The sequence below is a fragment of the Kocuria cellulosilytica genome (assembly GCF_040981245.1).
Taxonomy (GTDB): domain Bacteria; phylum Actinomycetota; class Actinomycetes; order Actinomycetales; family Micrococcaceae; genus Kocuria; species Kocuria cellulosilytica.
This window is the reverse complement of the sequence record NZ_JAVFWZ010000001.1, coordinates 453,426-508,831: the sequence shown is the minus strand read 5'-3', so window position 1 is coordinate 508,831 and position 55,406 is coordinate 453,426. Positions and strand designations below refer to the sequence as shown.

56 protein-coding genes (2 of these 56 cut by a window edge) are annotated in these 55,406 nt (G+C 72.6%); 27 read left to right on the top strand and 29 right to left on the bottom strand.

The window, feature by feature from the left end:
• From mmsB to RCG67_RS02310, 7 genes are all read right to left on the bottom strand, one after another.
• Positions 1-229 carry the start of a multiple monosaccharide ABC transporter permease gene (gene mmsB / locus RCG67_RS02340; RefSeq protein WP_368824717.1) on the bottom strand. The gene continues 935 nt to the left of window position 1, outside the view, so only the first 229 of its 1,164 coding nucleotides appear in the window; it begins with the start codon at positions 227-229; its stop codon lies off the left edge, out of view.
• A gap of 93 nt (positions 230-322) precedes the next feature.
• Positions 323-1,852, bottom strand: a complete 1,530-nt coding sequence (mmsA, locus tag RCG67_RS02335) for a multiple monosaccharide ABC transporter ATP-binding protein (RefSeq protein WP_368824672.1) — start codon at positions 1,850-1,852, stop codon at positions 323-325.
• Positions 1,853-1,932: 80 nt separating this feature from the next.
• Positions 1,933-3,039: a multiple monosaccharide ABC transporter substrate-binding protein gene (gene chvE, locus RCG67_RS02330; RefSeq protein WP_368824671.1), complete on the bottom strand. Its 1,107-nt coding sequence runs from the start codon at positions 3,037-3,039 to the stop codon at positions 1,933-1,935.
• Between the two features lie 128 nt (positions 3,040-3,167).
• Positions 3,168-4,682 carry an L-arabinose isomerase gene (gene araA / locus RCG67_RS02325; RefSeq protein ID WP_368824670.1) on the bottom strand — a complete coding sequence of 505 codons (1,515 nt, stop codon included), beginning with the start codon at positions 4,680-4,682 and terminating at the stop codon, positions 3,168-3,170.
• Positions 4,657-5,409, bottom strand: a complete 753-nt coding sequence (locus tag RCG67_RS02320) for an L-ribulose-5-phosphate 4-epimerase (RefSeq protein ID WP_368824669.1) — start codon at positions 5,407-5,409, stop codon at positions 4,657-4,659. The genes araA and RCG67_RS02320 overlap by 26 nt, the downstream gene beginning before the upstream one ends.
• The gene (araB, locus tag RCG67_RS02315; RefSeq protein WP_368824668.1) at positions 5,406-7,094 is read right to left on the bottom strand and encodes a ribulokinase; all 1,689 of its coding nucleotides are present in this window, start codon (positions 7,092-7,094) and stop codon (positions 5,406-5,408) included. The genes RCG67_RS02320 and araB overlap by 4 nt, the downstream gene beginning before the upstream one ends.
• Before the next feature lie 169 nt (positions 7,095-7,263).
• Positions 7,264-8,313, bottom strand: coding sequence for a LacI family DNA-binding transcriptional regulator (locus tag RCG67_RS02310; RefSeq protein ID WP_368824667.1), 1,050 nt, complete (start codon positions 8,311-8,313; stop codon positions 7,264-7,266).
• 187 nt (positions 8,314-8,500) lie between these two features.
• On the opposite strand from RCG67_RS02310, the gene RCG67_RS02305 reads away from it, so the two are divergent.
• The 3 genes from RCG67_RS02305 to RCG67_RS02295 all read left to right on the top strand — a co-directional run bounded on the left by RCG67_RS02305 (position 8,501) and on the right by RCG67_RS02295 (position 11,577).
• Positions 8,501-9,484, top strand: coding sequence for an aldo/keto reductase (locus RCG67_RS02305; protein WP_368824666.1), 984 nt, complete (start codon positions 8,501-8,503; stop codon positions 9,482-9,484).
• An 81-nt stretch (positions 9,485-9,565) separates the two neighbouring features.
• The gene (locus tag RCG67_RS02300) at positions 9,566-10,042 is read left to right on the top strand and encodes a MarR family winged helix-turn-helix transcriptional regulator (RefSeq protein WP_368824665.1); all 477 of its coding nucleotides are present in this window, start codon (positions 9,566-9,568) and stop codon (positions 10,040-10,042) included.
• A gap of 107 nt (positions 10,043-10,149) precedes the next feature.
• The gene (locus RCG67_RS02295) at positions 10,150-11,577 is read left to right on the top strand and encodes an alpha/beta hydrolase family protein (protein WP_368824664.1); all 1,428 of its coding nucleotides are present in this window, start codon (positions 10,150-10,152) and stop codon (positions 11,575-11,577) included.
• An 84-nt stretch (positions 11,578-11,661) separates the two neighbouring features.
• Here RCG67_RS02295 and RCG67_RS02290 read toward each other — a convergent pair whose 3' ends face one another.
• Both RCG67_RS02290 and RCG67_RS02285 read right to left on the bottom strand, forming a co-directional pair.
• Positions 11,662-12,438, bottom strand: coding sequence for an SDR family NAD(P)-dependent oxidoreductase (locus RCG67_RS02290; RefSeq protein ID WP_368824663.1), 777 nt, complete (start codon positions 12,436-12,438; stop codon positions 11,662-11,664).
• Between the two features lies 1 nt (position 12,439).
• Positions 12,440-13,213 carry a FadR/GntR family transcriptional regulator gene (locus RCG67_RS02285; RefSeq protein ID WP_368824662.1) on the bottom strand — a complete coding sequence of 258 codons (774 nt, stop codon included), beginning with the start codon at positions 13,211-13,213 and terminating at the stop codon, positions 12,440-12,442.
• 189 nt (positions 13,214-13,402) lie between these two features.
• On the opposite strand from RCG67_RS02285, the gene RCG67_RS02280 reads away from it, so the two are divergent.
• The gene (locus tag RCG67_RS02280; RefSeq protein ID WP_368824661.1) at positions 13,403-14,899 is read left to right on the top strand and encodes a GntP family permease; all 1,497 of its coding nucleotides are present in this window, start codon (positions 13,403-13,405) and stop codon (positions 14,897-14,899) included.
• A gap of 121 nt (positions 14,900-15,020) precedes the next feature.
• A complete protein-coding gene (locus RCG67_RS02275) occupies positions 15,021-16,226 on the top strand; it encodes a CynX/NimT family MFS transporter (RefSeq protein ID WP_368824660.1) in 1,206 nt (401 codons plus the stop codon).
• 100 nt (positions 16,227-16,326) lie between these two features.
• On the opposite strand, the gene RCG67_RS02270 is transcribed toward RCG67_RS02275, so the two are convergent.
• The 5 genes from RCG67_RS02270 to RCG67_RS02250 form a co-directional block, all read right to left on the bottom strand.
• Complete coding sequence (locus RCG67_RS02270; protein ID WP_368824659.1) at positions 16,327-16,914, bottom strand: hypothetical protein; 588 nt, start codon at positions 16,912-16,914, stop codon at positions 16,327-16,329.
• A 252-nt stretch (positions 16,915-17,166) separates the two neighbouring features.
• Positions 17,167-17,868, bottom strand: a complete 702-nt coding sequence (locus tag RCG67_RS02265; RefSeq protein WP_368824658.1) for a class F sortase — start codon at positions 17,866-17,868, stop codon at positions 17,167-17,169.
• A gap of 19 nt (positions 17,869-17,887) precedes the next feature.
• Positions 17,888-18,397, bottom strand: a complete 510-nt coding sequence (locus RCG67_RS02260) for an excalibur calcium-binding domain-containing protein (protein ID WP_368824657.1) — start codon at positions 18,395-18,397, stop codon at positions 17,888-17,890.
• A gap of 158 nt (positions 18,398-18,555) precedes the next feature.
• Positions 18,556-19,356, bottom strand: coding sequence for a glucosamine-6-phosphate deaminase (gene nagB, locus RCG67_RS02255; protein WP_368824656.1), 801 nt, complete (start codon positions 19,354-19,356; stop codon positions 18,556-18,558).
• A 68-nt stretch (positions 19,357-19,424) separates the two neighbouring features.
• Positions 19,425-20,336 carry an aminoglycoside phosphotransferase family protein gene (locus RCG67_RS02250; RefSeq protein WP_368824655.1) on the bottom strand — a complete coding sequence of 304 codons (912 nt, stop codon included), beginning with the start codon at positions 20,334-20,336 and terminating at the stop codon, positions 19,425-19,427.
• 530 nt (positions 20,337-20,866) lie between these two features.
• Between RCG67_RS02250 and RCG67_RS02245 the strand changes: the two genes are divergently transcribed.
• Positions 20,867-21,013, top strand: coding sequence for a hypothetical protein (locus RCG67_RS02245; RefSeq protein WP_368824654.1), 147 nt, complete (start codon positions 20,867-20,869; stop codon positions 21,011-21,013).
• A gap of 178 nt (positions 21,014-21,191) precedes the next feature.
• Here RCG67_RS02245 and cspE read toward each other — a convergent pair whose 3' ends face one another.
• Positions 21,192-21,398, bottom strand: a complete 207-nt coding sequence (cspE, locus tag RCG67_RS02240; RefSeq protein WP_058872958.1) for a transcription antiterminator/RNA stability regulator CspE — start codon at positions 21,396-21,398, stop codon at positions 21,192-21,194.
• 269 nt (positions 21,399-21,667) lie between these two features.
• Here cspE and RCG67_RS02235 point away from each other — a divergent pair, with 269 nt between their 5' ends.
• From RCG67_RS02235 to RCG67_RS02215, 5 genes are read left to right on the top strand one after another with little or no spacing between them, the layout of a single operon-like run.
• The gene (locus tag RCG67_RS02235) at positions 21,668-22,423 is read left to right on the top strand and encodes a 5-oxoprolinase subunit PxpA (RefSeq protein ID WP_368824653.1); all 756 of its coding nucleotides are present in this window, start codon (positions 21,668-21,670) and stop codon (positions 22,421-22,423) included.
• Positions 22,424-22,479: 56 nt separating this feature from the next.
• Positions 22,480-22,719 (top strand): acetyl-CoA carboxylase, encoded by a 240-nt coding sequence (locus RCG67_RS02230; protein WP_368824652.1) that lies wholly within the window; start codon positions 22,480-22,482, stop codon positions 22,717-22,719.
• 3 nt (positions 22,720-22,722) lie between these two features.
• Entirely contained in the window at positions 22,723-24,123 is a 1,401-nt protein-coding gene (locus RCG67_RS02225; protein ID WP_368824651.1) for an acetyl-CoA carboxylase biotin carboxylase subunit, read from the top strand.
• Entirely contained in the window at positions 24,120-25,028 is a 909-nt protein-coding gene (locus RCG67_RS02220; RefSeq protein ID WP_368824650.1) for a 5-oxoprolinase subunit B family protein, read from the top strand. The genes RCG67_RS02225 and RCG67_RS02220 overlap by 4 nt, the downstream gene beginning before the upstream one ends.
• The gene (locus RCG67_RS02215) at positions 25,012-25,977 is read left to right on the top strand and encodes a 5-oxoprolinase subunit C family protein (protein WP_368824649.1); all 966 of its coding nucleotides are present in this window, start codon (positions 25,012-25,014) and stop codon (positions 25,975-25,977) included. The genes RCG67_RS02220 and RCG67_RS02215 overlap by 17 nt, the downstream gene beginning before the upstream one ends.
• A 127-nt stretch (positions 25,978-26,104) precedes the next feature.
• On the opposite strand, the gene RCG67_RS02210 is transcribed toward RCG67_RS02215, so the two are convergent.
• A complete protein-coding gene (locus RCG67_RS02210) occupies positions 26,105-26,947 on the bottom strand; it encodes a creatininase family protein (RefSeq protein WP_368824648.1) in 843 nt (280 codons plus the stop codon).
• A 168-nt stretch (positions 26,948-27,115) separates the two neighbouring features.
• On the opposite strand from RCG67_RS02210, the gene RCG67_RS02205 reads away from it, so the two are divergent.
• On the top strand, positions 27,116-27,970 hold the full coding sequence (locus RCG67_RS02205; RefSeq protein ID WP_368824647.1) for an urea carboxylase-associated family protein: 855 nt from the start codon (positions 27,116-27,118) through the stop codon (positions 27,968-27,970).
• 325 nt (positions 27,971-28,295) lie between these two features.
• On the opposite strand, the gene RCG67_RS02200 is transcribed toward RCG67_RS02205, so the two are convergent.
• Both RCG67_RS02200 and RCG67_RS02195 read right to left on the bottom strand, forming a co-directional pair.
• On the bottom strand, positions 28,296-29,645 hold the full coding sequence (locus tag RCG67_RS02200) for a permease prefix domain 1-containing protein (RefSeq protein WP_368824646.1): 1,350 nt from the start codon (positions 29,643-29,645) through the stop codon (positions 28,296-28,298).
• Complete coding sequence (locus RCG67_RS02195) at positions 29,645-30,007, bottom strand: PadR family transcriptional regulator (protein WP_368824645.1); 363 nt, start codon at positions 30,005-30,007, stop codon at positions 29,645-29,647. The genes RCG67_RS02200 and RCG67_RS02195 overlap by 1 nt, the downstream gene beginning before the upstream one ends.
• Before the next feature lie 169 nt (positions 30,008-30,176).
• Between RCG67_RS02195 and RCG67_RS02190 the strand changes: the two genes are divergently transcribed.
• The gene (locus RCG67_RS02190; protein WP_368824644.1) at positions 30,177-30,749 is read left to right on the top strand and encodes a GIY-YIG nuclease family protein; all 573 of its coding nucleotides are present in this window, start codon (positions 30,177-30,179) and stop codon (positions 30,747-30,749) included.
• 145 nt (positions 30,750-30,894) lie between these two features.
• Here the strand turns inward: RCG67_RS02190 and RCG67_RS02185 are convergent, their stop codons facing one another.
• Positions 30,895-31,689, bottom strand: coding sequence for an IclR family transcriptional regulator domain-containing protein (locus tag RCG67_RS02185; protein WP_368824643.1), 795 nt, complete (start codon positions 31,687-31,689; stop codon positions 30,895-30,897).
• Positions 31,690-31,880: 191 nt separating this feature from the next.
• Between RCG67_RS02185 and RCG67_RS02180 the strand changes: the two genes are divergently transcribed.
• The 7 genes from RCG67_RS02180 to RCG67_RS02150 all read left to right on the top strand — a co-directional run bounded on the left by RCG67_RS02180 (position 31,881) and on the right by RCG67_RS02150 (position 38,088).
• Positions 31,881-33,134 (top strand): CaiB/BaiF CoA transferase family protein, encoded by a 1,254-nt coding sequence (locus RCG67_RS02180; protein ID WP_368824642.1) that lies wholly within the window; start codon positions 31,881-31,883, stop codon positions 33,132-33,134.
• Positions 33,134-33,952 (top strand): citryl-CoA lyase, encoded by an 819-nt coding sequence (locus RCG67_RS02175; RefSeq protein WP_368824641.1) that lies wholly within the window; start codon positions 33,134-33,136, stop codon positions 33,950-33,952. The genes RCG67_RS02180 and RCG67_RS02175 overlap by 1 nt, the downstream gene beginning before the upstream one ends.
• A gap of 34 nt (positions 33,953-33,986) precedes the next feature.
• Complete coding sequence (locus RCG67_RS02170) at positions 33,987-34,955, top strand: DODA-type extradiol aromatic ring-opening family dioxygenase (protein WP_368824640.1); 969 nt, start codon at positions 33,987-33,989, stop codon at positions 34,953-34,955.
• Positions 34,952-35,317: a hypothetical protein gene (locus RCG67_RS02165; protein ID WP_368824639.1), complete on the top strand. Its 366-nt coding sequence runs from the start codon at positions 34,952-34,954 to the stop codon at positions 35,315-35,317. Before RCG67_RS02170 ends, RCG67_RS02165 begins: the two co-directional genes overlap by 4 nt.
• A 30-nt stretch (positions 35,318-35,347) precedes the next feature.
• Positions 35,348-35,662, top strand: a complete 315-nt coding sequence (locus RCG67_RS02160; RefSeq protein WP_368824638.1) for a DoxX family membrane protein — start codon at positions 35,348-35,350, stop codon at positions 35,660-35,662.
• A 72-nt stretch (positions 35,663-35,734) separates the two neighbouring features.
• Positions 35,735-37,192 carry an amidohydrolase family protein gene (locus RCG67_RS02155; RefSeq protein WP_368824637.1) on the top strand — a complete coding sequence of 486 codons (1,458 nt, stop codon included), beginning with the start codon at positions 35,735-35,737 and terminating at the stop codon, positions 37,190-37,192.
• Positions 37,193-37,263: 71 nt separating this feature from the next.
• Positions 37,264-38,088, top strand: a complete 825-nt coding sequence (locus RCG67_RS02150; protein WP_368824636.1) for a hypothetical protein — start codon at positions 37,264-37,266, stop codon at positions 38,086-38,088.
• Between the two features lie 43 nt (positions 38,089-38,131).
• Here RCG67_RS02150 and RCG67_RS02145 read toward each other — a convergent pair whose 3' ends face one another.
• The 4 genes from RCG67_RS02145 to RCG67_RS02130 all read right to left on the bottom strand — a co-directional run bounded on the left by RCG67_RS02145 (position 38,132) and on the right by RCG67_RS02130 (position 41,587).
• A complete protein-coding gene (locus RCG67_RS02145) occupies positions 38,132-39,223 on the bottom strand; it encodes a DUF8462 domain-containing protein (protein ID WP_368824635.1) in 1,092 nt (363 codons plus the stop codon).
• Positions 39,224-39,382: 159 nt separating this feature from the next.
• Entirely contained in the window at positions 39,383-39,793 is a 411-nt protein-coding gene (locus tag RCG67_RS02140) for a VOC family protein (protein ID WP_368824634.1), read from the bottom strand.
• Positions 39,794-39,878: 85 nt separating this feature from the next.
• Positions 39,879-40,871 carry a GlxA family transcriptional regulator gene (locus RCG67_RS02135; RefSeq protein WP_368824633.1) on the bottom strand — a complete coding sequence of 331 codons (993 nt, stop codon included), beginning with the start codon at positions 40,869-40,871 and terminating at the stop codon, positions 39,879-39,881.
• 77 nt (positions 40,872-40,948) lie between these two features.
• Positions 40,949-41,587, bottom strand: coding sequence for an HD domain-containing protein (locus tag RCG67_RS02130; RefSeq protein ID WP_368824632.1), 639 nt, complete (start codon positions 41,585-41,587; stop codon positions 40,949-40,951).
• Between the two features lie 510 nt (positions 41,588-42,097).
• Here RCG67_RS02130 and RCG67_RS02125 point away from each other — a divergent pair.
• Together RCG67_RS02125 and RCG67_RS02120 are read left to right on the top strand one after the other, a co-directional pair.
• On the top strand, positions 42,098-43,351 hold the full coding sequence (locus RCG67_RS02125; protein ID WP_368824631.1) for a S8 family serine peptidase: 1,254 nt from the start codon (positions 42,098-42,100) through the stop codon (positions 43,349-43,351).
• A gap of 461 nt (positions 43,352-43,812) precedes the next feature.
• Positions 43,813-45,282: an amidase gene (locus tag RCG67_RS02120; RefSeq protein ID WP_368824630.1), complete on the top strand. Its 1,470-nt coding sequence runs from the start codon at positions 43,813-43,815 to the stop codon at positions 45,280-45,282.
• Positions 45,283-45,360: 78 nt separating this feature from the next.
• Here RCG67_RS02120 and RCG67_RS02115 read toward each other — a convergent pair whose 3' ends face one another.
• The 6 genes from RCG67_RS02115 to RCG67_RS02090 form a co-directional block, all read right to left on the bottom strand.
• Positions 45,361-46,008 (bottom strand): maleylpyruvate isomerase family mycothiol-dependent enzyme, encoded by a 648-nt coding sequence (locus RCG67_RS02115; RefSeq protein ID WP_368824629.1) that lies wholly within the window; start codon positions 46,006-46,008, stop codon positions 45,361-45,363.
• Positions 46,009-46,144: 136 nt separating this feature from the next.
• Positions 46,145-46,942 (bottom strand): IclR family transcriptional regulator, encoded by a 798-nt coding sequence (locus RCG67_RS02110; RefSeq protein WP_368824628.1) that lies wholly within the window; start codon positions 46,940-46,942, stop codon positions 46,145-46,147.
• Positions 46,943-46,949: 7 nt separating this feature from the next.
• Positions 46,950-47,783: a 5-dehydro-4-deoxy-D-glucuronate isomerase gene (gene kduI, locus RCG67_RS02105; protein ID WP_368824627.1), complete on the bottom strand. Its 834-nt coding sequence runs from the start codon at positions 47,781-47,783 to the stop codon at positions 46,950-46,952.
• 23 nt (positions 47,784-47,806) lie between these two features.
• Complete coding sequence (locus RCG67_RS02100) at positions 47,807-49,114, bottom strand: TRAP transporter large permease (protein WP_058872935.1); 1,308 nt, start codon at positions 49,112-49,114, stop codon at positions 47,807-47,809.
• The gene (locus RCG67_RS02095) at positions 49,111-49,644 is read right to left on the bottom strand and encodes a TRAP transporter small permease (protein ID WP_368824626.1); all 534 of its coding nucleotides are present in this window, start codon (positions 49,642-49,644) and stop codon (positions 49,111-49,113) included. Before RCG67_RS02095 ends, RCG67_RS02100 begins: the two co-directional genes overlap by 4 nt.
• Positions 49,644-50,648 (bottom strand): TRAP transporter substrate-binding protein, encoded by a 1,005-nt coding sequence (locus RCG67_RS02090; protein WP_368824625.1) that lies wholly within the window; start codon positions 50,646-50,648, stop codon positions 49,644-49,646. Before RCG67_RS02090 ends, RCG67_RS02095 begins: the two co-directional genes overlap by 1 nt.
• A 156-nt stretch (positions 50,649-50,804) precedes the next feature.
• Here RCG67_RS02090 and RCG67_RS02085 point away from each other — a divergent pair, with 156 nt between their 5' ends.
• The 5 genes from RCG67_RS02085 to RCG67_RS02065 all read left to right on the top strand — a co-directional run.
• Positions 50,805-51,830, top strand: coding sequence for a zinc-dependent alcohol dehydrogenase (locus RCG67_RS02085; protein WP_368824624.1), 1,026 nt, complete (start codon positions 50,805-50,807; stop codon positions 51,828-51,830).
• Positions 51,827-52,582: an SDR family oxidoreductase gene (locus tag RCG67_RS02080; RefSeq protein WP_368824623.1), complete on the top strand. Its 756-nt coding sequence runs from the start codon at positions 51,827-51,829 to the stop codon at positions 52,580-52,582. Before RCG67_RS02085 ends, RCG67_RS02080 begins: the two co-directional genes overlap by 4 nt.
• A complete protein-coding gene (locus RCG67_RS02075; RefSeq protein WP_368824622.1) occupies positions 52,579-53,214 on the top strand; it encodes a bifunctional 4-hydroxy-2-oxoglutarate aldolase/2-dehydro-3-deoxy-phosphogluconate aldolase in 636 nt (211 codons plus the stop codon). Before RCG67_RS02080 ends, RCG67_RS02075 begins: the two co-directional genes overlap by 4 nt.
• Positions 53,211-54,152: a sugar kinase gene (locus RCG67_RS02070; protein ID WP_368824621.1), complete on the top strand. Its 942-nt coding sequence runs from the start codon at positions 53,211-53,213 to the stop codon at positions 54,150-54,152. Before RCG67_RS02075 ends, RCG67_RS02070 begins: the two co-directional genes overlap by 4 nt.
• 155 nt (positions 54,153-54,307) lie before the next feature.
• Positions 54,308-55,406 carry the 5' portion of a metallophosphoesterase family protein gene (locus RCG67_RS02065; RefSeq protein WP_368824620.1) on the top strand. Its footprint extends 41 nt past the window's final position, so 1,099 of the gene's 1,140 nt are visible here — the first part of the coding sequence; it begins with the start codon at positions 54,308-54,310; its stop codon lies off the right edge, out of view.

The window sequence follows — 55,406 nt, the reverse complement described above, 5'->3', positions numbered from 1 at the left end:
TCCCGGACATGGCGCCCACGAAGGCGGCCACCGAGCCGACCGAGAGGTCGATGTGCCCGGCCACGATGATCATGACCATGCCGATCGCCAGCAGCAGGATGTAGCTGTTCTGGACGATGATGTTGTAGACGTTGTCCGGTTGGAGCAGCGCGCCGCCCGTCAGGGCCTGGAACAGCGTCACGATCACCAGCAGGGCTAGGAAGATGCCGATCTGGCGGAGCCTGCTCATGAGGAACCGGCCGGCCTCGGCCACGGCGGGGCCCTTCTGGGGGCTCCTGCTGTCGAGGGCCCGGTCCTCGTCGACGAGGGTGGAAACCATGGGTCAGTCCTTTTCCTTGGTCATGTGCTGCATGAGTCGTTCGGGGGTGGCCTCGGCGATGGGGACCTCGGCGGTGATCCGGCCTTCGGCGAGCGTGTAGATCCGGTCGCAGATCCCGAGCAGCTCCGGCAGCTCGGAGGAGATGACCAGCACCGCTTTGCCCTGTGCGGCCAGCTCGTTGATGATCGTGTAGATCTCGTACTTCGCGCCCACGTCGATGCCGCGGGTCGGCTCGTCGAGGATGAGCACGTCGGGGTCGGCGAACATCCACTTGGACAGCACGACCTTCTGCTGGTTGCCGCCGGAGAGCTTCCCGGTGATCGAGGAGACCGAGGGCGCCTTGATGTTCATGCTGGTCCGGTACTCCTGCGCCACCAGCGTCTCGCGCCCGCCGTTCACCCAGCCCGCGGACGTGAGCTTGCCCAGGGCCGCCGAGGAGATGTTCCGCTTGATGTCGTCGATGAGGTTGAGCCCGTAGCGCTTGCGGTCCTCCGTGGCGTAGGCGATGCCGTGCCGGATCGCCTCGCTGACGGTCCGTGCCGTGATCTCCTCGCCGTTCTTGTACATCCGCCCGGTGATGCCGGCCCCGTAGCTGCGCCCGAAGATGCTCATGGCCAGCTCGGTCCGTCCGGCCCCCATGAGCCCGGCGATCCCGACGATCTCGCCCGCCCGCACGGACAGGTTCGCCCCGTCCACCACGACCCGCGAGTGCTCCCGGGGGTGGTGCACGGTCCAGTCCTCGACGCGGAGCACCTCCGCGCCGATCTCGGGGACCCGTTCCGGGTACCGGTTCTTGAGCTCCCGGCCCACCATCCCCTTGATGATCCGGTCCTCGGTGACGGACCCGTCGTGGAGGCTGAGGGTCTCGATGGTCTGCCCGTCGCGCAGGATCGTCACGGAGTCGGCGATCGACCGGATCTCGTTGAGCTTGTGGCTGATGATGATGCAGGTGATGCCCTCCTGGCGCAGTCCGCGGACGAGGCCCAGCAGGTGCGCGGAGTCCTCGTCGTTCAGGGCGGCCGTGGGCTCGTCGAGGATGAGCAGCTTCACGTCCTTGGAGAGCGCCTTGGCGATCTCCACGAGCTGCTGCTTGCCCACCCCGATGTCCCCGGCCGGCACGCCGGGGTTGACGTCGAGGCCCACGCGCCGGAGCAGGTCGGCGGCCCGGGCATTGGTCTCGTTCCAGTCGATGACCCCGCGGGTGGCGCGCTCGTTGCCGAGGAAGATGTTCTCGGCGACGGACAGGAACGGGGACAGCGCGAGCTCCTGGTGGATGATGACCACACCGCTGCGCTCGCTGTCCTTGATGTCCCGGAAGGAGACCGTGCCGCCCTCCAGGACGATGTCCCCCTCGTAGCTGCCGTGCGGGTAGACGCCCGACAGCACCTTCATCAGGGTGGACTTGCCGGCGCCGTTCTCCCCGCAGATCGCGTGGACCTCGCCGCGGGCGACGGCCAGGGTGACGTCCTGCAGCGCCTTGACGCCGGGGAAGGACTTGCTGATCCGGCGCATCTCCAGCACGTGCTCGCTCATGCGGGCCTCCTCGTCTCGAGCTGGGTGGTGGGTGGTGGGTCGGACCGGCCGGGCGGTGCGGGCCGCCCGGCCGGTCGTGCTCACTCGAGCTCGGACGCCTCGTAGTAGCCGCTGTCCACGAGGACCTCCTCGTAGTTGTCCTTCGTGACGATCTGCGACTCGAGCAGGTAGGCCGGGACCACCTTCACGCCGTTGTCGTAGGTCTCCTCGTCGTTGACCTCGGGCTCCTCGCCCTTCATCAGGGAGTCGACCATCAGCACGGCGCGCTCGCCGAGCTCACGGACGTCCTTGAAGATCGTGGAGTACTGCTCGTCGTTGATGATGGACCGGACGGATCCGACCTCCGCGTCCTGGCCGGTCACCACGGGCAGCTCCTCCTTGGAGTAGCCGCCGGAGCGCAGCGCGGAGATGATGCCGATCGAGAGGCCGTCGTAGGGGGAGAGCACGCCGTCGAGCTGGTCGCCGCCGCCGACCGTGATGAGGTCCTCCATCCGGTCCTGGGCGGTGTCCGGCAGCCAGCGGAGGATGGCGGCCTGCTCGAACTCCGTCTGGCCGCTGGGGACGTTGAGCGTGCCGTCGTCCAGGTAGGGCTGGAGGGTGTCCATCGCGCCGTTCCAGAAGAACGTCGCGTTGTTGTCGTCGGGGCTGCCGGCGAAGAGCTCCACGTTGAACGGGCCCTTCTCGCCGGTCGGCTCGCCGTTCTCGTCGAGGACCCCGAGACCGGTGAGCAGCGACGTGCCCTGCTGCACGCCCACCTCGTAGTTGTCGAAGGTCGTGTAGTAGTCCACGGTGTCCGACTCGTTGATGAGGCGGTCGTAGGCGATCACGGGGATCTCCTGGGTCTCCGCCGTGTCGAGCACGCTGGTCAGCGTGGTGCCGTCGATCGAGGCGATCACCAGGGCCTCGGCCCCGCCGTTGATCATGTTCTCGATCTGGGAGATCTGCGTGGGGATGTCGTCGTTGGCGTACTGCAGGTCCACCTCGTAGCCGAGCTCCTCGAGCTGGGCCTTGACGTTCTCGCCGTCGGCGATCCAGCGCTCGGACTGCTGCGTGGGCATCGCCACGCCGATCCGGGCGCCCTCGTTCGAGCCCTCGTCCGCGCCGGCGCCGCGGCTGCCGCCGCAGGCCGTGAGGCCCAGTGCCAGGGTCAGGGCGGTCACGCCGGTGAGGGTCTTCTTCAGGGTCATGGTCGTGCCTTTCGTCGGTCCGGGCCGCACTGCCCGAATGGTGGTCCTGTCCGTGCTGGTCGTCGTGTCCGTGCCGCTCGTCGTGTCCGTGCCGGTCCCGGCGTTCGTGCCGGTCCCGGCCCGGGCGGTCAGAGCCTCTGGGCGAGCCGGTGGTACGCCGCGTTCCACCGCACCTCGCGCTGGAACTCCCGCAGGGTGGTGGAGCCGTCGATGACGAGCAGCTCGGTCCGGGTCATCTCGGCGAAGTCCTGGATCACGTCGGCGCCCACCGCGGTGGTGAGCACCGTGTGGTGCGCGGCGCCGGCGGTGAGCCAGGCCGCGGCCGAGGTCGCGAGGTCAGGGTGCGGCTTCCAGACGGCCCGGGCCACCGGCAGGTGCGGGAGCGGTGCGTCCGGGGGCACCACGTCCACGGTGTTGGCGGTGAGCCGGAAGCGGTCCCGCAGGTCGGACATCGCCACGACCACCCCGGGACCGGCGTCGGTGTCGAAGACCAGGCGCACGGGGTCCTCCCGCCCCCCGATGCCCAGCGGGTGCACCTCGAGGGAGGGCCGCGCCGTGGTGAGGCTCGGGCAGATCTCCAGCATGTGGGCGCCGAGGATCTTCTCCTCGCCCGGGACCAGGTGGTAGGTGTAGTCCTCCATGAGGGACGCTCCCCCGGGCAGCCCGGCGCCCATCACCTTGGCCGCCCGCACCAGCAGGGCCGTCTTCCAGTCGCCCTCGGCCCCGAAGCCGTAGCCCCGGGCCATGAGCCGCTGCACGGCGAGGCCCGGCAGCTGCCGCAGCCCGCCGAGGTCCTCGAAGTTCGTGGTGAAGGCCCCGAAGCCGCCCGCCTCCAGGAACTCGAGCATCCCGAGCTCCTGCCGGGCCCCGCAGCGCAGGGACTCGTGGCGGGCACCGCCGCGGCGCAGCTCGGGGGCCACGTCGTAGAGCTCCTCGTACTCGGCGACGAGCTCGTCGACCCGCTCCTCGGGCTGGGCGTCCACCACGGCCACGAGGTCGTTGACCCCCCAGGTGTTCACGGAGACGCCGAACTGCAGCTCGGCCTCGGTCTTGTCGCCCTCGGTCACGGCGACGTTGCGCATGTTGTCGCCGAACCGGGCCACCCTGAGGCCCTGGACCGCCGCGCGGCCGGCGCACGCGCGCTGCCAGGCGGCGATCTGCCCGGTGACCTCGGGGGTCGAGGCGTGCCCCACCACGGTCTTGCGCGGGACGTCGAGCCGGGTCTGGATGTAGCCGAACTCCCGGTCCCCGTGCGCGGCCTGGTTGAGGTTCATGAAGTCGAAGTCGATCTCGCCCCAGGGCAGCTCGACGTTGATCTGGGTGTGCAGGTGCAACAGCGGCTTGCGCAGCGCGTCCAGGCCGGTGATCCACATCTTGGCCGGGCTGAAGGTGTGCATCCACGCGATCACGCCGATCACGTGGTCCTCGGCGTTGGCCTCCAGCGCGGTGCGGCGGATCGAGGCGGCGTCCTTGAGGGTGGGCCTCAGGACCACCCGGACCGGCAGGCCGGCGTCGTCGAGCATCCCGACGATCGCGCGGGACTGCTCGGCCACCTGGCGGAGCGTCTCCTCGCCGTAGAGGTCCTGGCTGCCGGTGAGGAACCAGACCTCGTAGGGCTCAAGAGTGGTGCTGAGAGGGCTCAAGGGAGTGCGCTCCTGGGGTCGTGGGGACGGCGGCGGGCTGCTGGCCGTAGACGTTCTGGTACCGGTCGAACAGGGAGTCGACGTGGACGGGCTCGATGGGCAGCGGCTCGCCCAGCTGGCGGGACAGGTGGACGGTGCGCGCCACGTCCTCGAGCATGGCGGCGGCCTTGACGGCGTCGCGGGCGTCCTTGCCGATCGTGAAGGGACCGTGGTTGCGCATGAGCACCGCGCGGGAGCGGTGCCCGGAGAGGGTCTCCACGATGCCGCGCCCGATCGAGTCGTCGCCGATGACGGCGAAGGGGCCCACGGGGATCTCCCCGCCGAACTCGTCCGCCATGGCGGTCAGGACGCAGGGGACCGCCTCGCCGCGCGCCGCCCAGGCGGTGGCGTAGGGCGAGTGGGTGTGGACCACTCCCCCGACCTCCGGCATGTGCCGGTAGACGTAGGCGTGGGCGGCGGTGTCGCTGGACGGCGAGCGTTCCGCGCCGGGGGTCCCGGGGACCACCCGGCCGTCCAGGTCGCACAGGATCTGGTTCTCCGGGCCGAGCTCGTCGTAGCTCACGCCGCTGGGCTTGATCACGAAGAGGTCGGTGCCCGGCACCCGCCCGGAGACGTTGCCGGCCGTCCAGACCACCAGCCCGTAGCGGACCAGTTCGGCGTGCAGGTCCGCGACCTCGCGCCGGACGCGGGCGACGCGCTCCTCGAGCTCGGGCGTCAGGGTGCTCATGCGGGGACCTCCTGGGTGGAGCGGGCGTTGCGCCGGAGCGCCTTGAGCCGGCGCATGACGTCGCTGCCGCCGCGGCCGAAGTGGTCGTGCAGCGCGGTGTACTCCTCGTAGAGCACGGTGTAGGCCTCGGTGCGCGCGGGATCCGGGGTGTAGGCGGCGCGCTCGAGCCGGCCCATCGCCGCGGCGGCCGCCCGGACGTCCGGATAGGCGCCGGCGGCCACGGCCGCGTGGATGGCGGAGCCCAGGGCCGGGCCCTGGTCGCTGCCGATCACCGAGATCGGCATGCCGAGCACGTCCGCGTAGATCTGCATGAGGAACGAGTTCTTGATCAGCCCGCCGGCCGCCACGAACTCGGTGACGGGGATCCCGGAGGCGGCGAAGGCCTCGACGATCGTGCGGGTCCCGAAGGCGGTGGCCTCCAGCAGGGCGCGGTACACCTCGTGCGGGCGGGTGGCCAGGGTGAGGCCCACGAGCAGCCCGGAGAGCTCGTGGTCCACGAGCACGGACCGGTTGCCGGACTGCCAGTCCAGGGCCAGGAGGCCGTGGGCGCCCACCGGTTCGCGGCTCGCCTGCTCGGTGAGCAGCTCGTGCACGCTGAGCCCGCGCTCGGCGGCCTCCTCCTGGAGCTGCCCCGGCACGAAGTGGGCCGCGAACCAGCCGAAGATGTCGCCCACCCCGGACTGCCCGGCCTCGTAGCCGTAGAGCCCGTCGATGACCCCGCCGTCCACCACGCCGCACATCCCGGGGACCTCGCGCAGGGTGCCGGAGCTCATGACGTGGCAGGTGGAGGTGCCCATGATCGCCACCATCTGCCCCGGCGCGGTGGCCCGGGCGGCGGGGGCGCTCACGTGCGCGTCGACGTTGCCCACCGCCACGGCGATCCCGGCGGGCAGGCCCGTCCACTCGGCGGCCTGTGCGCTGAGCGTGCCCGCGGCGGTGCCGAGGGCCCCGATCGGGTGCTCGACCTTGTCCTGCGCGAACCCGGCGAACCCGGGGTTCAGGGAGCCCAGGAACTCGCGGTCCGGGTACTCGCCGTCCTGCAGGATGCCCTTGTACCCGGCGGAGCACGCGTTGCGCACGTAGGTGCCCGTCAGCTGCCACACGATCCAGTCGGCGGCCTCCACCCAGTGGTCCATCAGGTGGTAGAGCTCGGGGTCCTCCTCGAGCAGCTGCAGGCCCTTGGCGAACTCCCACTCGCTCGAGATCAGGCCGCCGTAGCGGGCCAGCCAGCGCTCCCCGCGCCGGGCCGCGAGCTCGTTGATGCGGTCGGCCTGGCCCTGCGCGGCGTGGTGGCGCCACAGCTTCACGTAGGCGTGCGGACGGCCCGCCAGACCGGGGAGCTCGTTGAGGGGCGTGCCGTCGGCCCGGACGGGGACCATGGTGCACGCGGTGAAGTCGGTGCCCACGCCCACCACGGCGCGCGGGTCCACGCCGGCCGCCCGCACCGCGGCGGGCACCGCCTGCCGCAGGACGTCCACGTAGTCCGAGGGCACCTGGAGCGCCCACTCGGGCGGCAGCGGCTCCCCCGTGGCGGCGAGCACGGTGTCCATCACGCCGTGCCGGTACTCGTGCACCGCGGAGCCCATCTCGGCGCCGTCGTGCACCCGCACGACGACGGCCCGCCCCGACAGGGTGCCGTAGTCGACGCCGATGACGTACGTGGGATCTGGGCTGGTCTGGCTCACGGAGGACCTCGTTGTCGTTCGAGCCGCACGCTCCGGCGGAGAGGCCCTGGGGGCCCGGCCGACTCGGAATGTGAACGGTCACATTTGATGTTCGGGCCAACCTACCGCAGGGCGGGAGCATGTGTCCCACCTCACTTGGTAACGGTTTGGTAACGGCCGCGTCCGTCGTCTACCGGCTTCGGCCGGAGCCGCTCGCGGGCGCCGCCGTGGAGCTGCGCATTACGAGCACGGGCTCCACGTCCCCCGGCCGGACCGGCTGCTCCCCGCGGAGCTGGGCGAGCAGGACCGCGATGCACCGCCGGCCCAGCTCGGGGAAGTCCTGGCGCACCGTGGTCAGCGGCGGCAGGAAGTGAGCGGCCTCGGGGACGTCGTCGAAGCCCACCACGCTGACGTCCCCGGGCACGTCCAGCCCGGCCTCGGCGAGGGCGTGGACGAGGCCGAGCGCGATGTGGTCGTTGCCGCAGAAGACCGCGCCGAGCTCCCGGCTCCGGCGCAGCTCGAGCCCGGCCCGGTAGCCGGAGTCCGCCGTCCACGCGCCGGCGGGGACCACCACGGGCTCGAGCCCCCAGGCGGCCATCTCCTCGAGGCAGCCCTGGCGCCGGGCGTCCGTCTCGACCCAGCCCTCGGGGCCGGGGACGTGGACCACACGGCGGTGCCCCAGCTCCAGGAGGTGACGGGTGGCCAGCCGGGCGCCGGCCAGCTGGTCGACCGACATCCGGTGGTCCTCGCTGTGCAGCGAGTGCACGGTGACGAACGGGATCCGGATGGACAGTTGCTCGATCACCTCCAGCGTGCGCGACTGCGGCGCGAGGATCACCAGCCCCTCCACCGCGTGTGCGACCATGCGGTCCAGAGCCGCCTCGACGGAGGCGCGGTCCGCGTGGTCGATGTGGGCGGTCTCCACGACGTAGCCGGCCTCGTCGGCGGCCGTCTCGACCGCCCGGAGGCTGGCCGACGGGCCGTACTCGGCGCCCGAGGAGACCAGGGCGCCGATGGTCCTGGACTCGCTCGTGACCAGGGCGCGGGCCGCCCGGTTGGGCCGGAAGCGCAGCTCCTCCATGGCCTGCAGCACCCGCTGCCGGGTGGAGTCCCGCAGCGCGGGGTGCCCGTTGATCACCCGGGAGACGGTCTGGTGGGAGACCCCGGCCGCACGGGCCACGTCCCGGATGTTCGGGGCGCGCGGGGGCCGTGCGGAACTCCCACCACCCTCGACGGTCATGGCCAGAACGGTACTGCACGGCACCGGGGGGACCCAGTGACGGCCGGCGGAGGGCCCCGCCCCCCGCCGGTGCTTGCGCGGTGGGCACGGCACACCGCATGGTGGTCCCCGGCGACCCCGGATCCGCGGGACGCCGTCCCCCGGCTCCCGGGAGACCCTTCACCGATCGCGGAACGGGATTCGACGCATGGAACGACGCACACTCGGCAGGACCGGACGGAAGGTCTCCACCGTGGGCCTGGGCACGTGGCAGCTGGGCGCGGACTGGGGGGACGTCGATCCCGCCGAGGCCACCGCCGTGCTGGAGGCCGCCGTGGAGTCGGGGGTGACGTTCTTCGACACCGCCGACGTCTACGGCGACGGCCGCAGCGAGCAGACCATCGGCGCGTTCCTGCGCGAGCGGCCCGATCTGGACATCACCGTGGCCACGAAGATGGGCCGCCGCGCGGACCAGGTCCCGGAGAACTACACGCTCGCGAACTTCCGGCAGTGGGTGGACCGCTCGCGCCGGAACCTGGGCACCGACACCCTCGACCTGGTCCAGCTGCACTGCCCGCCCACGCCGGTCTACAGCGACCAGGAGGTCTACGACGCCCTGGACACCCTGGTCGAGGAGGGCGCCGTCCGCCACTACGGCGTCAGCGTGGAGCGCACCGACGAGGCGCTCGCGGCCATCGCCCGCGGCAGCACCGCCACCGTCCAGATCATCCTCAACGCCTTCCGGCTCAAGCCGCTGGACGCCGTGCTCCCGGCCGCGCAGGAGGCCGGGGTGGGGATCATCGCCCGGGTGCCGCTGGCCTCCGGGCTGCTGTCCGGGAAGTACACCCCGGACACCCGGTTCGCCGCGGACGACCACCGCAGCTACAACCGCGGAGGTGAGGCCTTCGACGTCGGGGAGACCTTCTCCGGGGTGGACTTCGAGCGCGGCCTCGAGGCCGTCCGCGAGTTCGCCGGGCTGCTCCCGGACGGGGTGAGCACGGCCCAGGCCGCGCTCGCGTGGATCATCGCCCAGGACGGCGTGAGCACCGTGATCCCCGGGGCGCGCAGCGTGGAGCAGGTCCGCGCCAACGCCTCCGCGGCGGACACCGGGGACCTGGGCCGTGAGATCGACGCCGGGGTCCGCAGGATCTACGACGCCTTCTTCCGGGAGGACGTCCACCCCCGCTGGTGACCCCCGCCCCGGGAGGGCCCGTCCGGGGCGGCTCCAGCTCGTAGGATGGTCCGGATCCACCCGTGAAAGCGAGCCGCCCCGATGACCTCCAGCCCCACCGCGGACCACCCCGAGCCCGCGCCCGACGGTCTCGCCCGGCTGGCGGGGATCGACCTGGCCCAGGAGCCGGTCTTCCTGATGGCCCGGGCGGCGGCACTGGGCTCCTCGACGGCCAACCAGGGGCTCGCGCCGCTCGGGCTGAAGGTCCGCAGCTACTCGATCCTGGCGGTGGCCTGCAGCGGCACGGGGCCGACGCAGCGCGAGCTCGGCGACCTGCTGCGGATGAGACCCAGCCAGACCGTGGCCATCCTCGACGAGCTGGAGCGGCGCGGCCTGGTGGAGCGCCGGACGGATCCGCGGGACCGCCGCTCCAAGACCGTGGTCCCCACCGGCCCGGGCCGGGAGCTCTACGCGCGCGCCAAGGCCGCCGTCGACCGCGCCACCGAGACGTCCCTCGCCGCCCTCCCGCCGCAGGACCGGGAGGACCTGGCGCGCCTGCTGCGCCGGCTCGCCTTCTGACGGCGCGAGCCGGACGCACCCCTCCGTGCCCTGTGACCCTTGACACACCCCGCCACCGGGCACAGGATCAGTTCACTAACTGAACTGTTCACTTTTGGAGGCATCCCGTGGCCCGTTCCGCCCTGTCCCACCGCACCGCCCTCGTCCCGGCCGCCGCCCTGGCCACGGCACTCGCCACCGCCGCCGGCGCCCTGCCCGCCGTGGCCGCCCCGAGCGCGGCCGCGTCGAGCGCGGCCGACGCCGCCCCGGCCGCGGTGGCCCAGGCGCCGACGACCGTGGCCACCGGAACGCTCGACAGCGGCGCCGCCTGGCGGGCGGAGGTGCCGGCGGACTGGAACGGCAAGGTCGTCCTCTTCGCCCACGGCTTCCGCCCCGGGCCCGCGAACCCCGCCTGGGACGCCGGGTTCGCACCGACGGCGCAGGAACTGATCGGCCGCGGCTACGCCGTCGCGTCGTCGTCCTACGCCGGGACCGGGTGGGCGCTGGAGACGGCCGTCCAGGACCAGCTGGACACCCTCGCCGCCTTCGAGCAGCGCTTCGGCGAGGCGGACCGGGTCATCGCCGTGGGCCGCTCCATGGGCGGGCTCGTCACCAGCCTGATGGCGGAGGTGCCGGGAGCCGGCATCGACGGCGCGGTGAGCACCTGCGGGCTCGTCGGCGGCGGCGTGGCCCTGAACAACTACCAGCTGGACGCCGCCCACGCCGCGACCGAGCTGCTGCTGCCCGGTCAGGACGTGCAGCTGACCGGGTTCACCGCCCCGGGCCAGTCGGACGCGACCATCGCCGCGCTGCGCGCGGCCCTCGAGGAGGCCCGCGGCTCCGCGGAGGGCAGGGCCCGCATCGCCCTGGTGGCGGCCCTGCTGCACACCCCCACGGAGCTGGACGGCGTGGACACCGAGGACCCGGAGGCCCTCGCGGCCGCGCAGGCCGATCTGGTCCTGCAGACCCTGCCGACCGTCATCGAGCGCCGGCACACCATCCTCGAGGCCGCCGGCGGCGACAGCGGCTGGACCGCCGGGGTCGACTACGCCCGGGTGCTGCGGTCCTCCGACCAGCGCCACCAGGTCCGGCACCTGTACCGGCTCGCCGGCCTCGACCTCGCCGAGGACCTCGGGACGCTGACCCGCAACGCCGACATCGCCCCGGACGAGGACGGCCTGGAGTGGATGCTGCGGACCTCCACCCCCACCGGTGAGCTGCAGGTGCCCGTGCTGGCCACCCACACCCTGGTCGACCTCCTGGCCCCCGTCGAGTACCAGGAGGAGTACGCCGAGACGGTCCGCCGGGCCGGCGAGCAGTCCCTGCTCCGGCAGGCGTTCGTGGACCGGGAGGGGCACTGCTCGTTCACCGTCGCCGAGGACGTCGCCGCCGTCGAGGCCATGGACGAGCGCCTGGAGACGGGGCACTGGGGCTCCCTCGCCCGGGCCTCCTCGCTCCAGCGCAGCGCCGAGTCCCTCGGCCCCGACGGCGCCGCCTTCGTGCACCACCACCCGGACGAGTTCGTGGGCGACCGCGCCTGGACCGGCGCGCCCTGAGCCGGGCGCCCGTGCTCGCCCTGCGGGCGCGGGCACGGGGCCGGACGGGACCCCGGGGGTCCCGCCCGGCTGCCGGGATGCGGCTCAGGAGATCTGCAGCCCGCCGTTGATGTCGTAGGTCGCGGCGGTGATGAACCCGGCGTCCTCGCCGACGAGGAACGCCAGCAGCGCGGCCATGTCCCGCACGGTGCCCACGCGGCCGACGAGGATGTCCTTGGACATGTCGGCCTTGCGCTCGTCGCTCAGGGTGCCGCCCATGATGTCGGTGTCCACGGGGCCGGGGGCGATGCAGTTCACGGTGATCCCGTGCTCGCCCATCTCACGCGCCACCGCGCGGGTGAAGCCGATGATCGCGGCCTTGGAGGCGCTGTAGGCGGACTTGGAGTAGGTGCCGCCGCCGCGCTGGGCGGAGATCGAGGAGATGCTGACCACGCGGCCCAGCTTCCGCTCGATCATCCCGGCCAGCACCCGCTGGGTGACCATGAACGTGCCGGTCATGTTGATGGCGAAGACCCGGTCCCAGGTCTCGCGGGTCTCGTCCATGAAGTCGGTGGGCGAGCTGATCCCGGCGCAGTTCACCAGGGCCACGATCGGGGGGAGCTCGGCCTCGACGCGGGCCACGGACTCGTCCACGGAGCCGTCGTCGGAGACGTCCGTGCGCAGCCCGAGCGCCTGCACCCCGTGCCGGTCGGTGATCTCGCGCGCGGCCTCGGCGGCGGCGTCGCCGTCGATGTCGAGGATGGCGACGCTCCAGCCCTGGCTCGCGAGCAGGTCCGCGGTGGCGCGGCCGATGCCGCGCTCGGAGGCGGCGCCGGTGAGCACGGCGGTGCGCTCGGCGGGGAAGGCGGTGGTCTCGGTCATGTCAGTCGTCTCCTGTGCTGTTGAGAGCGTGTCCGGGTTCCCGGCCCTGCGCCGGGTCGGGGCCGCCCGCGGCGGCCCCGTGGCCGATGTAGTGCTCGTAGTCGGCGTAGGTCTGGTCGATGTGGGCCTCCATGGCCTTGCGCGCCGTCTCGGGGTCCCGGGTGCCGATGGCCGCCAGGACCAGCCGGTGGTGCTCGATGGCGTGCCGCTGGACCTCGGGGAACGCGGAGGTCGCCCGGCGCTCGACGTAGAGCAGCTGGGAGAGCTGGGCCAGCAGCACCGGGACGAACGGATTGCCCGAGCTCCGCAGCACGGCGTCATGGAAGGCCATGTCGGCACGGGTGACCTCGTCCAGGTCCCCCGTCCCGTGCGCGCGCTCGAGATCCTCAATGGCGTCCTCCATCGCGGCGAGGTCCTCCGGGGTGACGTGCACGGCGGCCAGCGCCGCGGAGCCGGTCTCCACCATGCGCCGGACCTCCAGCAGCCGCAGCGCCACCTGGTGGGAGGCCGTGCCCCGGGAGGCGGCCTTGAGGATCGCTTCGAGGCCCGTCCACGCCTCGGGCGGGTTCACGTAGGTCCCGAGCCCGCGCCGGACGTAGACGATGTTCTGCGCCTGGAGGGCCTTGAGGGCCTCGCGCACGGTGAGCCGGCTGACGTCGGACTCCCGGGCGATCTCGGCCTCGGGGGGCAGCGCCTCGTGCGGACCCACCTCGCCCTGGAGGATGCGCTCGAGCAGCTCCTCCGCGACCGCCTCGACCAGGGACTTCCTAGCCATCGGCGCGGCGTCCCACAGCGGTTCCCGCGGGCGGGACGGTGCGCACGTCGGGGTCAGGGTTCACGGCGCGTACCTGCCTCTTGTCAGACGTCATATGTGTGACTAGCCTCACATGCAGCGCCGATCTCGTCAATTCCCGCGTCCGGGCCGCACACACGGCCGTCCCACGTCCCCGAGGAGCCGTACACCGTGGATCTGCAACTACTCCTGGCACTCGTGCTGGGCATCGCCACCATCATCGTCCTGGTGCTGCGCACCCGGCTCGACGCGTTCGTGGCGCTGCTCATCGCGGCCCTGCTGACCGGCGCCGTCGCCGGTCAGGCACCGCTCGACATCGTCGACGCCATCACCACCGGTTTCGGCAACACCCTCGCCTCGATCGGCATCGTCATCGGCCTCGGCGTCGGGATCGGCAAGATCCTCGAGGTCTCCGGCGCCGCCAACTCCCTGGCGCACGCCTTTCTGCGCGCCTTCGGCAAGGGCCGGGAACCGTGGGCCATGGGCAGCGTGGGCGCTCTGGTGTCCATTCCGGTGTTCTGCGACTCCGGCTACGTGATCATGAACCCGCTCGCCCGCTCGATCGCCCGCGTCGAGCGGGCCGGCTACGTGACTCTCGCCCTCGCGCTGGGCTGCGGGATGACGCTCACCCACCACCTCGTCCCGCCCACGCCCGGCCCACTGGCCGTGACCGGCATCCTCGGCGCGGACCTCGGCGCGGTCATCCTCACCGGCCTGGTGTTCACCGTGCTCCTGCTGCCGATCGTGGTCTTCTACGCCCGGTGGATCGGTCCCACGCTCGAGCCGAAGGTGGAGGAGCACGTGCGCGAGGCCGTCTACGGCACCGTTGCGACCGCCGGCGTCGGCGGCGGCGCCGCGGGCACGGCCCTCGACGACGGACCCCGGGACGGCCTCGACGCCGAGGCGGGGCAGCCCCCCGCCGCCGACCCGTCGGTGGATCTCGGCCGGCCGCCGGAGGGCGCCGCGCCGCACCGGGTCGGCGCGTTCACCGCGTCCCTGCCGCTGCTCGTTCCCCTGCTGCTGATCATCACCAACACGGTCACCGGCGCCATCGACCAGAACGCCCAGGGCGTGATCGGCGGGGACGAGTACGAGCCCTCCGCCTGGGCCGTGCCCTTCGCCGTCGTCGGCAACCCCGTGGTCGCCCTGGTCATCGGCATGATCCTGGCCCTCTACGTGCTCCTGCCCCGGTGGAGCCCGCGGAACAAGGCGCACGGCTGGTTCGCCGAGGCGGCGGCCTCGGCCGGTCTGATCCTGCTGATCACCGGCGCCGGCGGCGCGTTCGGCCAGGTGCTGCGCACCTCCGGCGTGGGCGACGCCCTCGCCGAGGCCGTGGCCGCGACGCCGCTCCCGGCCTTCCTGGTCCCGTTCCTCATCGCCACCCTCGTGCGCATCGCCCAGGGCTCCGGCACGGTCGCGATGATCACCGCGGCCTCCGTGACCGCCCCGCTGGTGGGCAGCCTGGGCATCGACCCCGTGGTCGCCGTCCTGGCGTGCACCGCCGGCTCGATGTGCTTCAGCTACTTCAACGACTCCTACTTCTGGGTGGTCACCCGCTTCACGGGCCTGCAGGGCCTGGACGCGCTGCGCGGCTGGTCCGGCATCACCACCGCGGTCTGGGCTGGTTCCATCCCCCTGCTGTTCGTGCTCAACCTCATCCTCGGCTGACTCCAGGGCTCCTGCGGCAGCGTCGCGGGAGCGGGTGGAACGGGGCGGCGCGCCGGAGGGCGCGCCGCCCCGTCTACGCTGTCCGGAGATCCTCCGTCCTGTCCTCCGGAAAGGGTGTGCCGTGCTCACCAACGCATCATCGGCCACGGGCCGGCGGGCCCGTCTCGGCTTCGGCTTCCTCGGCGTGGTGCTGATCGCCGTGAACCTGCGCGTCGGCTTCGTGACCGTGGGGCCGCTGCTCGAGGAGATCAGCCGCGACCTCGGCATCTCGGCGGGCCAGGCCGGGCTGCTGACCGGGCTGCCGCTGGCCATGTTCGCCCTGTTCTCCCCCGTGGCCCCCGCCGTGGCCGCCCGGACGGGCCTGGACCGGGCCCTGTGGCTGTCGCTGCTGCTGCTCGCGGCGGGGATCGGCGGCCGCTCCGCACCGGTCGAGGGCGCCGTGTGGGTGGGCACCGCGGTGATCGGGATCGGCATCGCGTTCCTCAACGTGCTGCTGCCCTCGCTGGTGAAGCGGGAGTTCCCCCTGCGCGTGAGCCAGGTGACCGGCGTGTACACCTCGATCCAGGGCGCGGTGGCCGCGGCCGGCTCCGCCCTGGTGGTCCCGATCGCCCACGCCGGTCCGGCCGGGTGGCGCCTGGCCCTGGGGGTGTGGGCGGTGCTCGCCGTCGCGGCCCTGGTGGTGCTCTCCCCCGGCCTGCGGTCAGATCCCCCCGGGACCGGCGCCCCCGTGGCGGAGGCGGGCCCCTACCGGTCCCCGTGGCGGTCGGCGCTGGGCTGGCAGGTCACCCTGTTCATGGGCCTGCAGTCGGTGGCGTTCTACGTGCTCATGGCGTGGCTGCCGAGCATCGAGCGCAGCCACGGCGTCCCGGCGGCCGCCGCCGGCACGCACATGGCACTGTTCCTGCTGATCGGGATGGGCTCCAGCCTGGGCACCGGGACGCTGATGCACCGGCTCGGCGACCAGCGGCCGGTGGCCTTCGCGGGCGGCGCCCTGGCCCTGGCCACCTTCGTGGGGCTGGCCGCCGCGCCGGAGCTGACGCTGCTGTGGATCGTGCTCGGGTCGATCGGCTGCGGCAGCCTCATCGTCGTCGCGCTGTCCCTGTTCAGCCTCCGCTCCGCCGACCACCGCCAGGCGGCGGCGCTGTCCGGGATGGCCCAGTCGGTGGGCTACGCGCTGGCGGCGATCGCCCCCGCCGTCTTCGGCGCCCTCTACGACGCCGGAGGGCGGTGGGAACCGCCGCTGCTGCTCATGGCGGGACTCATGGTGGCGCTGTGCGCCGTCGCCCTCCTCGCCGGCCGCGACCGCGTCATCGGGCAGGGCCGCTGACGCCGGCCCGGGATCCCACCACGGCGCAACGCCGCCCGGCCCCGAGGGCCGGGCGGCGTTCCGGTGGGCACTGCGGGGCGCCCGGCGGCGCCGGGGCGGATCAGGCCATGCGCGGCGGCGCGAACCAGTGCTTGACCGGGGCCTTGAACGCGGTGACGAGCCACAGCACGTTGACCACGACCAGCAGCAGCCCGAGGACCGCCCCGATGATCCCCGTGCCGCTGAGACCGACCATGGCGGTCGTCAGCAGCCCGAGGAGCACCCCGAGCGTGCTGAGGATCGCCAGGACGATGCCCAGCACGCGCGCCCAGTTCTTGCCCTTCTTGAGGAACACGTAGACCAGGGCGTAGAGGGCCAGGGCGACCACGATGACGACCACGGAGAAGATCACCCCCACGCTCTGGGTCTGGGCGATCTGTTCCGGGGTCAGGCCCGACTGCTCGTACGTGGCGGACATGTCCGCGCTCGAGGTCGTGATCAGCCCCAGCACCTGGTTGACCAGGTAGATCGCGGCCGAGACGAGGGTCAGGGTCAGGAGCCGCTCGACCTCGGGCGGGGCGGTGCCGGGGCGCCCGCCGCCGTACTGGCCGCCGCCGTACTGGCCGGCTCCGTACTGGTCGCCGGACGCCTGGTACTGCGGCGGGCCGCCGCGGGGGTCCTCGGGCTGCTGCTGATACGGGTTGCTCATGGAGCTCTCCTTCGGGAAGACGGGTACGGACAAGGCACAGGGAGCGCCCTCCCATCCTCTCCCACGGTGTGCGATCGCACCTCCGCCGCAAGGACGAGGCGTGTCCGGCCGGAGACCCACGGACCCGCGAGATTGCACCTGTCGGCGACCTCGGTGCCCGCGGTCGCCGACAGGTGCGATCTCGCGGAGGAGCGGAGGAGCGGAGGATCGGAGGAGAGTGAGGATCGGAGGAGAGGAGGAGCGGAGCGAGGATCAGGCGGCGAGCCGTGCGTAGACCACGTAGTTGTCGTCGAACAGGCCCGTGGCGGGGTCGTAGCCGTCGCACGTGATCAGGCGCAGCTCCGCTCCGGCCGTGTTGCCGTACACGGCGCGGGTGGGGAAGGCGTTCTTGGCGTACTGCTCCCCGCGCTCGACGACGAACACCGCCGTGCTGCCGTCCTCCCGGTCGATCTCCACGGTGTCGCCGGGGACGAGGCCGCGCAGCCCCGCGAAGACGCCGGGCCCGCCGCCGGTGGCGTTGACGTGGCCGAGCAGCACGGCCGGCCCCCGCTCCCCCGGCGTGGGCGACGACGTGTACCAGGAGGCCGGGGCCCCGGGATGGGTGGGCGGCACCGCCAGGGAGCCGTCCGGACGCAGGCCCAGGTGCAGCAGCCCGGAGGAGGCGCCCACCGCGGGGATCCGCACCGCCACGGGCGCGGACCGCACGAGCACCGGCGGCAGGGCCTCCGGCGCCGGGGCGGCGTCCGGGCCGGGGGCCGCCGTGCTGGGAGCGGCCGTCGGGGCGGGCGCCGGTGTCCGCGCCGGCGGGACGGACACCGGCGAGGACACGGACGCGGACGACGACGGGGCGGCGGGCTGCGCGGGGGACCCGCCCGCGCAGCCGCTGAGCAGCAGGAGGGCGGCCGCCGCCGGGACCAGGCGGCCCCTGCGGCGGCCGGCGGTCGGAACCGTCACGAGGACCGGCCCCGCCGCCCTACGCCCGGCCGGCGCGGCGCCGGCGCACTGCCACCGCCGCACCGGCGGCCCCCAGGACCAGGAGGCCGGCGGCGGCGGGACCACCGGTCGCGGCGCCGTCCTGCACGGCGGCACCGGTGTCGGCGCCGCCCACGGGGACCTCGCCCACCTGGGTGTACGGGTCCACCCCGGGCACCTCGCCGGGCTGGGCGTCCGGTCCGGGGCCCGCGCCGGGGATCCAGTCGATGACGGTGTGGGTGTATCCCCCCGACTCGTTCTCCACGGGGATGCGGGTCGGGTCGTAGGTCCACTCGGCGCTCTCGCACACGATGCCGTCCCCGTCGTCGTCGACGAGGCTCGCGCTGTAGCTGACCGAGCCGACGGGGATGTTGTGGACGCCGTACCCGGCCGCCGTGGCGCAGTCGGTGAAGACCATCGGATCACCCGGTGCGGCCGCCGCCGGTGCTGCGGTCAGGGTCGCGAGCCCGATCGCCGTCGCCACTGCCGCGCCCGCTGCACTGTGCTTCATGGTGTCCCCTCGATTCTGGAAGTGCTGGTTTGCAAGCGCATCGTAGGCCGGGGACGGCCGCGCCGTCAGTGGCCTAATCGTGATGTTCGCCCGGGCGGACCGCCGAGGGACCGGCCGTCCGGGGCCGGCCGGCGGCATCGTGACGCCGCCGGCCGGCTTCATGACGCGGCCGCGGGATCCCCCGGCACGGTTCCATCCCCCCGGTCCGGGACAGGACGGTGGTGGTGCGGGAGCGTCAGCGCGCTCGCGGCGGCCTCGTCGAGGACCAGCGTGGCGTGCGGGTGGAACTGCAGCACCGACGCCGGGCACCGGGCGGCCACCGGCCCCTCCACGGCCGCGGCCACGGCCGCCGCCTTGCGCTCGCCCTGGGCGACCAGGAGCACCCGGCGGGCGTCGAGGATCGTGCCCAGCCCCTGGGTGAGGCAGTGGGTGGGCACGGCACCGGGACTGTCGAAGAAGCGCGCGTTGTCGGCACGCGTCTGCGCGGACAGAGCCGTGACGCGGGTGCGGGAGGACAGCGACGAGATCGGCTCGTTGAACCCGATGTGACCGTTGGTGCCGATCCCGAGGATCTGGAGGTCGATGCCGCCGGCCGCGGCGATGGCCTGCTCGTACTCCTCGGCGGCCTCCGCCAGGTCCGGGCGGGAGGCCTCGGGAACCCGCACCCGCGAGGACGGCAGACCCCAGGAGCGGGCGATCTCCCGGTCCAGGTAGGCGGCGTAGCTGCGCGGGTGGCCGGGCGGGAGGCCGACGTACTCGTCGAGCGCGAAGCACGTGAGCCGCCCCAGCTCGAGCGAGCCCTCCGCCCGCCGCCGGGCCAGTTCACGGTAGATCCCGACCGGCGACGAGCCGGTGGCCACCCCCAGCACGGTGTCCGGCTGCTCGGCGATCCGGGCGGCGACGACGTCGGCAGCGTGCGTGCCGACGTCCGCCGCGGTCGGCACGATGACCACGTCCATCGAGCACCTCCCCCTGTGGGCTGGGACGTCCATTCTGCTCGGACCCCTGCCCGAGGATCCAGCAGGGTTCAGGCGTCCGGGTCCAACTGGGACACCGCGTGCCGGACCACGGCGCCGAAGTCCGGGCCGGCGCCGGAGTTCGCGGCCACCGCCGCGCTGTAGAGGGCGGCCCAGGCGGCGGCGCGGCGCCACACCGCGTCGTCGTACCGGCCGGTCGCGTCGACGATCCCGCGGAAGGCGGCGCGCTGGGGCGCGTCGAAGGCCAGCCACGCGCCGGCGAGGTCGGACGCGGGGTCCCCGGCGCAGACGTCCCCGAAGTCGATCAGGCCTGCCAGCCGCCCGTCCCGGTGCACGAGGTTCCACGGGTGGGGATCGCCGTGCAGCCAGACCGGCGGCCCGGGCCACGGGGCTGCGCGCAGGCCGTCGTCGACGACGCCGCGGAGCCGTTCTGTCCGCCGGGGCCCGAGCACCGCGGCCGCGGCCGGCCACGGTGGCGGCGCCGTGCGGAGCCGCGCGCCGAGCGGGACGCCCCGGTGGGGACTGCGCGGAGCTTCCCCCGGAGCCGGCCGGTGCACCGCGGCCAGGGCGTGCGCCAGGTCCTCCGCGAGCCGGCCGCGGCGCACCACCGGAAGGGTGGCCACGGCCTCGCCCTCGATCCACCGGACCACCGCCCAGGGCCACGGGTACCCGGCCCCGGGACGGCCGCGGAACACCGGCCGGGGCACGGCGATCCCCAGCGCGGCCAGCGGCGCGCCCGCCACGGCCGTCCACCGCGCCTCGTGGAGCAGGCACGGGACGGCGGCACGGCGCACCGGCAGGCGCACCGCGTGGGCCGGGCCGAGCCGGAACAGCGCGTTGTCCCAGCCCTGCGCCACCGGCGTCAGGGACCGTTCCAGGAGCCCGCGCAGCTCCTGCGGCAGCTGGGCCTCCAGCAGGCGGCGCACCTGGGCAGCGGTCGGCTGCACCTCGGCCTCGGGCATCTGCGGTCCTTCCTCCCCTGGTCCTTCCCCCAGCATCGCCGACGGCGCCGATGCGGCACAGAGGGAGCTGCCGCCGCGGACCGGGCATCGCCGAGCGTTCCCACGGGTCCACCCGATCGCGCCCGCGACGAAGGTCACCGGCGGGACCGAAACGCCTTGGAACGGTCCCGGGAGCACGGGCACGCGGTACGGTGCCCACAGCTGTTCCTGCTTCCACGCCGGCCGTGGGGGCGCAGGGGACGGACCCGACACGGAGGAAGGGCACACCATGGACACCCCTCGCAACGAGCACGCCCCCGGGGACAACGACCCGAACGCGCCCTACCCGCAGCAGCGGCCCGGCCAGCAGCCCGGATACCAGGGGGGGATACGAATCGGGACGACAGCCCGGATATCCGCAGGGCGGGCAGCCCGGCTACCAGGGTGGACACCAGCCGGGACCCGGTGACGGCCCCGGGCCGGCGCAGGGCGAGAACCACAAGCGCAACTCCGTCATCCTGGGCGTCGTCGGCCTCTTCATCCTCGGGATCGTGCTCGGCCCGCTGGCGCTCTGGCAGGCGAGCAAGGCGGAGGCGCTCGGGGTCAAGTCCACAGCGGGGAAGGTCCTCGGCTGGATCGACCTCGTCTTCGGCGTGCTGGGGCTGTTCGTGGTCTTCGGCGGCGGCATGCCGGCCTGATCCGCGCCGGCGTCCGCCGACACCGGCGGACGCCGGTCTCGGCGGGCGCCGGTGTCGGCGGGCGCCGGTGTCGGCGGACACAGAAATCGCCACCCGGCCGGAGCCGGGTGGCGATGTCAGGTCGGCGGCGGGGCGCTCAGCCCCGTGCCGGAGATCTCACGAGGAGATCAGGGCGTCATCACGCAATGACGGTGATGTTCGCGGCCTGGGGACCCTTGGGGCCGTCCTGGGTCTCGAACTCGACGCGCTGGTTCTCCTCGAGGGAGCGGAAGCCGCCGGAGTTGATCGCGGAGAAGTGCGCGAACACGTCCTTGGAGCCGTCCTCGGGGGTGATGAAGCCGAAGCCCTTGTCGGCGTTGAACCACTTCACGGTGCCAGTAGTCATGGGGAACCTGTCTTTCTGAAGAAACGGAGCGTCCCCGGCGATCGGGGTGCTCGGGCGTTGCGATGCCTGCCAAAACGTCTTCTCAGAAAAACTGCTGCGCCCGGAGTCGGGCGAACTGCTTGAACTGCAAGAACGAAACTTCAACAACTGGTCATGACTGTACAGGTGTTCGGCGAAATGCACAGTGACGGCCCCCACGTGCCCCGCGCCCGCACCGGGAGCGCTCCGGAATCGTTCCCTCCGGCGCCCCGCGTCCCTAGGCTGTGACCATGGCCACACCAGAGACCCGCACCCGGCCCACCGTCAACTCGGACATGGGCGAGGGGATCGGCCTGCACCGCTTCGGCAACGACCCGGAGCTGCTGCAGATCGTGGACCTCGCCAACGTCGCCTGCGGCTTCCACGCCGGGGACCCGGACATCATGTCCGCGACCGTGGCCGCCGCCGTGGCCCACGACGTCGCGATCGGCGCCCATCCCTCCCTGCCGGACCAGTGGGGCTTCGGCCGCCGCGCGATGGTGCTCACGGCGGAGGAGGTCGAGTCGCTGGTCCGCTACCAGGTGGGCGCCCTCACCGGCTTCCTGCTCCAGCACGGGGCGGACCTGCACCACCTCAAGCCGCACGGCTCGCTCTACGGGATGGTCGCCAAGGACCCGGCGCTGATGGAGGCGGTCGCGGCGGTGGCCGCCGACTACGGCGTGGGCGTGCTCGGGATGGCCGGCACCGCGCACGAGTCCGTGTGCGCCGAGCGGGGCGTGCCGTTCGTGGCCGAGCTCTACGTGGACCTCGACTACAACGCCGAGGGCGGGCTGATCATCCAGCGCACGCCCCACGCCACCGACCCGCGCGCCGCCGCGGACCGGGTGACGCAGGCCCTGACCGAGGGGGTGGTGCGGGCCGAGGACGGCACGGAGCTGCCGATGCGCTTCGAGTCCGTCTGCGTGCACTCCGACGCCCCGGGGGCGCCCGCGGTGGCCCGCGCCGTCCGCGAGGCGATCGACGCCCACCCGGCTCCGGGCACCTGACCCGACCCTCTGCTCCCCGCCCCTCGTCACCCGACCCGACCGAAAGGACCCGCACCATGGCCGAGATCCAGTCCCCGCTGCCCGGTGTCTTCTACCGCCGCCCCTCCCCCGACAAGGACCCGTTCGTGCGGGACGGCGACCCGGTGGAGACCGGGCAGGTCATCGGCCTCATCGAGGTGATGAAGCAGTTCTCGGAGGTCCAGGCGGACACCGCCGGCACGCTGCAGGCCTTCGAGGTGGAGGACGGCGACATGGTGCACCCGGGGGACGTCATCGCCGTCGTCACGGAGAGCTGAGCCGTGCCGATCGCCACGCTCCTGGTGGCCAACCGGGGCGAGATCGCGGTCCGGATCCTGCGCTCGGCCCGGGAGCTGGGCCTGCGCACCGTCCTGACGGTGAGCGAGGCGGACCGGGAGTCGCTGGCGGCGGAGGTCGCCGACGCCGTGGCCGTGGTGGGGCCCGCCCCGGCGCAGAAGTCCTACCTGGACGCGGAGGCGCTCGTGGCCGCCGCCCTGGAGCACGGCTGCGACGCGGTGCACCCCGGCTACGGGTTCCTCTCCGAGAACGCCGCCTTCGCCCGGCGCGTGCAGGAGACCGGGCTGACGTGGGTGGGCCCGTCCCCCGACGTCATCGACCTCATGGGTCACAAGACCCGGGCGCTCGAGGCCGCGATCGCGGCCGGGGTGCCCGTCCTCGCCGGCTCGAACGGTCCCCTCGAGGGCGACGACGACGCCGTCCTGGCGCTGGCCCGGGAGGTCGGCTACCCGCTCGTCGTCAAGGCCTCGGCCGGCGGCGGCGGGCGCGGCATCCGCCTGGTCCGCGCCGAGGAGGACCTGCTGCGGACCGTCGACACCGCCCGCTCCGAGGCGGGCGCGAGCTTCGGGGACCCCACGGTGTACCTGGAGCGGTTCGTGGAGCGGGCCCGGCACGTGGAGGTCCAGGTCCTCGGCGACGGGCACACGTTCCTGCACCTGGGCGACCGCGACTGCTCCCTCCAGCGCCGCTCCCAGAAGATCGTGGAGGAGGCCCCCGCCCCGGACCTGCCGGACGGGGTCCGCGAGCGCATCCGGGACTCCGCCGTGAACCTGGCCCGGCTGTGCTCCTACACCGGGGTGGGCACGGTCGAGTACCTCTACGACCCCGTCCGGCACGAGGCGGCGTTCATCGAGATGAACACCCGCCTGCAGGTGGAGCACCCGGTCACCGAGTTCGTCACGGGCGTGGACCTGGTCGCCGAACAGCTCACGATCGCCTCGACCGGGCGGACGCGGCTGCGGCAGGAGGACGTCGTCCTCGACGGGCACTCCGTGGAGTGCCGGATCAACGCCGAGGACCCGGAGAAGAAGTTCATGCCGAGCCCGGGCACCATCAGCCGCCTCGACTGGCCGGAGGGGTCCGGGTACCGCGTGGACACCGGCGTGCGCGCCGGGGACGTCGTGGCCCCGTACTACGACTCCCTGCTGGCCAAGCTGATCGTGCACGCCGAGGACCGGGAGACGGCCGTGCAGCGGATGGGCGCGGCCCTGGCCGCCACGCACGTGGAGGGGATCAGGACCACGGTGCCGCTGCTGCGGCGGCTCGTCCTGGACCCGGAGTTCGCGGCCGTGGCGCACCACACCACCTGGATCGAGACCGAGCTGCTGGGCGACCGGCCCAGCGGCGTTCCCGGCGACACACCCGACGAGGGGAGCGCACCATGACCGAGACCCTGTACCTGCCCACCGCCCGGTACACGTGGGGCGGTGACGAGTTCCTGTTCGTGGAGTTCGACGAGGCCATGAACCTCACCGCCAACTACCTGGCCACCACTGTGGCGCAGGGGCTCACCGCGCTGGACCTGCCCGGCGTGGTGGACGTCTGCCCCGCCAACGCGTCCCTGCTGGTGCGCTTCGACCCGGACGTCCTCGAGGCCGCGGACCTGAAGCGCCGCACCCAGGAGCTCGAGGGCCGGGCCCGCGAGTCCACGCAGTACACCGCCGAGACCCGGATCATCGAGGTCCCCGTCTGGTACCAGGACCCCTACACCGCCGAGGTCGTGGCGCGCTTCCGCGAGGGCTACCACCAGGACCCCACCGGCACCGACCTCGACTACGCCGCGAAGGTCAACGGGCTCGCGGACGCCGCCGAGTTCATCCGGCGCCACCACGAGTCCCCGTGGCTGGTGTCCATGGTCGGGTTCGTGGCCGGGCTGCCGTTCATGTACCAGCTCGTGCCCCGCGACCGGCAGCTCGAGGTGCCCAAGTACCTCAGCCCCCGCACCGACACTCCTCCGCTGACCGTGGGCCACGGGGGCTGCTTCGCCTGCATCTACTCGGTGCGCGGGGCCGGCGGGTACCAGATGTTCGGCATCGCCGCCGCCCCCATCTACGACCCCGGGCAGGTCCTGCACGACTTCCGGGACTTCCTCATCCTGTTCAGACCCGGGGACCTCGTGAAGTTCCGGCCCGTCGACGAGGCCGAGTACCGCTCCATCCAGCAGCAGGTCGAGGACGGCACCTGGCGGTACAAGCAGGCGCCCGTGACCCTCGACGTCGAGGCCGCGCTGGCCGATCCCGACCGTTACAACCGCACCCTTCTGGAGGCCCTCGATGGCGCTGACGATTGAGCAGCCCGGACTGCTGACCACCGTCCAGGACCAGGGGCGGATCGGGTACTACCACGTGGGCATCCCGCAGGGCGGGGCCATGGACCAGGAGTCCGCGCAGGCGGCGAACAAGCTGGTCGGCAACATCGCGGCCGAGGCCGTGCTCGAGTGCACCTACACGGGCCCCTCCTTCACCGTGGACGCCCCCACGACGGTCGCGGTGACCGGCGCGGACGTCCCCGTGCTGATCAACGGCGAGGAGCACCCGGCGTGGCGGCGGCTCGAGCTCGTGGCCGGGGACGCCGTGCGGTTCGGGGTGCTCCGCGGCGGCGCCCGCTTCTACCTGGCCGTCCGCGGCGGCATCGACGTGCCGGAGGTGCTCGGCTCGCGCTCCACCTATGCGATCGGGCGGCTGGGCGGGGTGGAGGGCCGGAAGCTGGAGGCCGGGGACGTGGTGCCCGTGGGCGAGCCCACCGGTCTGCTGCCCGAGGTCGAGGAGATCCCGGAGCGCCTCCGGCCCGCCCTCGGGAAATCGTTGGAGCTGCGGATCATGTGGGGCCTCTACGACCACCTGCTCACCGAGGAGGGCCGGCGCCGGCTGGTCGAGGAGGAGTGGAGGCTCACCCCCGTGGCCGACCGCATGGGCCTGCGCTTCGAGGGCCCCGGTGTGGAGTGGATCCAGCGGGAGCAGCCCTTCGGCGCCGGCTCGGACCCCTCCAACATCGTGGACGCCGGCTACGCCGTGGGCTCCATCCAGGTCCCCGGCGGCACCCAGCCGATCGTGCTGCACCGGGACGCGGTCTCCGGCGGCGGCTACGCCATGGTGGGCACCGTGATCTCCGCGGACATGGACCTGCTGGCCCGGGCCGCCCCGGGCACGGTGACCCGGTTCCGGGCGGTGTCGATGGAGGAGGCGCTGCAGGCGCGCCGGGAGCGGGCCGAGCGGCTGGAGGAGATCTGGGCGCTGTGACCGCTCTCCGGGCCGGTCGTGCCGTCCCGCAGGAAGGACTCGCCGGCTGCTCCGGGAGTTCTGGAGCGGACCGCTCCCGCTCAGCGGGGTGGGCATCAGCAGGTGCCCACCCCGGGAGCGAGAGCGGTCAGGCGGCCGGGCCGGCGCCGACGGGCCCGTCGTAGCTCCGCAGCCAGCCGACGAGCTCGCAGAGGCGGGCCACGATGTGGTCGTGGTAGCGGCGCCCCTTGTCCTCGTCCAGGCCCAGGGAGGAGCTGAAGCTGCCGGTCGGGGTGAAGCGCCGCTGCTCGTCGCCGGACCAGATGATGTCCACCCCGTCGGGGGCGGGCCCGAACAGGTCGTCGCCCACGAAGCCGCCGAAGACCTGCTGGAAGTCCACGCCCGCGCCGGTGAGCCGGTCGGTCCGCACGGAGCCCGGGATCCGGTGGTGGACGTGGGAGAGCTCGAGCTCCCCGGCGTGGTGCTCGTTCACCTCCTTGATGGAGGGCGCGGCGGAGCGGGCCAGGTGCAGCGGGTCGGCCACGGCGAACAGCACACCGGGCAGCTGCTCCTCGTGCAGCTCGCGCAGCGAGGTGGTCAGCGCGGGCAGGTTGGAGCCCTTGTGCCCGTTGATCAGCACGATCCGGTCGAACCCGTGCCGGGCCAGGCTCCGGCAGATGTCGCGGACCAGCAGCGAGAGCGTCCCGGCCGAGATGCTGAGCGTCCCGGGGAACCCGGCGTGGTGGGTGGAGTCCCCGTACCAGATCGGCGGCGTGCACAGGACGCCGGTGCGCTGGGCGACGTCCTCGGCCAGGGTGATGGCCACGTAGGAGTCGACGCCCAGCACGCCTGCGGGCCCGTGCTGCTCGGTGCTGCCCACGGGCACGAGCGCGATCCGCTCCCGCTCGAGGTAGCCGGCGACCTCCTCCCAGGTGAGGTCCTGCATCCAGACGGACGGCAGTCCGCCGGCGGTCTCCGACGACTCGGTCATGGTGGCCTCCTCCGCTGCGGGCACCGCTGTGCCCCTGGAGCCGACTGTAGGCCTCTCGGGCGCCGGGGTCACGGTTGCTAGGGTCGGAGCAGAACGGACAGCGCCCCGGCGAGCACGGCCGTCGTCGTCACGCCCCGGCGATCCCCACCCGGCAGGCAAGGACACCCCATGGCACCGAACCCCGACCCGCGACTCACCCAGGCCGCCTACCAGGGCGCGGCCCTCGAGGTCGACCGGGACTTCTACGGACGCATCGGCACCGAGACGGACCGGCGCACCCTGGTCCGGGAGCTGACCGTGCCCATCCGCTCGGGCGCGGCGTGGGAGGTGCCGGCCGGGCACGTGTGCCGCATCGCCACCGTGGAGGGCCCCCAGGTGGGGGACCTCAACCTCTGGAACCGGCACGACCCCCGGGAACGGTTCTGGGCCTCCCGCACCCGGCAGCTGCAGGCCGCCCACGTGAGCACCTTCGACCGGCTGTGGTCCACCCTGCCGTTCCTGCGCCCGATGGCCACGATCGTGGGCGACACCTTGGCCGGCTACGGGGTCGACGCCGAGGGCGGGCGCGTGCACGACACCCTCGGCACCCGCTGCGACCCCTACGTCTCGAGCATGCTCAACGGCGTGGACTTCGACTACCACTGCCACTCCAACCTCGTCCGGGCCGTGCTGCCCTGGGGCCTCACCGAGTTCGACGTCCACGACGTGCTCAACGTCTTCCAGTGCACCGGGCTCAACGCCGACGACCAGTACTTCATGAAGACCTGCCCGGCCGCTCCCGGCGACCACTTCGAGTTCTTCGCCGAGCAGGACCTGCTCGTGGCGCTCTCCACGTGCCCGGGCGGGGACCTGTCGAAGCCGATGTTCGGCCCCGGGGTCACCGACCCGGTCGAGATCTGCCACCCCCTGGCCGTGACCGTCCACGCCCTCGACGACGAGCTGCTGCAGGGCTGGTCCGAGCCCGCCTCCCCGGACTACCGGGGGGCCCACGGTCTCACGCACCGGCCGTGGGGCACTCCCTGAGCCGGGGGCGGGAGCCTGGAGGAGGGAGCCCGGGGAGCGGTCCGGGGCAAGTCGGCGCAACTGTGGACAGGACGTGGATCGATCAGGTAATAACCCGCTGTTAGTATTGACGCATCACGCAGGTGATCAGCCGGGGGGCTGAGCCGCCGCGTGAGGATCGCGTCGCAGCGACCGGCCGGAAGGCCGTCGGCAGGACGTCGATCATGATGCCGCCGTCCTGGTGGCAGCGGGCCTCGGACCGTTCGGTCAGTCGTCGGGGGGCGACTCCCCTGCCACCGGGACGCGCAGGCCCCCGCCCGCACCACCCGCCCGGGGTGCCCGCCGGTCAGGCGAAGGCGAAGAGCGGCGGGAAGACCACCACCACGATCGCGGCCCACACGCCGTAGACCGGCAGGTAGCGGGTCTGCCAGCGCTCGAGCACGGCGAACGGCCGCCGCCCCCGCAGGCATCCGGCGCTCAGCCAGCCCGCCCGGAGCAGGTGCACCAGCAGCAGCAGGTTCAGCCCGAGCGCGGCGATCTTGTTGGGGCTGGAGCCGAACTCGGCGATCCGGGTCAGCATGGCGGTCAGCATCACCGCGTCGACCGCCAGCGCCGCGACGACGAGCACCAGCTGCAGGCCGTCGAAGAGACCGGGCGGCTCGAGGGGGTCCCGGGCGGAGATCGAGTAGAGCAGCAGGGCCAGGACGAGCACCAGGATCGCGTCCATGAGGATCAGCAGCCCGCGGTCGACGTCGACCAGCCCGCCGGCCGCCGTGAGCACCGCCAGGAGGGCCAGCAGCATGACGATGGTCAGCGGCGTGAACACGCGCGTGAGGACGGGGGCGATGTTCTCGACGACGTTCTGCTTGGCCTCGACCAGCCACGCGGCCACGACGAGCGCCCCGGGCACCGCGAACGGCAGGATCCAGTCCTCCATCACCGGCTCCAGGTCGATGCCGACGACCTGCAGGGCCCCGAACGTGAGCCCCACCAGCACCGCCCCGCCCAGGGCCAGGAGCGTGTAGTAGATCACGAGCTCGCCGGTGAACCGGACGAAGTCCATCCGCCGGCCGTCGGAGCGCCACCTCCCGCCGACATAGGCCACTCCGGCCAGCAGCCACAGCACCACCGGGGCGTGCAGGGCGGCGAGCAGCTCCGTGGACCCGCCGGGGGCGAAGGGATAGGCGTTGAGCACGACGGCGAGCACCGCGAAGGGGACGAGCAGCCCCACCAGCACGCGGGCGGTGAGCCGGCGCTTCCACGCGAAGTACGCGCCGAGGAAGGGCAGCACGAGCAGGCCGAGGTTGCGGGCCAGCACCGCCTCCTCGCCGAACCAGGCCATGCCGGCCCGGACGGCCAGCCCCGCGCCGACGGCGAGCGCCAGGACGATCCCCAGTTCCCGCCACGAGGGCGCGCCGGCGTCCTCGGCGTCCTCGGGCACGAGCACCAGCTGCTTCCACAGCCGCTCGGAGTGCTCCCGGGCGAACTCGTGCGAGACGGCGTCGAGGTTGCCCATGCGCTTGATCGCGACGAGGAAGGCCTCGTCGTCGTCGAGCCCGGTGGCCCTCAGGTCCGCGACCTGCTCGCGCAGGTGGTCCTCGAGCTCGTCGACGTCGGCCGGGGAGATCGCCTGGCGGCGCTGGACGTAGCCGCGCCACCGCCCGATCTGGGCCTCCTGCTCCGCGTGCAGCTCCATCACGCCCACCTCTCCGCCGTGGCCGGCGGCTGCTGCGCGGCCTGCCACACCTGCCGCAGCGCGTCCGCCACCACGGTCCACTGCTCCTGCCGGTCGGCGAGCGCGGCCCGGCCCGCCGGCGTGATGGCGTAGTGCTTGCGCCGGCGCCCGGCCTCGGACGTGCCCCACGAGGAGGACACGTAGCCGAGGCGCTCGAGCCGGTGCAGCAGGGGATAGAGCATGCCGTCGGTCCACTGCATGGAGCCGCCGGAGAGTTCGCTGACGCGCTTGAGGATCGCGTAGCCGTACAGGTCGCCGTCCGCCAGGATCCCCAGCACGAGCGGGGTGGCCGAGGCGGCGACCAGGTCCTTGTCGATGCGCACCGCGCCTCCTATACCTAGTTCTGTTAGGTATTGAACCCTAGCAGCGCTAGGTATGGCAAGGGGACGCCGGGAACGACGCCGCGGAGGGCGCGGACTGGGCACCGGGCCCTCCTGCCCCTACAGTCGAGAACACATTGCGAATGAAAACACATGCGGAAGGTGATGGCCCGTGAGCACGCAGCCCCCTGAGCCCGGCCTGGCCGCACTGCCGCTCAGCACGCCGCTGGAGGCCGAGGTCTACCGCTCCCGCGGCGTCTACGCCTGGTGGCTGGACACCGCCCGCTCCCCCACCCCGGAGGCCGCGGGGCTGCGGCTGCCCGAGGTGCCGCGGCTGCGGCACGCCTCCGGCCGCGCCGAGCTGCTCTACGTGGGCCGCGCCCGGCGGGACCTCCACCGGCGGATCACCGGCCAGCACCTGCGGCGCACCCGCTCCTCGGCGCTGCGGCGCACGCTGCTGGCCGTGCTCCTGCCCGGGGACCCCTCCTGGCGGGCGGGCGCGGCCGTGGACGGGCGGGGCCGGGTGGTCCTCGACACGGAGCACGAGCAGCGGCTCACCGCCTGGATGCAGGAGCACCTGCTCCTCGGCTGGGCACGGTGCGAGACGAAGGACGAGGTCGACGCCCTCGAGCAGCGGTGGATCGCCGCGCACCAGCCGGTGCTCAACACCGAGGCCACCGGGCACGGGCCCGAGCTGACCGAGCTCAAGCGGGTCTTCCGCCAGGGCCTGCCCGTCCGGGCCTGAGGCTCCTGGGGAGCAGCCCGGGAACGGCGCAGGGCCGGCGCGCAGCCGGACAGCCCTGACGGGTGAGCCCGGCCGGCGCGCCGCGCGGCCGGCGGGGTCGCGGGCACCGGCCCGCGCTCAGCAGGGTCGCGGGGACCCCCCGCGCTCAGCCGTCGCGGCGGGGGCGCCGGCGCCAGGCGGCCCAGTCCGCGGAGATCGCGTCCGCGGTGCGCAGCAGGTGGGGCAGGTACTCGCCGGTGAGCGTCTCGAGCGGGGTCTCCGCGGCGTGGACCGTGATGTTGACGGTGGACTCGACCCGCCCGGACTCGTCCGTGACCGGCGCGGCGATGGAGCGGACCCCGGGGGCGAGCTCCTCGTCGGCCACGGCCCACCCCCGTTCCCGCACGAGCGCGAGCTCCTCGAGCAGCCGCGCACGATCCACGGGAGGGATCCGGACGGAGGACCGGGACGGCGTGTCGAGGGCGGCGTGCACCTGCGCGGCCCCCAGCCCGGCCAGCAGCACCTTGCCCTGGGAGGTCACCGCGGCGGGGAACCGGGTGCCGAGCTCCACGCGCAGGGCGATGATCCTGGGCACGGAGACCCGCGCGGTGTAGACGATGTCGGCGCCGTCGAGCTGGGCCATGGACGAGGACTCCCCCGTCCTGCCCACCAGCGCCTCCAGGTGGGGCCTGGCGATGTCCCAGAGCCCCAGGGAGTCCACGTAGGACATCCCGAGGTCGACGACGCGGACGGTGAGCTGGAACTCCCGGTCGACCTGCCGGACGAACCCGAGCTCCTTGAGGGTCAGCAGCAGCCGGTGCGCCGTGGGCCGGGCCAGCCCGGTCGCCGAGGCCACCTCGGTCAGCGACATCCGCGGCCGGTCGGAGCCGAAGGCCTGGATGACGTCCAGCCCCCGGGCGAGCGCCTCGACGAAGCCCGCGGTCTCGCTGCGACCCGACATGTCCGCCCTCTTCCGTCCGTGGCGCCGCGCCCCCGGTGAGCGGCGCAGCCACCAGTCAGTGTAGGCACCCGCACACCGAACGCCTGTCGCTCGCAGTCAACCCTTGACACGTCACCGAACATGGACGACAGTGATCTCCAACACAACGGACATCTATCCGCATAGCGGACACCACAGTTTCGGAGGCGCTCGTGAACAGCACCGAGGACCCGCCCGCCGGCGCGGCCCGCCCGCTCGAGGGGGTGGTGGTCGCCGACTTCTCCCGCGTGCTGGCCGGCCCGTACGCCACGATGCTGCTGGCCGACCTCGGGGCCGAGGTGATCAAGGTGGAGGGCCCCGGCGGGGACGACACCCGCACGTGGGTCCCGCCGGTCCGCCCCGACGGGGTGTCGACCTACTACACCGCGATCAACCGCGGCAAGAAGTCCGTGGTCCTGGACTTCACGGACGCCGAGGACCTGGCCACGGCCCAGGCCCTGGCCCGGCGGGCCGACGTGGTGATCGAGAACTTCAAGCCCGGCGGTCTGAAGCGCTTCGGCCTGGACTACGCCGCGGTGGCCGAGGCCAACCCGGCGGTGGTCTACTGCTCGATCAGCGGCTTCGGCTCCGCGGAGGGTGCCTCGCTGCCGGGCTACGACCTCATCGTCCAGGCCATGTCCGGGCTGATGAGCCTCACGGGCGATCCGGACGGATCGCCGTTCCGGGCGGGGATCAGCGTCTTCGACGTCATGGCCGGGCTGCACTCCGCCGTCGCCGTCCTGGCCGCCCTGCGCCACCGGGACGCCACCGGGACCGGTCAGCACCTCGAGGCCAGCCTGATGGCCTCCGCGATGAGCGGGCTGGTCAACCAGACCGCCGCCTACGTGGCCGGCGGGGTGGTGCCGCACCGGATGGGCAATGCCCACCCCAGCCTCTTCCCCTACGAGCCGCTGCCCACCGCCGACGACGACCTCATCGTCACCGCGGGCAACAACGCCCAGTTCCGCAGGCTGTGCACGGCGCTGGGCATCCCCGAGGTCGCCGAGGACCCCCGGTTCGCCGAGAACGGCGACCGCACCGCGAACCGGGAGCAGCTGCGCCCCCTGCTCGTGGAGCAGCTGCGCAAGCACCCCGCGAAGCACTGGTTCGCCGAGCTCAACGAGGTCGGCGTGCCCAACGGTCCCATCAACACGATCGGGCAGGGCGTCGAGTACGCCAAGGAACTCGGCCTGGAGCCGGTGGTGAGCGCCGGCACGGGCGAGCGGGCGGTGCCGGTGGTGCGCCACCCGGTGACGTTCTCGGCCACCCCGCCGCGCTACGACCTGGCCCCGCCCGAGCTGGGCGAGCACACCGAGCAGGTCCGCGCCTGGCTGAGCGGCGAGACCGCCCCCACGACCTCGACCACAGCCTCTACCGCGGCTTCCACGGCAGCTGCCACCACGACCGCTCCGCGGAAGGAGTCCTGATGACCACCGAGCCCGAGCCGGCACTGCGCTTCCCCACGTCCCTGGGCACCTCCAGCGCCACGGAGATCCGGCTGCTGGGCCAGGACCTGGCCCAGGACCTGATGGGCAAGGTCGGCTTCGGCGAACTGGCGTTCTGGCTGGTCGCGATGCGGCGGCCCACCGCCGGCGAGGTGCGGGTCTTCGAGTCCGTGCTCGTCGCCCTGGCCGACCACGGCTTCACCCCCACCGCGATCGCCGCCCGCGTCACCTATCTCAGCGCCCCGGACTCCGTGCAGGGCGCGATGGCGGCGGGTCTGCTCGGGGGCGGGTCCCGCTTCCTGGGCGTGACCGAGGACTGCGGGCAGTTCCTGGCCGCCACCCTGGCCGCCCGCGAGGGCGAGCTGCCCGGCACCGACGCGGAGTGGGACGAGATGGCCGCGGAGGCCATCCGCGCCCAGAAGGCGGCCGGGAAGTTCGTGCCCGGGCTGGGCCACCCCAACCACAAGGACGGCGACCCGCGGACCCCGGTGCTCATCGGCATCGCCGAGGAGGAGGGGCTGCGCGGCCCGCACCTGCGCCTGTTCGAGGCGATCGGGCGGATGAGCGGGCCGGTCCTGGGCCGGCGCCTGCCGCTCAACGGCGCCGGGGTCTGCGGGGCGGCCCTGGCCGACCTGGGCCTGCCCACCGACCTGCTGCGCGGCTTCGCCCTGCTGGCCCGCTCGGCCGGGCTGCTGGGCCAGATCGCCGAGGAGAAGCGCAACCCCATCGCCCAGGACATCTACACGGCCGTGGACCGCCACGCCGTCTACGTCGAGCCCGGCGAGACCCCGAACGCCTGAGACCCCGAACCACCCGAGCAGGAGAAGACGACCGATGGCTGATCTGACGGCCGTGCTGGCCAGCACGCACCACCCGTTCTACCTCCGGGCCACCACCGACCACTCCGAGCACCGGCTGCCGCAGGCCGACGAGTGGCAGCGCAAGGTCGAGGCCTACCGCGAGACCCTCACCGCCGCCGAGCCGGACGTGCTGGTGATGGTCGGCGCCGACCACTTCCACCAGTTCTTCCTGGACAACTACCCGACCTTCCTGATCGGCAAGCAGGAGAAGTACGACGCGACGTTCTACAACGAGGTCCGCGAGTTCGGGCTGCCCGAGTACCTGCTCGACGGCGACGTGGAGCTGTCCAACCACCTGCACGAGGAGCTGCTGGAGGCCGGCTTCGACTTCTCCTTCAGCCACGAACTGAAGATCGACCACTCCATCGTCTGCCCCATCATCACCGTGCGCCCGGAGGCCGATCTGCCGGTGGTGCCGATCTACACCAACATCTTCGCCCCGCCCCTGCCCTCCCCGAAGCGGTTCTGGGACCTGGGCCGGGCCATCCGCAGGATCATCGACGGCTGGCCCTCCGACAAGAAGGTCGCCGCCATCGGCACCGGCCACCTGTCCCTGGAACTGGGCGGGCCGCGGATGTTCGGCGAGCACGGCCCGGACCCGGCGTTCGACGCGAAGGCCATCGAGTGGCTGTCCACCGGCAACATCGAAGCGATCCTGGCCGACGTCACCCACGAGTCCATGGCCGCGGCCGGCAACGCCACCCACGGGTTCATGGACCTGATTCTCATGATGGGCATCGCCGGCCCCGAGGAGGCCGACTACGTCGACCAGCTGGACCTCTTCCACACCCGGGAGATGTTCATGACCTGGTACCCGACCAAGACCGAGCAGCAGGCCGCCGCGGCGGCCCGGGCCGCCGCGTCCTCCGGGGCCGTCCTCGGTCCCGTCCGCGCCGGGCAGGACACCGGGCAGGACACCGTGAAGGAAGGTGCGTCGGCATGAGCAAGTACTACGTCAACAAGTTCCTCTACACCGTGGACCGCGACCCCGCCTGGGTCGCCCGGTACAAGGCGGACCCGGCGGCCGCGATCACCGCGTGGGAGGAGGAGGTCGGCACCTGGCTCAACGCCGCGGAGAAGACCTCGTGGCTGACCTTCACCGAGGACGAGCGCCGGGCCCTGGAGACCTACGACTACGAGTGGCTGTTCGGCTACGGCGCCCACTTCTTCCTCTACCTCACCCTGTTCATCGGCCTCTTCGACGAGGACTGGGCGCGGGAGTTGGGCCCGCTGTCCTACCAGCGGAACTGGGCGAAGCGACTCGAGTCCTGGACCGGCAAGCCCTACCCCTCCGTGGCGCTGTAGGCGCCCGGACGGTCGTGAACGGAGGTCGTCATGGACGAGGGCATCCTGCTCCTGCGGGTCCTGCTGGGCCTGGTCCTGCTGGTCCACGCCGTGCAGAAGTCCCTGGGCTGGTTCCAGGGCCTCGGGCTGACGGTGATGGCCGGGGCCTTCGAGTCCCTGGGACTGCGTCCGGGGCGGCCCATGGTGCTGATGGCCAGCATCACGGAGGCCCTGGCCGCGGTCTCCCTGCTGCTCGGCCGGCTCACCCCGCTGGGCGCCGCGGCCGCGTTCCTGCTGGCCGCCGTCGCCGCCCTGCTCTTCCTGTGGCTGGTCCTCCGCCGCAGCCCCGCGGCGCGCCCGGGGTGAGCCCAGCCCGTCCACCCGTCCTGCAGCACCCACCAGCATCCACCACCAGCACCCACCACCCAGGAGTCGACCGTGACCGCTGAAACCCGCACACCCGCCCCCGGCCAGCCCGTCGTGTTCCGCCACGGCACCGTCCTGACGATGGACGCGTCCAAGCGGGTGCTCACCGACGCCGACGTCCTCGTCGTCGGCGAGAACATCGAGGCCGTCGGCCCCGCCCTGGAGGTGCCCGAGGGCACGTTCGAGATCGACGCCGCCGGGGGCGTGATCATGCCCGGGATGATCGACACACACCGGCACATGTGGCAGACCGCGATGCGCGGCTACGGGGCGGACTGGACGCTGACCCAGTACTTCGTCTGGTACTACCTCGAGCACGGGACCGCGTTCCGCCCCGAGGACATCGCCGCGGGCAACCTGCTCTCCGCCTACGACGCCCTGGACGCCGGCGTGACCACCAGCGTGGACTGGTCCCACGGGCTGAGCACCATCGACCACGCCGAGGCCGCCCTGGAGGCGCTCGAGGGGACCGGCGGGCGCTTCGTCTTCGCTCCCGGCAACATCTTCGCCGGGCCCTCCGAGTGGACCGCCTCCGCGGACTTCAAGAACTTCGTGGAGCGGCGCAACCCGCGCTCCGACATGCTGAAGTTCCAGCTGGCCTTCGACGTCACCGGTGACCCGTCCTTCCCGGAGAAGGGCGCCTTCGAGGTGGCCCGGGAGCTGGACCTCCCGGTGACCACGCACGCCGGGGTCTGGGGCGCCACCAACGACGACGGCGTGCGGCTCATGCACGAGCACGGCTTCATGACCCCGGGCACGGTCTACGTCCACGCCGCGACCCTCAGCCACGACTCCTACCAGCGCATCGGCGCGACCGGCGGGTCCGTGTCCCTGTCCACGGAGAGCGAGCAGAGCTGCGGGCAGGGCTACCCGCCGTCCTGGGTGCTGCGCCGGCACGACATCCCGATGTCCCTGTCGATCGACACCAGCGTGTGGTTCAGCAGCGACCTGTTCGTGGCGATGCGCGCCACCCTCGGCGCCGACCGCTCCTACGAGCACCTGCGCGCCCACGAGGCCGGCGAGACCGTGACGCACTCGGCCCTGCGCGCCGAGCACGTGGTGGACTGGGCCACCCGCGGCGGGGCCACCGCGCTGTCGCTGGACCACGCGGTGGGCAGTCTCGAGCCGGGGAAGAAGGCCGACGTGGTGCTCATCAAGAACGACGCCTCGCCCGCGTCCTTCCCGATGCTCAACCCCTACGGCCACGTGGCCCTGCAGGCCGGCCGTGGTGACGTGCACACGGTCCTGGTCAACGGCCGGACGGTCAAGCACGAGCACCGCCTGCTCGACGTCAACCTGCGGTCCCTGCGCTCGAAGGTCGAGGCCACCGTGGAGCACCTGCGCGCCACCCTCGGTGCGGAGGCCTGGGAGAAGGGGATGAACCCCGACATCCCCGAGACCAGGATCCTGGACAACCCGTACATGTACACCGACTACCGGGACGCCTCCACCCACGCGAAGGCGACCTGACGGGCCCCGCGGCGCCCAGGACGCGGCGGTAGCATGGGCGGCCAGGAAGCACGTGGTCGTCGGGGGCCGTCATGAAGAACACCGGGAGCAGCAGCGGCGCCACCGTATGGGTGGTCCTGATCGCCGTGGTGGTCTTCTTCGGCCTGTTCCGGTTCCTGCTCCTGGGCGGGGCGGCCCTTCTCGGCCTGGCCCTGGCCGGGCTGCTGGTCTGGCTCAGCGCCGGCTTCATCACGAGCCGGACCCGCGCCGCCCGGCAGACCGCGCCCACCGACGACGACGCCGACGACGAGCAGCCGGCCGGTCCCCGCTGGTCCGGGCAGCCGTCCGCGGAGGAGGCCCGGGCGGCCGGGGCCTCCAACATGCGCACGGCCTGGATCTCGTGGCACCTCCGCTCCCTGCCCCGCCCGGAGGAGAGCAGGGACGCGCGGCTCCTCACCGGGACCCTCTCCGTGGTGCCCCAGGCGGACTGGGACGCGGACCGGCTCCGGCAGCACGGCCGGGCGCTGTGGTCCCTGCGCGGCAGTGCGCGGCGCCACGGCCTCATCGACCAGGTGGACGCCCGCCTGGACCGGGTGGTCGCGATGATCTCCGACGCGACCGACGAGGAGTTCGACACCAGCCTCGGCCAGGTCAACGACCAGTACCTGTACCACCCGGACCGGGCCGTCCGCACCGCCTACCTGGAGGGCGGCGCGCTGGGCGTGGAGCACATCATGGACGCCGTCACCGCCGCCCGGGCCCAGGCCCGCGAGGACGCCGCCACGAGAGCCGCCGCGGAGTCCCTCGCAAAACAGCGCACCGCCGCACTGCGCGCCCTGCGGGAGACCCGCCGGCCCGCCGAGGACCGGGATGCCCGCACCGCCTGGGACGAGGAGGCCCGGAAGCTCGAGGAGTGACCCGGGCCGGCCCCTGCGGCAGTGGTCGGGCCGCTGGGGTCCGTCAACCGCTCCGGCGCAGGTGCTCGCGCAGTCCGGGGATGGCGAAGCGGACCAGCCCGTACCCGGCCGGCTCGATCAGTCCGGCGTCGATCAGCCGGGTCCTGTAGTTGCCGACGGTGTTCGGCCTGGCCCCGATCCGGGTGCCGATGTCCCCGGCGGTGGACGGCCCGTCGTCCTGGGCCATGGCACGGAGGAAGTCGAGGTCCCGCGGGGAGGCCGTCGAGAGTGCTGCTTCGATGACCACGCGCTCGTTGCGGCGGTGCGCGGCGGCGACCGCCTGGTCCACCATCTCGTCCGTGAGCGCGGAGGAGACCTGCTCCGCCTCCTGCCACAGGAAGTACCCCACCAGCTGGATCAGGAACGGATAGCCGCCGGTGGCCTCGGCGGCTCGCCGGGCCCGGTCCTCCTCCAGGGTGAAGCCGCCCGCCGCGAAGGTCTCCACGTAGGACTGCTGGACCTCGCCGATCGCGGCCGCGTGCAGGTCGATCCGGTCGGCGCGGCGGAGGAACGTGGCCACCCCCTCGTTCAGCAGGTCGGACACCGCCGCCGGCAGGCCGGCGAAGAGCAGGCCGATGGGCAGGCCCGCGCGGATGAAGTGCTGCACGTCCGCGGCCAGCTGGGCGATCTCCTGCCGGTCCGCGGCATGGATCTCGTCCACGGTGATGACCAGACCGGTCCGCTGTTCCTCCAGCAGGCGAAGCAGCCGCAGGCCCTCCTCGCGCCACTCCAGCTGCTGGTCCGGCGGCAGCTGGGTGGTGAAGCCGAACCCTGCCGCCGTGACAGCGGTGAGCCGCCGGCCCCGGGGTCCGCTGCCGAGCTCGTCGGCCAGCCGGCGCATGGCGTTGCCGATGCGCGCCGTGAAGCCCCGTGTTGCCGTCTCGGACACGACGGCCCAGCCCTGGGCGCGGGCCAGGTCCTCGGCCGCGCCCAGCATCACGGTCTTGCCTACGCCACGGGCTCCCGTGAAGACGGTGAGCAACCCGGGAGCCCCCGAACGGAGACGCAGCCCGTAGGCGAACTCGTCCAGGACGCCGGCCCGGCCGATGATCTCCGGCGGGGAGGCTCCTGCTGTGGGGCGGAAGGGATTCTCCACACTCCTCCTGTGAACGTCGGTGAATCTTGTGAATCTTGTGAATCCAGCGTACTGCCCGAGGACATGTTCCGGTCCTCGGGCAGCGCCACGGGCCCCGCCGTCGGGAGGGCACCTGCGCAGCCGGAAGCGCGGAGGCGGAGTGCTGGCCCGGGGGCCGGCTCACTCCCGGGCCGTCAGGAGCGGGTCCATCCACACGATGTTCCACCGGTGTCCGTCCGGGTCGGCGAACACCCGGTGGCTCGTGTAGCTGTCGTCCTCCCGCTGCCCGGCGGTGGCGCCGGCGGCGACCGCCCGGTCGACCAGGACGTCGACGTCCTCGGGGATGTCGACCAGCAGGGCGAAGCTTCCGCTCACCGTGCGGCGGGGATCCGCGAGCTCCTGGCCCTCGCCGATCGCCTGCTGCATGAACCGCCGCTCGACGAGCGTCACCCCGAAGTCCTCCCCGAGGTCCAGGATCAGGCTGCGCCCCTCGGCCATGCCGGGCGCCGTCCGCCAGCCCAGGGCCTGGTAGAAGGACCGTGAGCGCTCCAGGTCGGCGACGGGGACGTGGGGAAAGAACTTGTACGCCACGGGAACTCCTGGAGCATCGACGGGCCGGGGTTCCATGCTCCTCCGGTGCCGCGGGCGGCACAACGGTGCCACCGCGCCGCGGCGGTCACACCGTTCGCCGGGGCCGATCGACGTCGCCGGTGCCGGTGCCGGTGAACCGCGCGCGGTACTGGCCGGGCGATACGTCGAACCGCGCCACGAAGGTCCGGCGCAGGGTCTCGGTACTGCCGAAGCCGGCGGCGCGAGCGGTCTCGGCAACACCGTGCCCGGCGTCGAGGAGGCCCTTCGCATGGTCCAGGCGGGTGCGTTCGACGAACTTGGCCGGGGAGATCTGCAGCTCGGCCGCGAAGAGCCGTGCGAGGTGCCGGGGGCTGACGCCGACGGCGGCGGCCAAGGCGTCGGCACTGTGGTCGAGGGCGGGCTGCGCGCAGACGCGGTCGACGGCGGCGCGCAGCACCGGCGTCCGCGGCGGCGGTGCCTGCAGCGGGGCGGAGAACTGGGACTGACCGCCGGGGCGTTGCATGAACATCACGAGGCCGCGGGCGACGTCCCGGGCGAGCCCGGGCCCGTGGTCGCGCTCGACCAGGGCCAGGGCGAGGTCGATGCCGGCGGAGACGCCGGCCGAGGTGAACACACCGCGGTCCTCGACGAACAGGGCGTCCGGTTCCACCCGGACGTCGGGATGCGCGCGGGCCAGGAGCTGGGCGTGGCGCCAGTGGGTGGTGGCCCGCCGGCCGGAGAGCACCCCCGCGGCGGCGAGGACGAAGGACCCGGTGCAGATGGAGACCAGCCGGCGGGCGGCGCTCCCGGGCGAGCGGACCGCCTCGACCAGCGCCTCGGGCAGCGGCGCGGAGACGAGGCCGTCCCCGCCCGCGACGATCAGCGTGTCGACGTCGGACAGCTCGGCGACGGCCGCGTCCACGGGCAGCCGGAGCCCCACGGAGGTGCGCACCGGCTCCCCGGACGGCGAGGCGTAGCTCAGCACGTAATCGGCGCCCAGCGCGGTGGCCTCGGCGAACACCTCGGCCGGGCCGGCGACGTCGAGCATCTTCACGCCGTCGAACACGAGGAACACCACACGCCGGGTCTCGGTCAGCACGAGCCCACGCTACCGCTCACCGTCGCTCGTCGCCCGCCGGTCCGCCGGTCCGCCGGTCCGCCGGAGATCGTCCGGGCTCATTCGGGCCAGGCGTTCTCCTGGATGATGCGCACGAAGTCCTCCCGGTGGAAGTCGGGGTCGAAGTGGGCGAGCACGTCGTCGTTCATGGTGCCGAAGGTGGTCTCGGGCCGGTCGGCCATGCCGTCGTAGAAGGCGCGGAGGATCTTGTTCTTGAAGTCCGGCCGCGGGTGCGCGGCGACGACCTCGGCGCGGTGCTCCTCGGAGATCTCGTCCAGGTCGAGGCCCAGCACATCGGTCTCGACGCCCAGGGTGACCACGGCGACCTCGGGCGCCAGGCGCAGGGGGATCTCCGGGGTGGTGTGCAGGGCGATCGCCAGCCACACGTTGCGCGCCTCCTCCGCCGAGCGGCCGTGGTCGCGCAGGAACGCCTGGGCCGCCTCGGCGCCGTCGATCTCGAAGCGCTGGCGCTTCGTGCGGTGCTCGTCGGTGAGGCCGAGGTCGTGGAACATGGCACCCACGTAGGCGAGCTCTGGGTCCACCTCGGCCCCGCGCGCGGCGGACTTGAGCATGCCGAAGAGGAAGACCCGGCGGGAGTGGTTGAACAGGCTCTCGTCGGCGGCCCCCCGGACCAGCTCGGTGGTCTCGCGGACGAGGGCGGAGTCCGGAACGGTGATCCCGGCGATGGTCTCGGGCATGGTGTCTCCTCTGCTCGGGTGCTTGCGGGTGCGGCACGGCGTGCGGGACCGGTCCGCGGCCGGCGCCTCCCCTCACTCTCTCCCGCCGACGGCTGGGAGCGCACCGTCCGGACGGACGACCTGCCCACAGATCCGGACGCCCCGGAGCTCGTAGGGGGTGGCCGCGAGCCGGCGGACAACAGCATGCGTCAGGCCGCAGACCGCTGCCAGGCTCCGCTTGCCCGGATCTCACCCGTGACTCCCCCGGTCACCATCAGTCAGATTCCCTGCTCCGGCGTTCGATGTATCGACAAGACGATCCATCCGGAGGAAGCTTGGCCTACGCGAGACAGATCGCCCGTAGACCCAGAACAGCGTACTGGCCGTACAGCGCAGGCCCCGATCCCGTCGGTCCGAGGGTGGATCGGACCAGTTGGTCCGACTGGCTTGGTGTCCTGCGGTGAAGGACGCGGCGACGGAAGAGCTTCTCGCATACTGCCCGGTTGCCGGAACCCTTATCGGAGCTTCCTCATGAGAACAAAGATCCTGGCGAGTTTCCTAGCGGTGACGATGGGCGTCGGTGCCATGACCTTCGCCACCCCGGTCAGTGCCGCGCCCGAGGCGTCACACGTGGCGGGCCAGATCATGGTGAAGTTCCGCGACAACGGAGCGGCAGCAGACGTGCTACGCCGGCTCGGCCTTGAGGTAGGGCCCGGGATCGGGAGCACGGGCGCTCGCCTCATCACAGTGCCGACCGGCAAGGAGCTTCAGTTCGTCGAGGCTCTGAACCGGAATCCGGCGGTCGAGTACGCCGAACTGGACCAGGTGGTGACTCCCGCTACGACCGACGAGTACTTCCCTCGGCAGTACGCCCTGCAGAACGATGGACAGTCATTCACCAACACCAACGGGGACATACTGGTGGCCGCGGGCACGGCGGACGCTGACGTCGATGCCGTCGAGGCGTGGAGCGTCACGACCGGGAGTGACATCAGAGTTGCCGTACTCGATTCCGGTGTGGCCAACGACAACAGTGACATCACACCGAATGTAGTAGCACGTGCGAACTTCACCAAGGGTGAGTCCGGGGACGACAACTACGGCCACGGAACGCACATGGCAGGCAGTGTCGCCGCCACCGCCGACAACAGTGCAGGCGTGGCCGGTGTGTGCCCGGGGTGCAAGGTCCTGGACGGGAAGGTTCTCGATGACAGCGGAATCGGGTCCAGCTCGAGCCTCGCCAACGGCATCAACTGGTCGGTCAACAACGGCGCGAAGGTGATCAACATGAGCCTCGGCGTGCGGGCGACACGAACTCTCGAAACCGCCGTCGACAATGCGTGGAACAAGGGTTCGGTGCTGGTTGCCGCAGCAGGCAACGGAGGCAACCAGCGGAAGATCTACCCGGGCGCTTACCCGAACGTCATCGCCGTCGCGGCTACCGACAACAACGACGCCAAGGCATCGTTCTCCACCTACGGGTCCAGCTGGGTGGATGTTGCGGCACCCGGGGTCAACGTCTACTCGACCTTCCCGAATCACGAGTTCGTCCTGGGAACACAGAACAACCGCTCCTGGGGTTACGACGTCGGCAACGGCACTTCGGTGTCCTCAGCCATAGTCGCTGCAACTGCTGCGCTTGCCTGGAGCGCCGACCCCGGTGCAACACACACCTCAGTGCGGACCAAGGTCGAATCGACATCCGACAAGATTGCCGGCACCGGCACCTACTGGGCGCATGGCCGGGTGAACGCCCACAACGCCGTCTGCAGCAATTGCGACTGAGAAACAGTCCGGACAGTTCTTCCGGGACAGACGCTCGGCGCAGACGATGACGATCGCCGAGCCGGCCACGACACTGAAGGTGACCGCTCGGTGGTCGCAGCGCACGGCCGGCACCGGAAGGCCGGCAACCGAGCGATGATGCATGGGGTGACCCGGAGATCCTCATGCCGACAGCGGCGATGTGTTCGGCCGGCGAAACGACGGGGAATCAGCTCCACCCCCCCTCCCGGTTGATATCCGGAAATGAATAATCACGGCAATCTCGGTCTCTATGAGGTATTGAAGCACGGCTTCGATCCCTGCTTCACTGAGTTCACCCACCACGGGGGGTGACGCAGCTCACAGAGCGGGGCGCCGACCCTCGTCGCGGACAGCTTGGCGCGGGCCCCAACTCGTTGCGCGAGCACGCCTTACCACTGTCCGCGGAGGGATTCCACGCTGCCGCTCGAAGGGGAACACCCATGACCATCACCAATGTCTCGCCCAGTTCGGCGGCACCCGGCGCCTCCGGTTCCACTGAGGAGCTGTGGCGGTGGACCGCCACCGATCTCGCCCACGGGATCGCCACCGGCGTCATGTCCAGCCGTGAGGTGGTCCAGAGCTGCCTGTCGCGCATCGAGGAGGTCAATCCGCGGCTCAACGCCTTGGTCGAGGTGCGCCCCGAGGAAGCGCTGTCCATGGCCGACGACGCCGACCGCCGCCGCGCCGCGGGAGAAGAGCTGGGCCCTCTCCACGGTGTGCCGGTGTCCGTCAAGATCAACTCCGACCAGGCGGGCTACGCCACCACCCAGGGGGTGGTGGCGTTCAAGGACGCCGTCGCCGATGAGGACAGCCCGCACGTGGCCAGCCTGCGCCGGGCGGGGGCGGTGCTGATGGGGCGCAGCAACTCCCCCGCGTTCGCCTATCGCTGGTTCACCACCAACGATCTGCACGGGCGGACGCTCAACCCATGGGATGCCTCTCGCACACCGGGCGGGTCCAGCGGCGGAGCGAGTTCGGCCGTGGCATCGGGCATGGTCCCGATCGCCGGCGGCAACGACATCGGCGGATCGGTGCGCGACCCCGCCTACGCCACCGGAGTGGTGGGCCTGCGGCCGACTGCCGGCCGGGTGGCCCAGACCTACCACCCCGACGATGTCGATGCCTCGCTCTCCGTGCAGACGATGCTCGTCCAGGGGCCGCTGGCCCGCAGCGTGGCCGATGTGCGGCTGACGATGAGCGCGCTCAACGACTTCAGTCACCGTGATCCGGCGTTCGTGCCCGGTGCGCGTGCTGTGCCACGCCCTGCAGGTCCGATGCGGGTCGGACTCGTGCGCGACCTCGGCGTCGCGGCGCCTGCTGCGGAGGTCAGTGCATCGTTGGACCAGGCCGCCGGCTATCTGCGGGATGTGGGCTACGTGGTCGAAGAGATCGGGCTGCCCGTCCTCGCCGAGGCCTACCGGCTCTGGTACCTGCTGTGCATGGAGGAGTTCCGCCTCGCCATGCCGCTGGTCAACGAGGTCGGAGACCACGGGATGAAGAAGGCCGCCGAACACTACTACGCCGTGGCCGCCGACTGGTGGGGCGAGAAGCCGACTCTCGAGCAGTTCGTCAACGGATACTCCCGCCGTGGCACTCTCATCCGCAGGCTCGGTGAGATCCTCGAGACCTACCCGCTGATCGTCCTGCCGGTTTCTGCCGAACAACCCTTCGAGCAGGACGCCGACATCGCCAGTGTGGAACGGATGCGCCAGGTCATGGCTGCTCAGGCCTCCATGATGGCCATCCCTGTCCTCGGGTTCCCGGCCATGTCAGTGCCCACAGGCGTGGTCGGTGGTCTGCCGAGCGGGGTGCAGCTGCTCGGTCGGCGCTTCGACGAAGACACTTTGCTCGACGCCGCGACCGTCATCGAGGCTCGTTCGGGCACCTTCACCCCGCTCGATCCCCGTTGAGCCGAGGGCGTGCATGAGGGCGGGCCCGGACCGTGGCGGTGCCCACGGACCGGGCCCGCCGCGACATCGGCCGTGAGGTCATTCACCGGTTGAGCAGCGGGACCGCAGGATCGAGAGGCCCTCACCCGTGAGGTCGTCGCAGAAGGCCTCACGGCCGGCCATCGCCATGGTGAGCGCCAGCGTGGGCCCGCTGACCAGGGGCCCGGATCCGGACTCGAACGGGCCGTCGGTCGCCACGAGATGCAGGCCCTGGGCGGCGCTGCGGCTGGGCACCGCGAAGTCCTTGCGCACGAAGAACCGTGCCACCGCGGTCACGGTGTCGACCGGGGGCGTGCGCGGCAGGCCGAGCGGGCGGCGGACGTCCTGGCCGTGCACGACGACCTCCCCCAGCCACGCCGCGGTGTCCTTGGAGGGTGCCACGGTGCTCCCGACCACGTCCCGGAAGCGCCGGAGCGTCTCGGCCGGGGTGGCGCCCCGGTGCTCCTCGAGCCGCCGCTGGTTGTGCAGGTCGAAGTCGAAGCGGGCCCCCAGCACGCTCCGGAGCCAGCGGAGCCGGCCGGTGCTCGCGGCCGCGGTGAGGTGGGCGACGACGTCCTCCACGGTCCACCGACCGCACAGGGACGGCGCCGCCCACTGCCCGCGGTCCAGGCCGGCCAGGTCCTCGGCCAGGCGTGCGCGCTCGGCGTGGACGGCCGCCCACAGGTCCTTCCGGCTGCTCGGCTCCATGCGTCCACTCAAGCACACGCCGCCGGAGCGCGCTCCTGCCCCGCGAACTCACCGTGTCCACTCCACCCGGGCGCACGGACACCGGCATCTCGGGTGTCCGCGGTGAGTTCGGCGGCGCCCGGAGCGCGCCGCCGTGCTACTCGCCGGCGCGACCGACCGAGGAGCCGAGCGCCCGGGAGATCGCGTCGGCGGCGGCGATCGCCTGCGGCGCGAACTGCTCGATGCTCGAACCGGGGTGCTCGAGCGCGATCGACGAGATCGACAGGCCGTACGTCACGTGGCCGAGGTGGTCGCGGATCGGCGCGGAGACGCACACGGTGCCGGCCTCGTTCTCGCCGAGGTCGAGCGCGTAGCCGCGCTGCCGCACTTCGGCGAGCTCGGCGTGCAGCCGGCCGGCGTCCGTGATGGTCCGGTCGGTGCGTGCCGGCAGGCCGACCTCGGCGATCAGCCGGTCCACCTGCTCGGGGGGCCAGTACGCGAGCACGGCCTTCCCCATGCCCGAGCAGTGCATCGGCATGGACAGGCCCACGCGGGACGCCATCCGGTAGGGCTTCGACGAGTCCTTGCGGATGACGTAGACCATCTCGAAGCCGTTGACGACGCCGACGTGGATGGTGCAGTCGACCTCGCGCACGAGCTCCTCGACGATCGGCTCCGCGAGGAAGGAGATGTCGAGCCGCGAGATGGCCCGCCCGGCGATGCCGAGGAAGCGGGAGCCCGGGTGATAGCCGCGATCGCTGTCGCCGGTGATGAACTTCTGCTCGACGAGCGTCGCGAGGATCCGGTGCACGGTGGCCTTGGCCAGCCCGGTCTCCTCCACGATGTCGGTGAAGCGGTCGTAGAGGATCGCGGCCTCGAGCACCCGCAGCGTCTTCTCGCTCGCGCCCGCCGAGGGCGCCGGTCTCGTGTCGAGCGCCTGCGGCTCCGTGGTCATGGCCACCTCATCTCATGTCGACGATCGCGACGCCGTCCATGTCGTCGAAGGACTGGTTCTCGCCGGCCATCGCCCACACGAACGAGTAGTTCGACGTTCCCACGCCCGAGTGGATCGACCACGACGGCGAGAGCACCAGCCCGCCGTCGCCGACCAGCAGGTGGCGCGTCTCGGACGGCTCACCCATGAGGTGGACCACGCGGGCGTCCTCGGGCACGTCGAAGTAGACGTAGAACTCGGTGCGGCGGTCGTGCGTGTGCGCCGGCATCGTGTTCCACATGCTACCGGGGTGCAGCTGCGTCACGCCCATGACCACCTGGCAGCTGCGCACCCCGTTCTCGTGGATGTACTGGTTGAGCGTGCGGCGGTTCGAGGTCAGCGGGTCGCCGAGCTCGCGCACCGTGCCCTGCCCCGGCTCGACGAGCGCGGTCGGGTACGTGGTGTGCGCCGGCGCCGAGAAGCCGTAGAAGCGGGCGGGGGCGGCGGCGTCGTCGGACTCGAACGAGACGTCCCGGACGCCGCGGCCGAGGTAGAGGCACGCGCCGGTCGCCATCGGGTGGCGCTCGCCGTCGGCGACGACGGCGCCGCCCGCACCGATGTTGACGATGCCGATCTCGCGGTGGTCGAGGAACTGGTCGCTGCGGATCTCCGGCACGGCCTCGAGGGCCAGCGGCGCGTCGGTCGGCACGGCGCCGACGGCGACCACGCGGTCGTAGTGGGTGACGGCGGTGCGCACGCCGCCGGGGACGAAGAGGTCCTCGACGAGGTAGCGCTCGCGCAGCTGCTGCTGGGTGGCGCCGGGGATCTGCTCGGGCGAGGTGGGGCCGTGGACGGCGGTCATGGTGTTTCCTTCCGGTGGGGTGTTCAGAGCAGGCCCATGAGGCCGGGGAGCCACAGGGACAGCTGGGGGACGAAGACGATGACGAACAGCAGCGCGATGAGCACGAGCAGGAACGGCACCAGTTTGACGATGACGGGCTCGAGCTTCAGCTTCGCGACCTGGGCGCCGACGAAGAGCACGGGCGCCGAGGGCGGCGAGATGACCGCGATCGAGAGGTTGAAGACCATCACGATGCCGAAGTGCACCGGGTCGATGCCGTAGGACACGGCGATCGGCAGGAAGATCGGCGTGAAGATCAGGATCGCCGGCGTCGGGTCGAGCGGGATGCCGATCAGCAGCAGCACGAGCATCATGATCAGCAGCACGACGACCTTCGAGTCGGTCCAGCCGAACAGCGACTCGGCGATCAGCTGCGGCAGCCGGGCGTAGGTCATGACGTAGGACATGATCGTCGAGACCGCGATCAGGAAGATCACGATCGCGCTCGTCCGGGTGGCGTCGAACAGGATGCGCGGCAGGTCCTTGGCCGAGACGGTGCGGTAGAGGAACGAGAGCAGCAGCGAGTAGACCACGGCCACGGCCGAGCCCTCGGTCGGCGTGAAGAAGCCGACCACGATGCCGCCGATCGCCACCACGATCAGCCCGAGCGAGGGGACCGCGCGCCACAGCGTGGCCAGGAGGACCGAGAGCTCGGGCCACGGCTCGCCCCGCAGCTCGGGGTGCCGGCGCGCGTAGGCGAAGCCGACGGCCCCGCAGGCCAGCGCCCACAGCAGGCCCGGGACGTAGCCGGCCACGAACAGCGCGCCGATCGACGTGCCGCCGGCGGCGAGCGAGTACACGATGAGGGTGTTGCTCGGCGGGATCAGCATGCCGGCCGGCGCCGAGGCGATGTTCGCCGCCGCGCTGAAGGCCCGGTCGTAGCCCGACCGCCGCTGCATCGGGGACATGGTGGAGCCGATCGCGGCGGCGCTGGCCACCGCGGAGCCGGAGACGGAGCCGAAGATCGCGTTGGCGATCACGTTGGTCTGCACCAGCGGCGCGGGGGTGCGCCCCACCAGCACGCGGGCGAGGTTGATCAGCCGCTCCGCGATGCCGCCGGTGTTCATGATCACGCCGGCGAGGACGAAGAACGGGATGGCGAGCAGCGCGAACGAGTCGACCCCGCCGACCATCTGCTGCGCGGCGGTGACCGCGCCCCGGTCGAAGTCGACGATCAGCAGCATGCACAGTGCCGACGGCAGGCCGATGGAGACGGAGACGGGGGCGCCGACCGCGAGCAGCAGCACGAGCCCGCCGATCAGGATGGCGCTGATGGCAGCGGGATCGATCACAGCGCCGCCGCCTCGAGGTCTTCGTCGACGCCCACGTGCCCCTGGTAGCCGGGGAAGAAGGTGCCGACGAGGTGGATGGTCAGGTAGACGGTCAGCAGCACGCCGGAGACCGGCAGGGCCAGGTAGAGCTGGCCCTGCGTGAGGGGCAGCAGCGGGTTCTGCTGCCCCCACGCCAGGACGGACTGCTGGAGGCCGCCGAAGACCATCACGTACAGCACGAAGGCGAGCGTCGCGAGGTACGCGATCACGTCGGCGCCGCGCTGGACGGGGACCGGCAGCCGTTCGACGAGGAAGTCCATGATGACGTCGGCCTTCTCACCGACCGCGATCGCGATGCCGATCAGGCTGACCCACACGAAGGCGTGCCGTGCCGCCTCCTCGGACCAGGCGCTCGGCTGGCCGAGCACGAGGCGGGTGAAGACCTGCCACACCACCAGCAGCACCAGCAGCGCGAAGAGGCCGACGCAGATCCCGCGGAGCGCGCCGTCGAGCCACGCCCGCGCAGTGGTCGTGAGTTCCGTGGTGGCCATCAGCCGCGCGCCGCCTCGATCGCGTCGTAGACCGAGCGGGCCAGGTCGCTGGTGACGCTCTCCTCGTGCAGCGGCTGCACGGCCTCGCGGAACACCTCGACGTCGACGTCGTTGAACTGCGCGCCGGCCTCCTCGGCGGCGGCGGTGGCCTCGTCGACGGCGGTGCCGAACAGCTCCAGCTCGGTGTCGACCGACGCCGTGAGCAGCTCCTCGAACACCGCGCGGTCCTCCTCCGGGATGCCCTCCCACACGCCCGGGTTCGCGACCAGGTAGTCGGGCATCATGAGGTGCTCGGTGCGCGAGTAGTACGGGGCGATCTCGTCGTGCGAGAGCGAGGAGTAGATGAGCTCGTTGTTCTCCGCGCCGTCGAGCACGCCTGACTGGATCGCGGTGAAGACCTCGCCCTGCGCCATCGGCGTGCCCACGCCGCCCATGAGCTCCATCATGCGCACGTTCGTGTCCGAGCCGATGACGCGGATCTTCTGCCCGGCGAGGTCGGCGGGCGTCTCGACCGGCCCCTCGCTCGAGTACACGTTGCGCACCCCGCCGTGGTAGGCGGTGAGCACCTGGATGTCGTCGTCGACCAGGGTGTCATAGAGCTCGCCGACGACCTCGCGGTCGTTGAGCACCGACAGCTGGTGCTCGGGCGACTCGTAGAGGTAGGGAAGGTTCACGGTCGAGAAGTCCGGTTCGAAGTTCTCGAGCAGCGGCCCCGCCACGACCGCGAGGTCGATGGTGCCCGACTGCACCTGCTCGATGGTGGCCGCCTGGTCACCGAGCGTCTCGTCGGTGTAGAGCTCGAGCGCGTACCGGCCGTCGGTGCGGGCCTCGAGCTCCTCCGAGAGCTCGGTGAGCGCCTGCGCCTGCGGGTGGTCGATGTCCTGGTTGAAGGCGACGCGGAAGGTCGTCCCTGCGCCGTCTCCCGCCTCGGCGGAGCAGGACGCCAGTCCCGCCGTCATGACCGCTGCGACGCCCATCGTGCCCAGCATCCGTCGTCCCTGCATGAGTTCCTCCTCGGTGAGTCGCCGTGGCGACGTGATTTGCGCCACTGGCGGGGTCAGGGGCTACTCTAACCAGACAGAACCGAGTTGCGCCAGATGGAACTCCGAACAGAACTGAGTTTCACAAAGTGGCGGACCGGCCTCACGAAGGAGACGGCAGTGCGAGCAGCGAGATACATCGGCGGCGGGCGGATCGAGGTCGGCGGTGCCGAGCCCCAGCGCCCCGGGCCGGGCGAGGTGACCATCCGCGTCGCCTACAACGGCATCTGCGGGACCGACCTGCACATCGTGCAGGGACACATGGACGCGCGCGTCGCGGCCCCGGCCGTGATCGGGCACGAGATGAGCGGCGTCGTCGACGCGGTCGGCGACGACGTCGACACCCTGGAGATCGGCCGGCCCGTCACCGTGATGCCGCTGCGCTGGTGCGGCGAGTGCGCCTCCTGCCGCGCCGGGCACCAGCACATCTGCCAGCGGCTGGACTTCGTCGGCGTCGACTCGCCCGGCGCGCTCCAGGAGCAGTGGACCGTGCCGGCCTCGCTCGTGGTGCCGCTGCCCGAGGGCGTCTCCCTCCAGCACGCCGCGCTCGTCGAGCCGCTCGCCGTCGCGGTGCACGACGTGCGCCGCTCGCGGCTGACGGCGGGCGAGACGGCCGTGGTCATCGGCGGCGGCCCCATCGGCCAGCTCATCGCCGTGGTCGCCCGCGCGGCCGGCGCCGAGGTGGTCCTCGCCGAGCCGGACGCCGCCCGCCGCGCGTTCGCCGAGCAGCAGGGCGCCGTCGTCGTCGACCCCGCCGCCGAGGACCTCTCCGCGGTCGTCGCGGAGCGCACCGCCGGTGCCGGCGCCGACGTGGTCTTCGAGGTGGCCGGCACCCGCGGCACCGCCCTCGACGCCACCCGCCACGCCCGCACCCGCGGCCGGGTCGTGTTCGTCGCGATCCACCCCGAGCCGGTGCCGGTCGACCTGCACCGGATCTTCTGGCGGGAGCTCGAGGTGCTCGGCGCCCGGGTCTACGAGCGGGAGGACTTCGAGCGTGCCGTCGGCCTGCTCGCCGAGGGCGCCGTGCCCGCCGACGCGCTGATCACGCGCGTCGTGCCGCTCGAGGAGACGATGACCGCCTTCGACGCGCTGCTGTCCGCGGCCGCGATGAAGATCCTGGTCGACGTGCAGGGGGTGTCCCGATGAGCATCTCCCTCGACCTCACCGGCACGACCGCCGTGGTCACCGGCGCCCGCCGCGGCATCGGCTTCGCCATGGCGGAGGCGCTCGCGATGGCCGGCGCCGACATCATCGCCGCCTCCACCCGCCAGGAGGCCGACGGCGGGGCGATCGGCGGGCGCGTGCGCGAGCTCGGCCGCGCCTTCGAGGGCCACGCCGTCGACTTCACCGACCGCGAGGCCGTCCGCGCCTTCGGCGACGCGGTGCGGGACCGTGCCGACATCCTGGTGAACAACGCCGGCACCATCCGCCGCTCCCCCGCCGCCGAGCACCCCCTCGAGTGGTGGGACGAGGTGCTGGACGTGAACCTGCGCAGCCAGTTCGTCCTCACCCAGACGGTCGGCGCCTCGATGGTCGAGCGCGGCGGCGGCCGCATCATCTTCACGGCCAGCCTGCTCAGCTTCCAGGGCGGCATCAACGTGCCCGGCTACACCGCGGCGAAGTCCGGCGTCGTCGGCCTGGTGAAGGCGCTCAGCAACGAGTGGTCGCGGCACGGGGTGACCGTCAACGCCATCGCGCCCGGCTACATCGCCACCGACAACACCGCGGCGCTGCGCGCGGACGAGGACCGCTCGCAGGCGATCCTCGAACGCATCCCCGCCGGCCGGTGGGGGCGGCCGGCGGACCTGCAGGGGGCCACCGCGTTCCTCGCGAGCCCGGCCGCCGCCTACGTCACGGGCGTGACACTGCCCGTCGACGGCGGTTGGATGGCACGATGAGCGACCTCACCGGAACCCGCCCGCCGAGCCTCGGCGGCGTCGTGCCGCTGGCGACCGTCCAGGACGCCTCCGCCGCCGACACGATCGCCGACGGCCTGGTGGCCGGCGGCCTGCCCGTCCTCGAGGTCGCGCTGCGCAACGACTACGGCCTGGCGGCGATCGAGCGGATCGCCGCCCGCGGGGACGTGGTCGTCGGCGCCGGCACCGTGCTGAGCGTCGAGCAGCTGCGGCGCAGCCTCGACCTGGGCGCGTCGTTCGTCGTCGCCCCGGGGCTCGACGAGGAGGTGGTCGAGGCGGCCCTCGCCGCCGGCGTGCCCGTGCTGCCCGGCATCATGACGCCGAGCGACGTGCAGCGCGGGATCCGCCTCGGGCTCGACCGGCTGAAGCTCTTCCCGGCGGGAGTCGCCGGCGGACTGGCGCTCATCGGCGCGCTGGCGCCCGTCTTCCCCGGCATCGGCTTCATGCCCAGCGGCGGCGTGAACCCGGCGAACCTCGCCGAGTACCTCGCCCACCCGGCCGTCTTCGCCGCCAGCGGCTCGTGGATCGCCTCGGGCGAGCGGGTCGCGGCCGGGGCCGGCGCGGTCGAGGCGGCCGCGCGCGAGGCCGTCGCCGTCCAGGAGGCGGCGGCATGAGCGTCATCACCCTGGGCGAGTCCCTCGGGCTGCTCGTCGCCTCCCGGATCGGCCGGCTCGAGCTCGTGCCGTCGATGGACCTGGGCTTCGGCGGCGCCGAGAGCAACGTCGCGATCGGGCTCGCCCGCCTCGGCGTGCCCGTCACGTGGGTGGGCCGTCTCGGCGACGACGCGCTCGGCCGGCTCGTCGAGCGCCAGCTGCGCGCCGAAGGGGTCGTGCCGGTCGTCACCCGCGACCCGGACGCCCCGACCGGGCTCATGCTCAAGGAGCGTCCCACGGCCGGGGCCAGCGCCATCAGCTACTACCGCGCCGGCAGCGCGGGCTCCCGCCTGGGGCCCGCGGACCTCGACCTCGACCGCGTCCGCGCCGCGCGCGTGCTCCACCTGACCGGCATCACCGCCGCCGTCAGCGGGTCCGCCCGCCGCGCCCTCGACGCGGCGATCGATGCGGCGCACCGGGCGGGCGCGGTCGTCTCGTTCGACGTCAACCACCGCTCGCGGCTGTGGGACGCCGAGCAGGCGGTGCCCGTCTACCGCTCGCTCGCCGCCCGCGCCGACCTCGTCTTCGCGGGCGAGGACGAGGCGGAGCTGCTGACCGGCGAGCGCGGGCTGACGGCGCAGGCGGAGGCCGTCGCCGCGATGGGCCCGGCGCAGGTCGTCGTGAAGCGCGGCGAGCACGGCGCCGTGGGCTTCGAGGGCGGTGAGCGGGCGGAGGTGCCGGCGTTCGCGGTGCAGGCCGTCGACACCGTCGGCGCCGGCGACGCCTTCGTGGCCGGCTACCTCGCCGAGCTGATCTCCGGCGAGCCGCTGCCGGAGCGGCTCCGCACGGCCGCCGCGTGCGGGGCCATCGCCTGCACGGCGCCGGGCGACTGGGAGGCCGCCCCGGACCGCGGCGCGATCGCGCGGCTGCTCGGCGCCGGCGACCCCGTGCAGCGCTGACCGCACGCCGGGGAGGCGACGGGCCCGTCCGTCGCCTCCCCGGCACCCGGCAGGGGCGGACCGGGGTGCCGGGGCCTGCGGTGTCCGCCGGTGCCGATAGCGTGGCAGAGGAGCCGCACCCCAGGACAGCACCCCCGACCGCACGAGGAGCCTCGATGACGAGCATCCGTTTCCTCCACACGAGCGACTGGCAGCTGGGCATGACCCGGCACTACCTCGAGGGCGAGGCCCAGTCCCGGTACACCGGCGACCGGGTCGAGACGATCCGCCGCATCGGGGAGCTGGCCCGCGCCCGGGACTGCGCGTTCGTGCTGGTGGCCGGCGACGTCTTCGAGCACGCCAACCTGAGCCGGCGGGACGTGGGGCGCGCCCTGGACGCCATGGGCTCGGTGCAGCTGCCGGTGTACCTGCTGCCCGGCAACCACGACCCCCTCGGACCGGGGTCCCTCTACGCCCAGGAGGCCTTCCTCGGCGCGAAGCCGGAGAACGTGGTCCTCCTGGACGAGGTGGGCCCGTGGCCCGTCGCCGAGGGCGTCGAGCTGGTGGCCGCGCCCTGGCGCAGCAAGCGCCCCGACGCGGACCCGGTCGCCCCGGCCCTGGAGGGGCTGGCGGCGGACGGGACGCTGCGCGTCGTCGTCGGCCACGGAATGCTCGACGAGCTCGACCCCGACCGCACCTCCCAGGTCACCGTGCGCCGCGCGCCCCTGGACGAGTCGCTGGCCGGTGGGCTGATCCACTACGTGGCCCTCGGCGACCGGCACATCCGCTGGCCCGAGGACGACCGCGGGGCGATCCACTACTCCGGCACCCACGAGTCCACGGGCTTCCGCGAGCCCGGCCGCGGACACGTCCTCGAGGTGGCGCTGGACGGCTCCGGCGCCCGGGTCACCTCCCACGAGGTGGGGCGGTGGGAGCACCGGGTGCTCGAACGCCAGCTCGACGGCGCCGGCGACGTCGAGGCGCTGCGGGCCGAGCTCGCCGCCCTCACCCCGAAGGAGCGGATCATCCTCAAGACCGTGTTCACCGGCACCCTGAACCTCTCGGAGTCCGCGGAGCTGGACCGGCTGCTCGAGCAGCAGGCCGAGGTCTTCGCGAGCCTCAACGCCTGGGAGCGGCACACCGACCTCGCGGTCGTCCCCGACGAGCACGAGTTCGAGGACCTCGACGTCGGCGGATACGCCGCCGACGCCGTGACCGAGCTGCGCGAACTGGCCGCGTCCGACTCCGAGGACGCGCCCGCCGCCGGGGACGCGC

What these genes read in the sequence shown, in the direction of transcription:
- RCG67_RS02075 (WP_368824622.1), top strand. Translation starts at nt 52,579, where the DNA reads ATGAGCGACCTCACCGGAACCCGCCCGCCGAGCCTCGGCGGCGTCGTG.
- RCG67_RS02300 (WP_368824665.1), top strand. Translation starts at nt 9,566, where the DNA reads ATGACCTCCAGCCCCACCGCGGACCACCCCGAGCCCGCGCCCGACGGT.
- RCG67_RS02285 (WP_368824662.1), bottom strand. Translation starts at nt 13,213, where the DNA reads ATGGCTAGGAAGTCCCTGGTCGAGGCGGTCGCGGAGGAGCTGCTCGAG.
- chvE (WP_368824671.1), bottom strand. Translation starts at nt 3,039, where the DNA reads ATGACCCTGAAGAAGACCCTCACCGGCGTGACCGCCCTGACCCTGGCA.
- RCG67_RS02070 (WP_368824621.1), top strand. Translation starts at nt 53,211, where the DNA reads ATGAGCGTCATCACCCTGGGCGAGTCCCTCGGGCTGCTCGTCGCCTCC.
- RCG67_RS02250 (WP_368824655.1), bottom strand. Translation starts at nt 20,336, where the DNA reads ATGCCCGAGGCCGAGGTGCAGCCGACCGCTGCCCAGGTGCGCCGCCTG.
- RCG67_RS02185 (WP_368824643.1), bottom strand. Translation starts at nt 31,689, where the DNA reads ATGTCGGGTCGCAGCGAGACCGCGGGCTTCGTCGAGGCGCTCGCCCGG.
- RCG67_RS02215 (WP_368824649.1), top strand. Translation starts at nt 25,012, where the DNA reads ATGGCGCTGACGATTGAGCAGCCCGGACTGCTGACCACCGTCCAGGAC.
- RCG67_RS02130 (WP_368824632.1), bottom strand. Translation starts at nt 41,587, where the DNA reads ATGCCCGAGACCATCGCCGGGATCACCGTTCCGGACTCCGCCCTCGTC.
- RCG67_RS02090 (WP_368824625.1), bottom strand. Translation starts at nt 50,648, where the DNA reads ATGCAGGGACGACGGATGCTGGGCACGATGGGCGTCGCAGCGGTCATG.
- RCG67_RS02220 (WP_368824650.1), top strand. Translation starts at nt 24,120, where the DNA reads ATGACCGAGACCCTGTACCTGCCCACCGCCCGGTACACGTGGGGCGGT.
- RCG67_RS02290 (WP_368824663.1), bottom strand. Translation starts at nt 12,438, where the DNA reads ATGACCGAGACCACCGCCTTCCCCGCCGAGCGCACCGCCGTGCTCACC.
- RCG67_RS02175 (WP_368824641.1), top strand. Translation starts at nt 33,134, where the DNA reads ATGACCACCGAGCCCGAGCCGGCACTGCGCTTCCCCACGTCCCTGGGC.
- RCG67_RS02270 (WP_368824659.1), bottom strand. Translation starts at nt 16,914, where the DNA reads ATGAGCAACCCGTATCAGCAGCAGCCCGAGGACCCCCGCGGCGGCCCG.
- mmsA (WP_368824672.1), bottom strand. Translation starts at nt 1,852, where the DNA reads ATGAGCGAGCACGTGCTGGAGATGCGCCGGATCAGCAAGTCCTTCCCC.
- cspE (WP_058872958.1), bottom strand. Translation starts at nt 21,398, where the DNA reads ATGACTACTGGCACCGTGAAGTGGTTCAACGCCGACAAGGGCTTCGGC.
- RCG67_RS02205 (WP_368824647.1), top strand. Translation starts at nt 27,116, where the DNA reads ATGGCACCGAACCCCGACCCGCGACTCACCCAGGCCGCCTACCAGGGC.
- RCG67_RS02115 (WP_368824629.1), bottom strand. Translation starts at nt 46,008, where the DNA reads ATGGAGCCGAGCAGCCGGAAGGACCTGTGGGCGGCCGTCCACGCCGAG.
- RCG67_RS02235 (WP_368824653.1), top strand. Translation starts at nt 21,668, where the DNA reads ATGGCCACACCAGAGACCCGCACCCGGCCCACCGTCAACTCGGACATG.
- RCG67_RS02260 (WP_368824657.1), bottom strand. Translation starts at nt 18,397, where the DNA reads ATGAAGCACAGTGCAGCGGGCGCGGCAGTGGCGACGGCGATCGGGCTC.
- RCG67_RS02230 (WP_368824652.1), top strand. Translation starts at nt 22,480, where the DNA reads ATGGCCGAGATCCAGTCCCCGCTGCCCGGTGTCTTCTACCGCCGCCCC.
- RCG67_RS02095 (WP_368824626.1), bottom strand. Translation starts at nt 49,644, where the DNA reads ATGGCCACCACGGAACTCACGACCACTGCGCGGGCGTGGCTCGACGGC.
- RCG67_RS02110 (WP_368824628.1), bottom strand. Translation starts at nt 46,942, where the DNA reads ATGACCACGGAGCCGCAGGCGCTCGACACGAGACCGGCGCCCTCGGCG.
- RCG67_RS02320 (WP_368824669.1), bottom strand. Translation starts at nt 5,409, where the DNA reads ATGAGCACCCTGACGCCCGAGCTCGAGGAGCGCGTCGCCCGCGTCCGG.
- nagB (WP_368824656.1), bottom strand. Translation starts at nt 19,356, where the DNA reads ATGGACGTGGTCATCGTGCCGACCGCGGCGGACGTCGGCACGCACGCT.
- RCG67_RS02160 (WP_368824638.1), top strand. Translation starts at nt 35,348, where the DNA reads ATGGACGAGGGCATCCTGCTCCTGCGGGTCCTGCTGGGCCTGGTCCTG.
- RCG67_RS02305 (WP_368824666.1), top strand. Translation starts at nt 8,501, where the DNA reads ATGGAACGACGCACACTCGGCAGGACCGGACGGAAGGTCTCCACCGTG.
- kduI (WP_368824627.1), bottom strand. Translation starts at nt 47,783, where the DNA reads ATGACCGCCGTCCACGGCCCCACCTCGCCCGAGCAGATCCCCGGCGCC.
- RCG67_RS02080 (WP_368824623.1), top strand. Translation starts at nt 51,827, where the DNA reads ATGAGCATCTCCCTCGACCTCACCGGCACGACCGCCGTGGTCACCGGC.
- RCG67_RS02310 (WP_368824667.1), bottom strand. Translation starts at nt 8,313, where the DNA reads ATGACCGTCGAGGGTGGTGGGAGTTCCGCACGGCCCCCGCGCGCCCCG.
- RCG67_RS02165 (WP_368824639.1), top strand. Translation starts at nt 34,952, where the DNA reads ATGAGCAAGTACTACGTCAACAAGTTCCTCTACACCGTGGACCGCGAC.
- RCG67_RS02210 (WP_368824648.1), bottom strand. Translation starts at nt 26,947, where the DNA reads ATGACCGAGTCGTCGGAGACCGCCGGCGGACTGCCGTCCGTCTGGATG.
- RCG67_RS02200 (WP_368824646.1), bottom strand. Translation starts at nt 29,645, where the DNA reads ATGGAGCTGCACGCGGAGCAGGAGGCCCAGATCGGGCGGTGGCGCGGC.
- RCG67_RS02120 (WP_368824630.1), top strand. Translation starts at nt 43,813, where the DNA reads ATGACCATCACCAATGTCTCGCCCAGTTCGGCGGCACCCGGCGCCTCC.
- RCG67_RS02150 (WP_368824636.1), top strand. Translation starts at nt 37,264, where the DNA reads ATGAAGAACACCGGGAGCAGCAGCGGCGCCACCGTATGGGTGGTCCTG.
- RCG67_RS02170 (WP_368824640.1), top strand. Translation starts at nt 33,987, where the DNA reads ATGGCTGATCTGACGGCCGTGCTGGCCAGCACGCACCACCCGTTCTAC.
- RCG67_RS02125 (WP_368824631.1), top strand. Translation starts at nt 42,098, where the DNA reads ATGAGAACAAAGATCCTGGCGAGTTTCCTAGCGGTGACGATGGGCGTC.